Here is a 46,999-nt window from a genome sequence, read left to right as displayed (position 1 = left end):
GGCCAGATATGGAAGCCCTGTGAGGGGTGGAGTTGACTGGTACTAATAGGCCGAGGACTTGTCCATGGCTGCTTGCGTCCACTGTGCGGGTTCTGAGACCGCGACCTGTTCCCCCGTGTTCGGGGGCTGGTTTGATGTGAGGTTTCATCGTGTTTCGGTGGTCATGGCGGAGGGGAAACGCCCGGTTACATTTCGAACCCGGAAGCTAAGCTCTTCAGCGCCGATGGTACTGCATGGGGGACCGTGTGGGAGAGTAGGACGCCGCCGAACAAATCGTGTGGGAAAGCCCCGCGGGCCCTTTGGGCCCGGCGGGGCTTTCTCGCGTTCCGGGGTGTTCCGGAGCCGTCTGCGGAGAGCCGGTTTTCGGTTGTGGCCGCCGACCGGCGAAGTGAATGCCGGTGAAGGTGAAGTGGTGGATTGAATTGGGGCGGGCGAGGCCGTCAGGCCGGGAAGCGGCGGACGAACCGGCGCTGCCAGGGAGTTTCGACGGCCCGCCGGGAGTAGCGCTCCCGGACGTAGGCGACCGCCTCCCGGGCCGGTACCCCGTCCAGGACGGCGAGGCAGGCCAGTGCCGTACCGGTCCGCCCGTACCCGCCGCCGCAGGCGAGCTCGACACGTTCGGCGGCGGCACGCTCCCATGCCTCCCGCAGTGCCTCGGCGGCGGCCGTACGGTCGGAGGGCAGCCGGAAGTCGGGCCAGCGGACCCACCGTGACTCCCAGTCGACGGCGGGCGGTTCCGCACCCAGCAGGTACAGCGCGAAGGCGGGCCGCGGCCCCTCCGGAAGAGGGCGCCGCAGACCGCGCCCGCGGACCAGCCGGCCCGAGGGCAGGCGCAGTACGCCCGCCGCGGCGGGGTCCCAGGTGCGGCCGGGGACGCCGGCGGGAGCGCCGTGCCGCCCGGAGGCGCCGGTCACGGCACGGGCCTCGACGGGGTCGGTCCGGCCTCGGCGAGCCGCGGCCACCAGACGCGCGCCTGGTCCTCGGAGCGCAGCAGCGCCAGGGTGGGCATGCCCACCGTCTCACCGGAGGTCAGAAGCTCGGGGAGCTGGGGGATGGGGGCCACCGACGCGACGTTGTCGAGGACGAGGGTGAGTGGTGGGTCGAGCCGGCCGGCGGATGACCCTGCGGCCATGCGGCGGCCGTGCTCGACCACGCTTGCGGTGAGGGCGGTGAGGAGCGGCATCGTGCCGGGGGCACGGCGCGGGTCCTCGACGGACTCGCCCATCACATAGAGCGTTCCCCCTTCGGCGGCAAACGATTCCAGGGCGGCCGAATCCGTGCGCGGCGCGGTGCAGGCGTTGCGCACGTGCAGTTGGGAGAGGGACGCGAGAGCGCCGCGGACGAGGCGGACGGCGGCGTCCCTGCGCTCCGGGTGGGCGATCAGGGTGGCCTCCAGCTCGCCCGCCGCGCCGGACGCCGCCCTCGGGTGCGTCCGCAGGATGTGAACGGCCTCGGTCGATGAGCCCGCGGTGGCCGAGGCCCAGCGGTGTACCTGGCGGAACGGCTCGCCGGCGACGGCGGCGGCGTGGAGCCAGCAGCCCAGCAGGGTCTCGGCGGCGCTGTGGGTGGTCGCCTCGGAGCGGGCGGGACTGCGCACGGGGGCGAGCAGGGCGGCGGCGCGGGAGGCGGCGGTACGGCGCTCCTCGCAGCCCTGGTGGGGTGACCAGCGCAGCCGGGCGGGCGCGTCGGTGAGTTGGCCGGGGTCGTAGAGGAGGACGGGGCCCAGTTTGGCGCGGGCTCCCACGGTGTCCGCCCACAGGGCGGGGTCGGCGGTGACGACGAGGGCGGGACCGGGGGCGGCCCGCAGGGCGTCGGCGGCCCGGTCGGCGTGCTCGCGGCCGTGGCCGTACACCACGCCGGCGGGCGGCCCGGCGAACGCCTCGGGCACGGGGCGCGCCCGTACGGCGGGCTCGGGGGCCGGGGGAGCAGAAGGGGCAGGAGGAGGCGCCGGGGACGGCGGTCCGGGCGGCGCCGCGGGGATGGGGACCTCGTGGTGGGGCGGTTCCGGGGACGGTGCGGCGCGGGGGGCGGACACGGCCGCGGCCGGCGCCTCCTCCACCGGGCCGCGCCGGGCGTTCGCGCGGCGGGCCGCGCGTACCGCGCGCCAGCGGGCGACGGTGCCGGCGGTGAAGACCGCCAGAACGGTCAGGACCATCAGTTCGCCGATGAGGACGCCCCAGAACAGGCCGGGCCCCGGCAGGGCCTCAGCCGGGGCGTCGGGCCAGGCGGCGGCCAGGTCGGACGGTTCGGCGAGCAGGGCGCGCATGGCCGGCGGGGTGCGGGTGAAGGTGGTGCCCGGCGGCCAGGCGCCGTGGGCCAGGAGTCCGGCCAGCCCGGTCGCGGTCCAGCAGGCGGTGGTGACGGCGAGCAGGAAGCCCAGCAGGCCCAGCAGCAGTCCGTCCGGGATGCCGCGCTGGGAGGAGGAGGGCGTGGTGCCGCCGCCGTTCCCCGGTGCTCTGCCGTGGCCGTGCGGCACCGTCAGGCCACCGTCTCGTCGGCGTGCGCGAGCCGCTCCATCTCCGCGGCTCGGGAAGCGGTCTCGGCCTCGAACTCGTCGGCCACGGTGTCCTCCAGGGGTACGGGGGCGGCGGAGTCCATCGAGTCTGCCGGGTCCGCCGAGGATTCCGTCATGGCGCGGTCGGTGAAGACCAGCGGCTTCTCCGCCTCGGTGATCAGGTGCTTGACGACCTGTACGTTGCCGTTGACGTCCCAGACGGCGATGCCGGGCGAGAGGGTGGGGATGATCTCCACGGCCCAGCGGGGCAGCCCGAGCACCTTTCCGGTGGCGCGGGCCTCGTCGGCCTTCTGGGCGTAGATCGTGCGGGTCGAGGCCATCTTGAGGATGGCCGCGGCCTCCCGGGCCGCGGCGCCGTCCACCACGTCGGAGAGGTGGTGGACGACCGCGACGAAGGACAGGCCTAGCCGTCGCCCGAACTTCAGCAGCCGCTGGAAGAGCTGGGCGACGAACGGGCTGTTGATGATGTGCCAGGCCTCCTCGACCAGGAAGATGCGCTTCTTCCGGTCGGGGCGGATCCAGGTGTGCTCCAGCCAGACGCCGACGATCGCCATCAGGATCGGCATGGCGATGGAGTTGCGGTCGATGTGGGAGAGGTCGAAGACGATCAGGGGCGCGTCGAGGTCGATGCCCACCGTCGTCGGGCCGTCGAACATGCCGCGCAGGTCGCCGTCGACCAGCCGGTCCAGGACGAGTGCCACGTCCAGGCCCCAGGCGCGGACGTCCTCCAGGGCGACGTTCATAGCCTCGGCCGACTCCGGCTCGGGGTGGCGCAGCTGCTCGACTATGTCGGTCAGGACGGGCTGGCGGCCGGTGACGGTCCCGTTGACGTAGGAGTGGGCCACCTTCAGGGCGAAGCCGGCGCGCTCGTCGAGGCCGTGCCCCATGGCGACCTCGATGATGGTGCGCAGCAGGGCGAGCTGGCCGGTGGTGGTGATGGACGGGTCCAGCGGGTTGAGGCGGATGCCCTGGTCGAGCGCGGCCATCGGGTCGAGGCGGATGGGGGTGACGCCCATCTGCTCGGCGATCAGGTTCCACTCGCCGACGCCGTCCTCGCCCTGCGCGTCCAGGACGACGACCTGGCGGTCGCGGAAGCGGAGCTGGCGCAGGATGTAGGTCTTCTCCAGCGCCGACTTGCCGTTGCCGGACTCGCCGAGCACCAGCCAGTGCGGGGCCGGGAGCTGCTGGCCGTAGAGCTGGAAGGGGTCGTAGATGTATCCCTTGCCGCTGTAGACCTCGCGGCCGATGATCACCCCGGAGTCGCCGAGGCCGGGGGCGGCGGTGGGCAGGTAGACGGCCTGGGCCTGGCCCGTGGAGGTGCGCACGGGCAGCCGGGTGGTCTCCGTCTTCCCGAAGAGGAGACCGGTGAAGGCGTCGGTGACGGCGGTCAGCGGATCGAACGCGGTCATGTGGTCACGCCTCCTCAGCGGCGGATGCCGGTCGCGAACGGCAGGGTGTTCACGAACGCGCGGTGATGCTCGCGGTCGCACCACTCCAGCTTCAAGTAGCTCTTTCCGGCCGATGCCCGGATCGTGCGCTTGTCACGCGCCAGGGCGTCGGGGTTGCGGGAGGAGACGGTGAGGTAGCCGACGAGGTTGACGCCCGCCGCTCCGGAGGCCAGGTCCTCGCCGCGCTGGTCGATGCGGCTGTGGGCGGCCACGTCGCGCGGGTCCACGGTGCGGTTCATCTTCGCGGCGCGGCTGGCCTCGGCGGCGTCGTTGGTCTTCTCCGTCAGCATCCGCTCGATGGCGACCTCGGTCGGTTCCAGGTCCATGCAGACGGCCACGGTGCGGATCACGTCCGGGGTGTGGACCAGCAGCGGGGCCAGGAAGTTGACGCCGACCGGGGTCATCGGCCACTCCTTGACCCAGGCGGTGGCGTGGCACCAGGGGGCGCGGGTGGCCGACTCGCGGGTCTTGGCCTGCAGGTACGTCGGCTCGGACGCGTCCAGCTCGGCGGGCCAGGCGTTGCGCCGGGTCATGGCCTGGATGTGGTCGATGGGGTGGTCCGGGTCGTACATGGAGTGGATCAGCGACGACATCCGGGCCTGGCCCAGCGGCTGCCGCACCCGGATGTCGGCCTCGGTGAGGCGGGCGCAGATGTCGGTGAGCTCGCGGGCTATGACGACGGCCAGGCCCTCGTCGCGGGTGAGCCGGCGGCCGGTGGCCGAGCGGGTGGCCTTGGCGATCGCGGCGGACTCGGCGGCCAGGTCGCGGCTGTGGTGCATGCAGGCCACCAGGTAGGCGCGGTGCTGCTCGCTGGAGGTGGAGACCATCGACAGCAGTTGCTCGTAGGAGTCCTTCAACCAGGGAGCGGCCCGCTCGTCGCCGCGCTGCGCGACGTCCTTGGCGTGGGCGTCGGGGTCGGCGGGGAGGGTGCGGGCGAGCATCTGGAGGCGGGTGACGAAGCCGTCGCCGTTGGCCACGTGCTTGAGCAGGGTGCCGAAGCGGTCGACGAGGGCCTCCTGGTCCTCGCTGTCGCGCAGGCCCACGCCCGGTCCCTCGATCTCGATGGCGGCGGTGACGGTGCGCCGGTCGGCGTGGAGCAGGACGGCGATCTCGTCGGGGCCGAAGGGCGCGGACAGCCAGGTGACGCGGCCGACCCCGGGGGGCGGCGGGATGTCCACCTCGGAGCCGTCCAGCCGGACGCCGGCCTCGGCGGCGGTCGAGCGGTAGGCGGTGCCGTGCCGCAGCAGCCTGCGGTAACTGCGGTTGATCTCGAACCACTTGTAGTACGTCCGCCCGCGGTAGGGCACGTACACCGCGGCCAGCGCGAGCATCGGGAAGCCGACCAGCATGACGATGCGCAGGGTCAGCTGGGGGACGAGGAGTCCGCTCATCATGCCCAGGAAGGCGCCCGCGACGATCAGCGCGATCTCGCCCGTCTCCCGGTTCCTGCCGACGACGGCGTTGGGACGGGCGCGGCCGATCAGATACGTGCGGCGCGGTGCGACGGTGTGGGACGGGGTCGTCACCCGCGATCACCTCCGGTACGAGGGCTGGTGGAGCCGCCTGTGCCGCGGGGCGGGGGCGGTGCTGCGGGCCGGGCGGGCTGGGAGGCGGGCGCCTGGGTGCCGCGGGAGGCGTGTGCGGCGACGCCTCCGGAGACGGGGTTGGCGGGTCTGGGCGTGCCCCCGGACGGGCCGCCGCCGCCCTCCGCGCCGCCGCGTGCGCTGTGGGTGTTGATGCCCTGGCGGAGCATGGCGGCGGGGGAGGAGACGACGGCGGCGGCCGTACGGGAGGCCGGGTCGGCGCTGGCGTTGCGCTGGCGCACGATCTCGTCGCCGAAGCCGGGGACGAAGCGGTAGATCATCGCGCTGGCGAAGATGGCGAGCAGGATGATCGCCAGTCCGGAGACGATCGCGGAGAAGGAGTCGGGGCCCTCGTCGCCGGCCAGCGCCCCGGCCAGGCCGAGGACGATCACGACGACCGGTTTGACGAGGATCACCGCGATCATGATGCCCGCCCAGCGGCGTACGTGGCCCCACATGTTCTTGTCGACGAGCCCGGCGTAGACGACCGTCCCCAGCAGGGCGCCGACGTACAGCAGGGCGGCGCGGATGACGAGCTCCAGCCACAGCACGCCGGCGGCGAGGACGGAGACCAGGGAGACGACGATCAGCATGATCGGTCCGCCGCCGATGTCGTCGCCCTTCTTGAGCGCCTCGGAGAAGGCGCCGAAGAAGGCGTCGTTGTCGGCGCCGGTGCCGGCGGCGATCGCGTCGGTGACGGCGTCGGTCGCGGTGACCAGGGTGTAGAGGAGCAGCGGGGTGAAGGCGGAGGCCAGCACCGTCAGCCACAGGAAGCCGATGGCCTCGGTGAGGGCCTCGGTGAGCGGGATGCCGCGGATGGCGCGCTTGGCGACGGCCAGCAGCCACAGGACCAGGGTGAGGATCGTCGAGGCGGCGAAGACGACGGCGTACTGGCGCAGGAAGGCCGGGTTGGTGAAGTCGACGGTGGCGGTGGCGGAGACCGCCTCGGAGAGCTTGGTGACGATCCAGGCGGCGGCGTCTGCGCAGCCCCGGGCGAGGGAGGCCAGGGGGTCCAGGGTGGTGGACAGGGGTTCGTTGGTGCCACCGCCGCCGGAGCCGCCGCCCTCGCCCTCGCAGTACTCCCGCGCGGCGCCGCCGATCTCCGCGCACGGATCCTCGCTCGGCTCGTCACCCGGCGGCGACGGTGTCGGGTCCGCGGTCGCGCGGGCGGCCAGCCAGAGCCCGCCTGCCTGCACCCCCGCGAGGAGCGCGGCGAGCGACAGGGCGCGGCGGCGGCGGTCAGCGCGCATAGGTGAACCCTCCGTACTCCTCGACGGCCTTGCTGATGTCCTCGGCGCTGGCGGCCCGGTCGTCCCCCGGCACGGGGGCGGGTCCGTCCTGCTGGGAGTCGCCGGTGATCTTCCAGTCGGAGCCGGTCCAGCGCAGTTCGAAGGTCCAGGTCTTCCAGGCCGTGGTGACGGGGACGGTGGAGTCCTCGCCCGCCATGCCGATGAGGCTCGTGTACCAGACCTCGACGGTGGCGCCGCCGTCCGCGTACTCCGCCACCCTGGTGCCCACCGGGATGGCGCGTGAGACGAAGGTCATGCCCGCGGGGGCCTCGCCCTGCGGGGTGAGGCCCAGCCGTTTGAGGAAGTCCGGGGAGTAGGCCTCGTCCTGGCGCTCCTTCAGCCGGGCGGCGGCCTCGGGGGTGTAGAGGTTGTCGACGATCCGGTGCCGTTCCGCGGTGTTGAACATGCCCGTTCCGCCCAGCGCCACCGCGTAGTTGGCCGCGGCGCTCTGCGCGCCCTGCTCGGTCTCGGGGAAGCCGGCGGGGATGCCGCCCACCCGGGTGCCGACGGGGCGTTCGCCGGTGGGGGCGGTGGGCGGTGCTGCGCGCCCGTCGTCCCGGCGGCCGTCCGACGGGCCGTCACCGCCCCTGGTGGCGATGGCCAGTGCGGCTATCAGCAGGGCGACGACGCCTACCACGGTCAGCATGCTGCGGCCCACCCGGACCGGCTGCCGCCGGGGATCGTCGTAGGCGTCGACGACGTCTTCCTCGGGGAGGCGGGTACGCGTGCGGACGCGGCCGCCCGCCCCGGGGCCGGGACGCCGCTCGTCGCCGTACCCGCCGTCACCGCCGATGCTCATCGCCGTATGCCCTCTCGGTCGCCCGGTCGCCGCCCGGTTGGCGTGCCGCTCCCTCCACGACGGTAACGCCGCCCCGGCGGTTGTGGGGTCCGTGCGTACGGGATCGCCTCCGCACGGTGACCGGCGCGTTCGCGGTGCCGGTGGCGGTGCGGAGGGCGTACGCCGGGGCCCGGGAGGGGCGGGCCGTGGACTGGTGCATGGCTGGGGGTCTTCTTCCGGTGTGGGCGGTGGCGGCCGTACGGGGGCACGGCGGGGCGCCCGGGCCGCCTCGGCGGCCGCGTGCACCGTCGCGCCTGCCACGGTGGCGTGGCAGGTCTCACATGAGGTCGTCCGGTCCGCCGCCGACCGGGCACGGCCCGGGCTCCTGGCCCCGCGGGCACGCGGTACTGCCCTGCCGGGCAGGCGGACCGGGAGCCGGGGCGGGAGTTCGGGAGGACCGTGGTCGGGGGAGGGCCGGAGGAGGGGGACGGGGCGGGGCGGCGCTACACGGCCATTCCGTAGACGATCGTGAAGACCGTGCCGAGCGATCCGATGATGAAGACGCCGGTCAGTCCGGCCACGATCAGGCCCTTGCCCTGCTCCGCGCTGAAGGTGTCGCGCAGCGCCGTGGCGCCGATGCGCTGCTTGGCGGCGCCCCAGATGGCGATGCCCAGGCAGAGGAGGATGGCCACGGCCATCACGACCTCGATCATCACCCGGGCCTCGTTGCCCAGGGATCCGAACGGGCCCCAGTCGGGGGCGATTCCGCCGATGATGGTGTTGATGTCGCCCTTGTCGGCCGCATAAAACATGATGTGTTCACCGCCCCGGTGGGTTGTTGGAAGACGCTTCCCTATGGATTCTGACACGGTCGCGGTCGAATCGGCAGTGAACCGGGTTCCGGTGAGGGAGGGTTGAGGGATGCGGAAGGCGTGGGTGGCCGTCGGGGTCGGCTTCGGACTCGTCATGTGCTTCATGGCGCTGCTCGTCGTCGGTACGTACAGCGCCGCTTCCAGCCTCTTCGGCGGCCGCGGGGGGACCGTCGCACTGGCGAAGAACGCGGTGCCGGCGGCGTACGCGCCCCTGGTGGCGCGGTGGGGCAACGAGTGCCCGGAGCTCAACCCGGCGCTGTTGGCGGCCCAGCTCTTCCAGGAGAGCGGCTGGAACCCCGGTGCGCAAAGCCCCGCCGCGGCCCAGGGCATAGCCCAGTTCATCCCGGGCACCTGGGCGACGCACGGCGTCGACGGGGACGGCGACGGGGACCGGGACGTGTGGGACCCCGCGGACGCGATCCCCGCGGCGGCGAAGTACGACTGCGCGCTGGCGGAACAGCTCAGGGGCGTACCCGGCGATCCGACGGACAACATGCTGGCCGCCTACAACGCTGGCCCGTATGCGGTGGTCAAGTACGACGGTGTGCCCCCCTACCGGGAGACGCGGAACTACGTACAGGTCATCCGGAAGATGGAGAAGAGCTTCGCCGCGCCCGCCGGGCGGCTGTCCCCGACGAAGCAGGCGGCCGGCGCGATCGACTTCGCGCAGAAGAAGCTCGGGACCCCGTACCTGTGGGGTGGTGACGGAACGCCGGAGGACGGCGGGCGGTTCGACTGCTCGGGGCTGACGAAGGCGGCGTACGCGAGTGTGGGGATCGAGCTGCCGCGTGTCGCCAACGACCAGTGGAACACCGGCCCGCACCCGAAGCGGAACGAACTGCTCCCCGGCGACCTGGTGTTCTTCGCCCATGATCTGAACGACTCGAGGTCGATCCACCATGTGGGGATCTACGTGGGCGGTGGCTATATGATCGACGCGCCGTACACCGGGGCCACGATCCGTTTCGACCCGATCGACAGCCCCGACTACTTCGGGGCTACCAGGCCGACGGCCTGAGGCGGGCGCCGGGACGGAGCCGGTCCCGGACCGGCGGACGGATCACCCTCCGATAACGCCCGGGTGGCCGTTCGGTGGAGGTTGGAACGTGCGGCCCGGACAGGGCGTTGTCCTGTCCGGACAGGGCATTCCGCTACCACGGGGGTCGGCAGCGACGAGTGAAGGGCAGCATCGGATGGACGAATGGGACAATCCTGACGTCGGGCTGCTCTACGACATCAACGGATTGGCCAGGGAGGCCCCCGGTTGGGCCGACCACCTGATGGAGTACGTCGGCGAGTACGGCACCGTCGTGGCGCTGATGGTGCTCGGCCTGTGGGCCTGGTGGACGGCGCGGCGCCGGCCGGACGCGGTGGCGTCGGTGGCCGGGCTGGTCTGGGCGCCGGTGGCCGCCGGGGTGGCGTTGCTGGTGAACGTGCCGATCCGGGGCTTCGTGGAGCGCCCCAGACCCTTCCTGACCCATGACGGGCTCGAGGTGCTGGTGGCCGGCAAGACCGACTTCTCGTTCGTCAGCGACCACGCGACCCTGGCGATGGCGCTCGCCGTCGGCATCTTCATGGTGAACCGGAAGCTGGGGACCCTCGGCATCCTGGTGGCGGTGTTCGCGGGTTTCTGCCGGATCTACATGGGGGTGCACTACCCCACCGACGTGATCGGCGGGCTGGCACTGGGCACGGCCGTGACGCTGCTGCTGGCCCCCGTGGCGCTGGCGCTGCTGACCCCGCTGCTGCGCGCGGTGGCCGCCTCCCGGGCCGGAGTGCTGGTGCGGACTCCGGAGGTGGCCGCGCAGGACGCGGCGGCGGAACAGCGGGAGTACGACCGCGGCCTGGCGGCCTGACAGCCGCCCCCGGTCCTCCCGGCCCCACCCGTCCCCTCCCTGCCCTTTCCCGGGCCCCGGTCGGCGTTCCCGGCCGGGGCCCGGGCCGTTCCCGGACCGCGCCGCCCGCGGGCCCGGTCAGCCCTCCGTGTGGGCGGCCGCGTCCGCGCGGGCCCGCCCCCGGGCGCGCCGGGCGGGGCCCCGCCAGCCGCAACTGCAGACCGCGTTGCAGAACGGGCCCGTCTCCGTGGTGGAGGTGCGGTGCGGCTCCGGCGCTGCCGGCCGCTCCGCGGAGCCCTCCCCGCCGTCCCCCCAGGTGTCCTCCCACTGCACCCGGCCACGGTACCGGCCGTGACGGCTGATGGTGGGCGTCGTTGAACGGATCGAGTGGTGAGACGCGGTCCTGGGGGTCGGCAGACGATGGTGACGCGGCGCGGCCGGAGGAGCGGGGCCGTCGGGGCCGCCGTGCTCTGCGCCGGGACGGTGCTGGCGGTACTGGCGACACCGGCCACCACCGGGTGCTCCGCACCGGACGCCGCCGTCGGCGCGGCCGCCGGCGAGCCGGCCGCGGCCGAGGCGCGGGCCGCCGTACGGGAGGCCGCCGGGGTGCTGGCGAGATCGGGCACCTCCCGGGCGCACACCCGGGTGGAGACGGACAGCGGAGGCACCCGCGTCGTCATCCGGGGCACGGGCGCCTTCGACTACGGGACGCGGACCGGGCTGCTGCGGGTGGTGCCGCCGGCCGCCCCGGCGGTGCCCGCCACCGGGGCGGACCGGCGCCGGCCGATCGTGGCCCTGGTCACGCCAGGGGCCCTCTACCTGAGGAACCGGGGCGCCGGGGTTCCCGCCGGCAAGTGGGTGCGGGTGGACGCCGCCACGCTGCCCGACGGGAACCTGGTCACGGGCGGCGCCACCGACCCGATCACCGCCGCCGAGCTGCTGCGCGGTGCGAGGTCGGTCTCGTTCCGGGGCGAGGAGCGGCTGCACGGGGAGACGGTGCGGCACTACCGCGGCACCGTGGACCTCGCGGCGGCGGCCAGGGCGGCGCGGCCGCCCTGGCGGGGCCGGCTGGCCGCGGCCGTGGCGGGGCTCTCCCGCCGTACGGTGCCCTTCGATGCGTACGTCGACGGTCGGGGACGGCTGCGGAAGATCCGGCAGCACTTCGCCCTCCCGTCCGCGGCGGGCGGTCCGGGCGGCTCGGGCGGAGCGGGCGGAGCGGTCCGGCAGGAGGTCTCGGTGGTGTCGACGACGACGCTGTACGGGTTCGGGGTGCCGGTGGAGATCGCCCTGCCCGGGCCGGGGGACATCCACACCGGCCGGATCGCCGCGCCGTAGCCGCGGTACGCCGGCGGGCCGGGCCGGCACCGGAGCCGTAGCCGATGACGGTGGCGTTAAATGGCCCGGACGTGCCATGCCCGGAAGGCGCGCTCCTTCCTACCCTGGAGAGCGGACGCGTGAGAGGGGAGCTGTGAGGAGGTGGTGCGGGTGTCCGGGAAGATCGGCGGTCCCCTGGTCCAGGACCACGTGGCCCTCGCCGAGATCGAGCTCTACGGCGAGCTGATGATCGCCGCCTCGGCCGCGGCCGAGGACCGGCTCAGTTCCGCGCGCATCGACGAGGTGCTCCGGGTCGGATCCGACCCGGCGGGCCGGGGCGCCCGCGAGAAGGCCCGTCCGGCCGTGTGACGGCCGGTACCGGCCCGCGTGGCCCGCACCGGCCCGCGTCTCCCCCGCCGGACCGCGCGCGCCGCGCGCGGTCAGGTGCGCAGCAGCCGGGCGATGGCGGCCGTGGCCTCCTCCACCTTGGCGTCGATCCCCTCGCCGCCCTCGGCCGCGGCGTGGGCCACGCAGTGGCGCAGGTGCTCCTCCAGCAGTTGGAGGGCGAACGACTGCAGGGCCTTGGTGGAGGCCGAGACCTGGGTGAGTATGTCGATGCAGTAGACGTCCTCCTCGACCATGCGCTGCAGACCGCGGATCTGCCCCTCGATCCGGCGCAGCCGCTTGAGGTGGGCCTCCTTCTCCTTGGCGTAGCCGTGCGGACCGTGGACGGTCTCGGGACGGGTCTCGGCGGTCGTCATACGGTCCTCCCGTGAGCGGTGCGGGGGAATACCCCCGCTGGGTATATTGTACCGAATCCCCCTTTCCGGAGGGATCTTCGCGGCGGATCCCGGGTGCTAGGGGCGCGCCTCGATGGGTAACACTGAAGGACGCCGGTCCGCTGTGACTGGTTGATGCCCCTTGCATCATCGAGACCGACAACCATGCACCCCGAGGAATCCCAGTGCGCTTTCGTCTGACCCCCAGGGAGACGAGCTTCTACGACATGTTCGCCGCGTCCGCGGACAACATCGTCACCGGTTCGAAGCTCCTCATGGAGATGCTCGGGGCGGACCCCGCGGCACGGGCCGAGATCTCGGAGCGCATGCGTGCGGCCGAGCACGCCGGCGACGACGCCACCCACGCGATCTTCCACCAGCTGAACTCCTCGTTCATCACGCCGTTCGACCGCGAGGACATCTACCGGCTCGCGTCGTCGCTCGACGACATCATGGACTTCATGGAGGAGGCCGTCGACCTGGTCGTCCTCTACCAGGTCGACGAACTGCCGCGCGGGGTCGACCAGCAGATCGAGGTCCTGGCCAGGGCCGCCGAGCTGACCGCCGAGGCGATGCCGAACCTGCGGACGATGACCAACCTCACCGAGTACTGGATCGAGGTCAACCGGCTGGAGAACCAGGCCGACCAGATCCACCGCAAGCTGCTGGCCCATCTGTTCAACGGCAAGTACGACGCCATCGAGGTGCTGAAGCTCAAGCAGATCGTGGACGTACTGGAGGAGGCGGCCGACGCCTTCGAGCACGTGGCGAACACGGTGGAGACCATCGCGGTCAAGGAGTCCTGAAGCACGTGGACACCTTCGCGCTCGTCCTGACCATCGGGGTCGCGCTCTTCTTCACCTACACCAACGGCTTCCACGACTCCGCGAACGCCATCGCCACCTCGGTGTCCACCCGCGCGCTCACCCCGCGGGCGGCCCTGGTGATGGCCGCGGTGATGAACCTGGCCGGCGCCTTCCTGGGCAGCGGGGTCGCCAAGACCGTCAGCGAGGGGATCATCGAGACCCCGGACGGCCGGAGCGGCATGGGCATCCTGTTCGCCGCGCTGGTCGGTGCGATCACCTGGAACCTGATCACCTGGTACTTCGGCCTGCCGTCCTCCTCCTCGCACGCCCTGTTCGGCGGCATGGTGGGGGCGGCGCTGGCGGGCGGCACCACGGTGTACTGGTCGGGCGTGCTGGAGAAGATCGTCATCCCGATGTTCATCTCGCCGGTCGTCGGGCTGCTGCTCGGCTACCTGGTGATGGTGGTCATCATGTGGCTCTTCCGCAGGTCCAACCCGCACCGCGCCAAGCGTGGCTTCCGCATCGCGCAGACGGTGTCGGCGGCGGGCATGGCGCTCGGCCACGGTCTGCAGGACGCCCAGAAGACGATGGGCATCGTGGTGCTGGCCCTGGTGATCGCGGACGTCCAGGACCACGGCGAGATCCCGATCTGGGTGAAGGTCTCCTGCGCGGTGATGCTGTCGCTGGGCACCTACGCCGGCGGCTGGCGGATCATGCGGACGCTGGGGCGCCGGATCATCGAGCTGGACCCGCCGCAGGGGTTCGCCGCCGAGACGACGGCGGCCTCGGTGATGTACACGGCGTCGTTCGTGTTCCACGCGCCGATCTCGACCACCCATGTGATCACCTCCGCGATCATGGGTGTGGGCGCCACGAAGCGGGTGAGCGCGGTGCGCTGGGGGGTCGCCAAGAACATCGTGCTCGGCTGGTTCATCACGATGCCGGCCGCTGCCGCGGTGGCGGGGCTGAGCTACTGGGCGGTGTGGGTGGTAGCGGGGTGAGGGCGCGCCCGGTGGGTCCGGGCGGTTCTGGAAAGACCTGAACGCGGGCCTGGACACGGACCTGGGCAAGGGTGCGCCCGCCCCCCGGAACCGGGGGGCGGGCGTCTCGTCTTGCGGTGGCACCGCCATGCAGCACCGCAGACGGCCGGCCGAGCCGTTCGGGCTGATCAGCCGAAGCGGCCCGAGATGTAGTCCTCGGTGGCCTGCACCGAGGGGTTGGAGAAGATGCGCTCGGTGTCGTCGATCTCCACCAGCTTGCCGGGCTCGCCGACCGCGGACAGGTTGAAGAACGCGGTGCGGTCCGAGACGCGCGCGGCCTGCTGCATGTTGTGGGTGACGATGACGATCGTGAAGCGCTCCTTCAGATCGTTGATCAGGTCCTCGATGGCGAGGGTGGAGATCGGGTCGAGTGCGGAGCACGGCTCGTCCATCAGCAGCACCTGCGGCTCGACCGCGATGGCGCGGGCGATGCACAGCCGCTGCTGCTGGCCGCCGGAGAGGCCGGAACCGGGCTTGTTGAGGCGGTCCTTGACCTCGTTCCAGAGGTTGGCGCCCCTGAGGGACTTCTCGACGACGTCGTCCAGCTCCGACTTCTTGTAGGAGCCGTTGAGCCGCAGGCCCGCCGCCACGTTGTCGTAGATCGACATCGTCGGGAACGGGTTCGGCCGCTGGAAGACCATGCCGATCGTGCGGCGCACGGAGACCGGGTCGACCCCGCTGCCGTACAGGTCCTCGTGGTCGAGCAGCACCTTGCCCTCGACGCGCCCGCCGGGGGTGACCTCGTGCATGCGGTTGAGGGTGCGCAGGAAGGTGGACTTGCCGCAGCCGGACGGGCCGATGAAGGCGGTCACGGAGCGGGGCTCGACGGCCATCGAGATGTCCTCGATGGCCTTGTGGGAGCCGTAGTAGGCGGTGAGGCCGCTGACGTCGATGCGCTTGGCCATGGGAATCACTTCTCTTCCGCGTGTGCGGCCGGGTCAGCGGCCGGTCTTCGGGGCCTTCCAGCGGGCTATGCCGCGGGCCACCATGTTCAGGATCATCACGAAGGCGATCAGCACCAGGGCCGCGCCCCAGGCGCGGTCGTAGGAGGCCTCGTTGCCGTTCGCCCACTGTTCGTAGACGTAGTAGGGCAGGGAGGACTGGGCGCCCTCGAAGGGGTTGTTGTTGATCGACTGGGCGCCGAACACCAGCAGCAGGATCGGCGCGGTCTCACCGGCGATACGGGCCACCGCGAGCATCACGCCCGTGGTGATGCCGCCGATCGCGGTGGGCAGCACGACCTTGAGGATGGTGCGCCACTTGGGCACGCCCAGTGCCAGGGAGGCCTCGCGCAGCTCGTTCGGGACGAGCTTGAGCATCTCCTCGGTGGAGCGCACGACGATCGGCACCATCAGGATGGCCAGCGCCATGGCGCCGGCGAAGCCGGAGTAGCCGAAGTCGAGGATGATGATCCAGAAGGACAGGATGAACAGGCCGGCGACGATCGAGGGAATGCCGGTCATGACGTCGACGAAGAAGGTGACGGCCTTGGCGAGCCTGCCGGTGCCGTACTCGACCAGGTAGATCGCGGTGAACAGGCCGACGGGCGCCGCCATCAGGGTGGCGATGCCGACCTGCTCCATGGTGCCGATGAGCGCGTGGTAGATGCCGCCGCCCGGCTGGAGGGTGATCACACCGCTCATCGAGTGGGTGAGGAAGTAGCCGTCCACCACCTTGGCGCCGCGGGCCACCGTCTCCCAGATCAGGGAGGCCAACGGGAGCGCGGCCAGCAGGAAGCTGACCCACACCAGGCTGGTGACCAGCCGGTCCTTGGCCTGGCGCTCGCCCTCGACGGCCGTGGTGAGGGCGTAGGTGGCCGCCACGAAGAAGACCGCGGCGATCAGACCCCACTGGATGCGGCTGTCCAGCCCGAACACCAGGCCGGCCCCGACGCCGACACCGGTGGAGAGCAGGCCCAGGCCGAGGGGGGCCCAGCGCGGCAGGCGGGGCTGCTTGAGAGTACGGCCGCCGGGGGGCGGCACGGTGACCGGAGGCTTGTCCATGACTGTGTTGCTCATCAGGCGTTGGCCCCCGAGTACTCCTTGCGGCGCGCGATGATCAGACGTGCGGCGCCGTTCACCAGCAGGGTGATGACGAACAGGACGAGGCCGGAGGCGATCAGCGCGTCCCGGCCGATGTCGCCGGCCTCCTTGAAGCCCGCGGCGATGTTCTGCGCGAAGGTGCCGCCGCCGGGGTTGAGGAGGCTGGCGTTGATCAGGAAGTTGGGGGAGAGGACGGTGGCCACCGCCATCGTCTCACCGAGGGCCCGGCCCAGACCGAGCATCGACGCGCTGATCACGCCGGAACGGCCGAACGGCAGGACGGCCATCCTGACGACCTCCCACCGGGTGGCGCCGAGCGCGAGCGCGGCCTCCTCCTGCATCTTCGGGGACTGCTTGAAGACCTCGCGGCTGACGTTGGTGACGATCGGCAGGATCATGATCGCCAGCAGGATGCCCACGGTGAACAGCGAGCGCGGGGCGCCGCCGTTGTAGGCGAAGATCCCGGTCCAGCCGAGGTACTCGTCGAGCCAGGTGTACAGGCCGGTCAGGTGCGGCACCAGGAACAGGGCGCCCCACAGGCCGTAGATGATGCTGGGGACGGCGGCGAGCAGGTCGACGGTGTACGCCAGCGGGGTGGCGAGCCTGCGCGGTGCGTAGTGCGAGATGAACAGCGCGATGCCGACGGCCACCGGGACCGCGAGGACCATCGCGATGATCGAGCTGACGACCGTGCCGTAGGCCAGGACCGCGATGCCGAAGACCGGCGGGTTGGCGTTGGCGCTCCACTCGAAGGTGGTGAGGAAGTTCCCCTCGTTCTCGGCGAGGGCGACCAGGGCGCGCCAGGTGAGGAAGACCGCGATGGCGGCCATGACCACCAGCAGCGCGATGCCCGAGCCCTTGGACAGGCCCAGGAAGACGCGGTCGCCCGGCCTCCTGACCGGCCCCCCGGGTGGCGCCTTCGTTGGATCGACGGAAGCAGTGGGTGCTATATCCATTTCTTCTCCGGTCTGGTGCGGGGTGTCGGCCCCTGGCGGCGGTGCACCGGATGGATCTCGTGCGGACGGAACTGCGGGGGGTGGCGTACGGGCGTACGGCCGGGCGGCCGGTCCCGCTGGTGCGGGGCCGGCCGCCTCGGACGTCAGGAGAGGGTGTCGATGGTGCTGCGGACCTTGGTGATGATCTCGTCGGGGATCGGGGCGTAGCCGGCGTCGGCGAGCGCGCCCTGGCCGTCCTCGCTGGCCGCGTAGGTCAGGAAGGACTTGGTCAGCTCCAGGGACTCCTTGTCGTTGCCCTTGTCGCAGACGATCTCGTAGGTCACCAGGACGATCGGGTAGGCGCCCTCGGCCTTGGTGGCGTAGTCCAGCTCCATGGCCAGGTCGCTGCCCTCGCCGACGACCTGGCCCGCGGCGATCGCCGCGGAGGCGTTCTCGACGGTGGCCTCGACCGGCTCGGCGGCCCCGGTGTCGAGCTTCACGGTCGGGATGCCGTTGCCGTCGGCGTAGGACAGCTCGAAGTAGCCGATGGCGCCGTCGTTGTTCTTGACGTTGGTGGCGACACCGGAGGAGCCGTCCGCCGACTGGCCGCCCTTGCCGGCCCAGGCCTTGGCGGGCTCGTACTTCCACGCCTCGGGGGCGGCGGCGTGCAGGTACTCGGTGAAGTTGTCGGTGGTGCCCGACTCGTCCGAGCGGTGGAATGCCTGGATCTTGGTGGAGGGGAGCTTGACGTCCGGGTTCAGCTTCTTGATCGCCTCGTCGTCCCACTGGGTGATCTTCGAGTCGAAGATCTTGGCGATGGTCTCGGCGTCCAGGACGAGGTCCTCCACACCGGCCAGGTTGTAGCCCACGGCCACCGGGCCGCCCACCATCGGCAGGTTGATGCCCTTGCCGCCCTCGCAGACCTCCTGGGACTGCTGGACCTCCTCCTCCTTCAGGGCCGAGTCGGAGCCGGCGAAGCCCGTCTTGCCCTGGAGGAACTCCTGGATGCCCGCACCGGAGCCGGTGGGCTTGTAGTTGATCTCGACGCCCTCACAGGCCGCCTGGTAGTTCTTGACCCAGATGTCCATCGCGTTCTTCTGGGCGCTGGAACCGGAGGCGAGGAGATTGCCCTCACCGGCACACTTGATGTTGCTGGCGGCCTTGGAGTTGCCCTCCGAGTTCGTGCCTCCGCCGGTGTTGTCGTCGGAACCGCAGGCGGTCAGGACCAGGGCGCTGGAAACCGCGACGGCGCCGACGGCGATCGCGCGGAGGCGGTGGGTGGGCTGAAGCTTCACTTCGTTCAGTTCCTTCCTGGGCCCGCCGGTGGGGTCGGCAAGCGATGGGGTTTCTCCGGGTGTCGTTCACAGCATGGGGAGCCGTCCGTGTCCGCCGGCGACCGGACGCGCCTTGCACAAGGCTGAAATTAGGCAGTACAGGTGAAGTGCCCGACGGCCGAGAGTGAACGAGAGGTGAACCTCGGCAGACGGTGCAGTTGCGCCGGTCGCCGCGGGGCCGGGAAGTGGCCGGTTCGCGTCCCTGTCGCTCCGCCCGGCGGGCATGGCACTATCCGCGGCAGTGGCTCGTTACGCGCGGGTGGAGCGGGGCCCGGGCGGACCGGGCGGGGAAGGGAGACGCGTGGCACGGCAGGGAGGTGGGCCCGCGGCGGCCCGCCGGGGAGGACCGCCGCGGGACGCCCGGCTGAGAGCGTTCGCCGGGAGGCCCGTGCGGATGTCCGTCTGCGCGCTGCTGTGCGCGCAGCTCGGGCTGCTGACGGTGGTGGCGGGGACCGCGTACGCGGAGCCGGGGCCGGGCGGGCCCGGTACCGGGAGCGAGAGCGGTGTCCGGGCGCCCGCCGGGCCGCCGGACGGCGGCCCGGATGACGGCACGGAGGCCGCCGCCGGGGAGGCCGGGGCCGCCGAGGACCCGGAGAGCGCCGCGCGGCTGGAGGAGCTCCGCGGGCGGATCGAGGCGCTGCACGACAGGGCCGAGTCGGCCACCGAGAAGTACAACGCCGCCGGTGAGCGGGCCGAGCGGCAGCGCTCGGAGATCGTGCGGCTGGCCCAGGCGATCGTACGGACCCGGAGCCAGAAGGAGACGCTGGCGGACCGGATGGGGGCGATGGCCCGCGCACAGTACCGGGGCAGCGGCCTGCCACCCGGCGCGCGGCTGGTCCTGGAGGACGACCCGGAGGCGTTCCTGCGCGACCTCGGCCTGCTCGGCAAGGGGGACGAGGCGGCCGGCCGGCTCATCGGGAAGCTGCGCAGGGCCGAGAAGGACCTCGACGCCTACGCCGAGGAGGCCACCGGCCGCTGGGCGAAGCTGGAGGCGGACCGGAAGAGGAAGGCGGCGGCGAAGAAGAGCGTCGAGACCGAGCTGGCGAAGGCCGAGAAGCTGGAGTCGCGGCTGGCCGCCGGGGAACGGGAGCGGCTGCGGCGGCTGGAGGAGCGGACGGCCCGGCTGCGGCAGACGAGATGGCTGGCGACCGGTGTGCTGGAGGAGATCGACGGCCGGGCCTCGGAGCGCGGGAAGAAGGCCGTCGCGTACGCCATGGCGCAGCTCGGCAAGGACTACGAGTGGGGCGCCGAGGGCCCGGACACCTTCGACTGCTCGGGGCTGACCCTGCGTGCCTGGGAGGCCGCGGGCATCACGGTCCCGCGCACCTCGCAGGAGCAGTGGAAGCGGCTGCGGAGGGTGGAGATCACCGGGATGCGCCCCGGCGACCTGATCGTCTACAAGGCGGACGCCAGCCATGTCGGGATGTACGTGGGCGACGGCGTGATGGTCCACGCCCCCCGGACCGGACGGCAGATCACCACGGCCGGGGCGGGCTCGCTGCCGATCCTGGGGGTGGTGCGTCCGGATGCCTGACAGGCGCTCCGGCGGGTGCTCCGACAGGCACTGCGAGCCGCTTACCGGCCGTTTGGCATATGCCGAAAGGCATTCCGTGCACCCCGGGGGTACCGCTATGGTCACCCGGGGCGTCTTGCGAACCGGCGCCCCGGGTGCCCCTCGGGGGGAGGGAAGAGGACTGGGAACATGCCCGTATCGATGGGCCGTGAGCTGATGACCGCGGTGCCGCGGCGGCCGGACGGACCGGAGGCCGCGCTCCCCGGCGGTCTGACGCTGCTCGTCATCGAGGACGACCCGGCGGGTTCCCTGGCGCTTCCCGAGCTGCTGGACGCCTCCGGGGGCCGGGTGCGGGTCCGTACCGCCCGCAACCTCACCGAGGCCGGACGGCTCCTCACCGACGACGTCCACTGCATCCTGCTGGACCTGGCACTCTCCGACAGCACCACCGGCACCGCCGCCGGCGCGGAGGACGGCGGCGGGACCGGGGAGGACGGCGGTGACGGCGGGGAGCTCGGCATCCTGCGCCGGGTGCTGCGCATGGCGCCCCGGCACGCGGTACTGGCACTCACCGCCGAGGACGACGCCGAACGCGCGGCCGAGGCCGTCCGGGTCGGCGCCCAGGACTTCCTCTTCCGCGGCGAGCTGGACGGCCGGGTGCTCAGCCGGGCCATCCGCTACGCCGTCGAGCGCAAGCGGGCCGACCTGGCGCAGCGGCAGCTCACCGAGTCGCGGCTGCGGGCCCAGGAGAACGCCCGGCTGGAACGCGGTCTGCTGCCCACCCCGCTGCTGGGCGGCTCGGAGCTGCGGTTCGCCGCCCGCTACCGGCCGGGCCGCTCCCGGGCCCTGCTGGGCGGCGACTTCTACGACACCGTGCGCACCGCAGACGGCACCGTGCACGCCATGATCGGCGACGTGTGCGGACACGGACCCGACGAGGCGGCCCTCGGAGTGGAGCTGCGGATCGCCTGGCGGGCGCTGACCTTCGCCGGACTCTGCGGCGACCAGCTCCTGGGCACCCTCCAGCGGGTGCTGGAGCACGAGCGGCCCAGCGAGGAGATCTTCGCCACCCTCTGCACCGTCGACATCGCGCCCGACGGGCGGCGGGCCGGGCTGTGCCTGGCGGGCCACCCCGCGCCGCTGATCGCGGGCACCGGGCGCGGCCCCCGGCTGCTGCCGCACGAGGACATCGGCGGCCCGGCACTGGGTGTCCTGTCCAACGCCCGCTGGCCCCGCATGCAGGTGGAGCTGGGCGGCGCCTGGAGCCTGATGATGTACACGGACGGGCTCATCGAGGGCCGGACGGGCCAGGGTGATCTGCGGCTCGGCCAGGACGGCATGCTCGGCATCGTGGGGCGGCTGATGGCCGCCGGACTGCGCGGCGAGGCCCTGCTGGACGCCGTGCTCGCGCAGGTGCGCGAACTCAACGGCGGCGAGCTCACGGACGACGTGGCGGTCCTGCTGCTCGACCGGGGGCAGTGAGGCACCGGGCCGCCCGGTGCCGTCCGGGAACCGCCCGGCCCCGGCTCAGCGGCCCCCGTTGTACGGGCCGTAGGGGCCGTCGCTGCTGCTGCCCCGGCGGAAGCCGCCCCGGCCGCCGCCCCCGCCGATCTGGATGAGCGCGGGCCGCACGTCCACCATGTACACGATGTTGGCGATCAGACCCGCGATCCGCAGGAAGAGGAAACCGGGGACGAAGAGGTTCACCGCGAGGGTCACCCCGAGGAGGATCAGCCAGAATCCCTTGGTCTTCTTGTCCGCGGCGCGGTAGGCGTCCTCGCGGCGCAGGACCGCGTCGACGAAGCAGAAGATACTGAAAACGAGCAGACCCAGGAAAACCCAGGACATCAGCCCGAAGAAACCGTCCAGGAGCACGCTGGCCACCATCCCGTCCACGCCGGTCGTCGGCTCCCCACGCTACCGGCCCCGGGGCCGGACACGAAGGGCGTGCCCGGCTCCGGCCGGAACCGGGGGCCTCAGGACTGCGACTTGTCCTGCTTGTTGTCCTGCTTGCCCTGCTTCTCCTGCTTGGGGGCGGCCTTCTCGGCCGTCCCGCCCCCGGCGGCCTTCTTCTCGGCGGTCTTCTTCGCGACCGTCTTGGGGGTGGCCTTGGACGCGCCGGTCTTCGAGGTGCTCCGCTTCGCGGCGGTGCCGCCGGCCGCCGCGGTGCTCCGGCGGGTCGTGCTCCTGCCGGTCTCCGCCTTCTTCGCGGCACCGGCCTGGGAGGTCCGGGTGCGGGGCTTGGTGGCCGCCCTGGCCCGCGGCTTGTCCTCGCCCTCCGTGATGGTGACCTCGGTCGTCCCACCGCGCTCGCGCGCGATCTCCCGCGGGGCCTTCTCGGCGGTGCCCTCGCCGTCGCCCCCGTCGTGCTCGCCGCGCCAGGTCTGCATTGCGCCGCGACCGCGCTCGGCCAGCCCGTCGTAGCCCTCGCGCGCCTTGACGACGTACTCGGCGGCGACCCCGACGCTCTGCAGGGCCAGGTGCTGGGCCTGCTCGCGCAGCCTCTTCAGGTCCGCCTTCAGGTCGGCCTCGCGCAGCTTCCTCAGGTCCGCCTTCAGATCCGCCTCGCGCAGCTTCTTCAGGTCCTCGTCGATCCCGGACAGCGCCGAGGCCAGCCGCGACTGGGTCTCCTTCGCCTGCTGGGCGACCCGCTCCTGCACGGCCTTGGGGTCGGTCTCCTTCACCTTCCGCACGGCCGCGAGGCGCTCGGGCGCCGTCTCACGGATCTTGTCGATCACCCCGGCGGCGAAGTACAGCGGCCCGGGGTTGGCCAGCATCCTGCGGATGTCGTCGGCCTTGTTGGTCTTGTCGGTTGTCTTGTCGCCGGTTTTGCTGTTCATGATGATTCCTCCTGGTCATGGCCTGGTCGTGGACTCCTGGGCTTCGTCCCGGAGGAGGGGGCGTCCCCGTTCTCCCCGTTCTTCCCGGGGGAGACGCGGACGTCCTCGGTGTGTCCGTTCTCCTTGCGGAACGACTCGTAGATCTGGAGCAGGACCTGCTTCTGCTGCTCGCTGATCGACGTGTCGGCCAGGATCGCGCCGCGCACCTCCAGCCCGGCCTGGTCCTTCTCGTCGAGGATCCCGGCCCGGACGTAGAGCGTCTCGGCGGATATCCGCAGCGCCCTGGCGAGCTGCTGGAGGATCTCCGCGCTGGGTTTGCGCAGTCCGCGTTCGATCTGGCTGAGGTATGGATTCGACACCCCCGCGGCGTCGGCGAGCTGCCGCAGGGACAGCTGCGCGGTGTGCCGCTGCTCCCGCAGGAACTCGCCGAGACTGCCGACATGCAGTGAAGCCATGTCTCCACCGTGCCTCGCCGCGCTAACTTTTGCAAGCAAGTGCTTGCAGAAGTGTTGCACGCCATACGGCGCGGGGCCGCGGGAGATCGCGCGCGAGCGCGGCGGGACGACCGAGGTCACCATCACGGAGGGCGAGGACAAGCCGCGGGCCAGGGCGGCCACCACGCCCCGCACCCGGCCTGCACGGCGACGAGCGGATGGCCGCCCCCGAAGCGGAGTGCGAGCCCCTCGCCGGTCCCGGCGCCATCCGCTTGCGCCGCGACGAGCCGACGCCTCCTGCCGGCGCGGGCTACATCGTGACGGCCGATCCGGAGGGGGACGAGTTCTGCCTGGACCGAACGACGGGGAACCTCACCCCGGTGAGGTCTTCGGAGACGGCCCACAGCCGCTGCTGGACGGCTGCCTCGTACGACTCCGGGCTGGAGGTGACCAGCCGGGGGTGGCCCTTGACCTCGTTGCGTCCGCCGGGACCGTAGTACTGGCCGCCGAGCGCGGCGGGGTCGGTGGCGGCGCGCAGGGTCGGTAGCGCGCCCATCGCCGGCTTCTGGGTGATCAGCGGCGCGAGCCAGGTGAGCGGAAGCCGGAGGGCCGCGGGGATGTTGCGGGTGAGCTCGGTGCCGGACATGCCGGGATGCGCGGCCACCGCGACGGTCGTGCCGTGCGCGGTGAGCCGGCGCTGCAGCTCGTACGTGAACATCAGGTTGGCCAGCTTGGACTGACCATAGGCGGCGGCCCGGCCGTACGACCGCTGCCACTGCAGGTCGTCGAAGTGGATCGCGGCCCGGATGCGGTGGCCGGTGCTGCTGACCGTCACCACGCGCGAGCCGGGCACCGGCAGCATCAGGTCCAGCAGCAGCCCGGTGAGTGCGAAGTGGCCGAGGTGGTTGGTGCCGAACTGCATCTCGAAGCCGTCCCGGGTGGTCTGCTTCGGGGTGTACATCACGCCGGCGTTGTTGATCAGCAGGTCGATCCGGTCGAGCCGGGACCGCAGCGCCGCCGCCGCGGTCCGGACGGAGTCGAGCGAGGCCAGGTCCAGTGCCTGCACGGTCACGTCGCCGGTCATGCGAGCCGCGGCCTGCTCGCCCTTCTCGATGTTGCGCACGGCGAGCACCACGGACGCTCCGCGCTCGGCGAGCGCCTTGGCGGTCTCGTACCCCAGTCCGGCGTTGGCCCCGGTCACCACGGCCACCCGCCCGCGCTGGTCCGGAATGTTCGCCGTCGTCCACTTCTTGCCCATGCCAGGCTCCCAACCAATTAACATACCGGAGGTATCTTGTGGCGGCGACGTTAAAGTACTTTCGGTACGTTGTCAACGTACCGCAGGTATCCAAGTTAGGCTGGCGATCGTGACTTTCCAGCGGGCGCGAACCGAGGAGCAGCGGGAGATCCGCCGACGGGCGATCCTCGACACGGCGTCGGCGATGCTCGAGGAAATGCCTGTGGCCGCGGTCACCCTGAACGAGCTCAGCCGCCGGGTGGGCCTGGCGAAGCCGAACGTGCTGCGCTACTTCGAGTCTCGTGAGGCGGTGCTGCTGGAACTGCTGGACCACTTCCTGCAGGAGTGGCTGACGGAACTGGCAGACGAGTTGGCTGCCGGCATCGACGAGAATCCACCCATGGCCGAGCGGGCGGCAGCGGTGGCCGAGATCCTCAGCCGCTCACTCTCCGGCCGAGTGGTGCTGTGCGACCTCTTCGGCGCACAGGGCAGTGTCCTGGAACGCAATGTCTCCGTCGAGGTCGTCGCACGCTACAAGCGCGCCTCCCTGGACCGCCTGACAACCATGACCTCCCTGCTCCTGAAGTACCTGCCGGAGCTGGGCGAGAACGCGACACTGTTCAGCCTGCAGACCATGGTCATGGCCGGCGCGCTGTCGGCGTACAGCACACCCCCGCCCAGCCTGCAGGCGGCCTACCAGGCCGAGCCCGACCTGGCCCGCTTCCACCTGGAACTGAAGGACTCCTTGGAGCTGGCCCTGACCGCAACCCTCCTGGGCGTGCTGCCCCGCCGCTGACCCGCGTTGCGCTGAACAGGTCGAAACCTCTGCACTTCTCGCGCCCGGACGGCGAAGGGGCCGGGGTGCCCAAGCCCGGACCACCGGCCCTGGCCACTTCGGACTCCGCGTCAACGCTCTTCTCCGGGCCTGTGGAGAGGTGCGTCATTCCCCGGCCGGGGCGGGGGCTCGGGGAAGGCGTAGCCGGAAGCATGCTCCGAGGGTCCGGGGGACCAGGGTGAGGGTGCCCTGGTGGCGGTGGGCCAGGTCGCGGGCGATGGCGAGGCCCAGGCCGGTGCCGCCGTGGTCGCGGGAGCGGGCGTCGTCGAGCCGGACGAAGCGTTCGAAGACGCGCTCGGCGTCCTCGGGGGGCACGCCCGGTCCGTCGTCGTGCACCGTGAGGACGACCCGGTCGTCCTCGTTCCGGACGGTGATCTGGATGCGGTGGGCGGCGTGGCGGGCGGCGTTGTCGAGGAGGTTGCGCAGCAGCCGTTCGAAATCGTCGTGGTTTCCGTGGACGTGTGCGGGGGCGGTGCTGTCGCAAGCGAGAGCCAGCGGCCGTTCGGTGAGGGGGTACTGCTCGGTCAGCCGGGAGGCGAGGGCTGCCAGGTCGACGGTTTCGGAGCCGCTCACGGGAGCGCGGGTGTCGAGGCGGGCGAGGAGCAGCAGGTCTTCGGCGAGAGCGTGGAGACGGCGGGTCTGTCGTGCGGCGGTGGTGGCTGTGGCGGGCCAGTCGGTGCGTTCCGGGTAGGCGAGCGCGACCTCCAGGCCGGCCAGCAGTGTGGTGAGGGGGCTGCGCAGTTCGTGGGCGGCGTCCGCGACGAAGCGGCGCTGCCGGTCGGCGGCGTCGTCGAGGCGTTGGAGGGTGGCGTTGATGGTGGTGGCCAGGGCGGTGATCTCGTGTCCCGTGGCGGGGACGGTGACGCGTTCGCGGGGGTCGCTCGGGGTGACCGAGGCGGTGAGGACGCGGATGGCCTCGACCGGCCGCAGCGCGATGCGGACGGTGAAGTAGACGGCGGCGGCGATCAGCACGAGGCCGGCGAGGCCGGCCCGCAGCAGCAGGCGGTCGGTGGTCTCGGTGATCGCCTCGGCCGTGTCCGGAAGCAGCACCACATAGGCCCGCAGCGTGGCGTCGGCGGTGACGCCCAGAGCGGCGGCTTTGTCGCTGCCCAGTTCACCGGCCCAGATGTCGGCGTACAGGACCGGGTAGGTCCCACCGGCCAGGTCGAGTCCGTGCCCGGGGTCGTAGTCGCGGCGTTCCGGTATGCGGAGGGGACGGATCGTGTAGCCCCAGTCCGCACCGCCGTCCGGTGAGGCGGAGAGCGCGGACGGGGCGGGCAGCACATGGCGGGCGCCGGGATCGAAGTCCTCCATGCCTCCTCCGGAGGCGACAGCGGTGCGTCGGCCGGTCGCGACCACCTCGTACGGTACGGCGCTCCTGTGGCCGGGAACCGCGCCCTCCTTCAGCTGATCGACGAGAGCGAGGAGATTGTTCCGGGCTTGTTCTTCGGCGATCCGCGTGCTCTGGTGGTAGAGGTCGTGGTGTACCCACCAGCCGATGCCGGCCAGGAGGACGGCGGCGGCCGAGGCGGCGGCCAGGGCCGTGCGGGCCCGTACCGAACGCGGCCACCGGCGGCGGCGCGGCTCAGTCGCGTTCACGGTCGTCCACCAGCCGGTAGCCGGTACCCCGTACGGTCTGCAGGGACTGCCGGCGGAACGCGGCGTCCACCTTCTTGCGGAGGGAGCTGACCCGCGCCTCCACCAGGTTGGGATCCTCGGCTTCGTCGGGCCACGCGTGATAGAGCAGATCCGTTTTGGAGACCACCTGGCCCGCCCGGCGGGCCAGCAGCTCCAGCACGGCGAACTCCCTGGGCGTGAGGTCCACCCGGGTCCCGGCCCGGTGGCAGACCCGGCCGGCGACGTCCAGCGAGAGGTCGCCCACGGCGAGGACGGGCGGGGCGACCGCGGCGGCTCGTCTGACCAGGGCCCGCAGCCGCGCGACGAGCACCACGTAGGAGAAGGGTTTGGCCAGGTAGTCGTCGGCCCCTGTGTCCAGGGCCTCCGCCTGGTCCCACTCCCCGTCCTTGGCGGTGAGTATCAGGATGGGGGTCGCGTTGCCCTCCCGGCGCAGTTGGGCGCAGACCTTGTAGCCGTTGAGTCCGGGCAGCATCAGGTCCAGTACGACAAGGGCGTAGTCACCGGTCCGGGCCATCCACAGTCCCTGGCGGCCGTCATGGGCGAGGTCGACGCTGTAGCCCTCGGCGGTCAGACCGGTGTGCAGGGTGTGGGCGAGGTCCACCTCGTCTTCGACCACCAGGATGCGCATGTGGTGCAGCCTCGCACAGCGCCGGATCGCTTTCCTGATCGGCCGGTCAGGTTGGGTCAGCATCCGGTCAACGAGGTCCGGGCACGCTGGCGGAGTTTCTCCGCCGCTGCTGAAAGGCCCTGCCGCCGATGTCCCTGCTCGACCTTGTCGACGATACGGAAAACCCGCCTCGGGAAGTTTCCGCGCCCGCCCGCCGAGGATTCCTCGCTCCCCTGCTCCTGCCCGTTCTGCTGTCCACCCTTCTCGGCGTATGGGGAATTCGCAGGGACGACACCCTGTGGCACGACGAGGCCGCGACTCTCGGACTGGCTTCCCGCAGCCTGCCGGACCTGTGGCAGACGCTGGGCAACGTGGACGCCGTGCACGGCGCCTATTACCTTCTCATGCACGGGCTGTTCGCTGTGTTCGGGACCGACCTCCTGGTGCTGCGCCTTCCCTCCGTTCTCGCCGGCGCGCTGGCGGCGGCAGGAGTCACGGCACTCGGCGCCCGGTTGGCGGGGACGCGAGCGGGGATACTGGCAGGTCTCTCCTTCGCCCTGCTCCCGGCTGTCCAAAGATACTCACAGGAGGGACGCTCGTACTCGCTGGTCTGCGCACTCGTCGTCTGGGCCACATATTTCCTTGTGAGCGCGGTGCTCAGTTGCCGGGCCCCGGTGGCCGTCAAGCGTAGGGGTTTGACGGCGCCGTGGATCGTGTACGGCGCCCTTATGCTGGCGGCGTGCATCCTGCACCAGTTCGCCGCCCTTGCTTTCGTGGCGCATGCCCTCGTCCTGCCGGGTTGTGCGCGGCGCTCGTGGGCGTACACCACGCTTCTGGTCATGGCGGGCGCCGCACCCCTTGCGGTCCTGGGAATGATGCAATCCGAACAGGTCGCGTGGATCAACGGTGTCACCGGTGGTCAGTACCGGCGCTTCGCGATGCAGTTCTCCATCGCGACAGCCCTCTTCTGCTTCGCTTCCCCGAGGGGCGCTGGAAAGCATTCTCCCGAACCGCCTTTCAGTCTACGGGCGATCGCCCTGCCTCTGTTCGTGCTCCCCACCGCGCTTCTCGTGCTGATTTCTCTCCACAAGCCTCTCTACGTGGAGAGGTACGTGCTCTATGGTCTCGTCGGTCTGGCGCTCCTCCTGGGGGCCGCACTGGACCGTGTCCCTGAACTCGGGCGCAGCCTGCGAGTGACCGCAGCACTGGCTGTCGTGTCGGCGATCGCACTGCTGATACCCGAGTCGCTCAGGCTGCGGGCACCGGAAAGCCGGTCGGACAACGTCACCGCTCTGGCGACGGTCCTGTCCAGGGAATACGCTCCCGGTGACGGAATTGTCTACCTGTCCGTGAAGAGGCGCGCATGGTCACTGGCCTACCCCTCGGTGCACAGAAAGATGTTCGACGTAGCCCAGGCGCGCACTCCGGCCGCCTCGCACGATCTCTACGGCACCGAACTGCCTTCCTCCTGGATTCGCGCGCGCATGCGCAGCAGCGCACGAATCATCGTGGTGACGGAACCCACAGGAAATCATGTCGAACGCGGCGAGGCGGACCTGATGAAGGAGAGGGTGCTGGCAGAACACTTCATCAAGGAGCGCACCATAAGAGTGGACGGGGCGCAGGTCGTTGTCTATGAGCCCCGTACAACGGCTGCTGAGGCTGTTTCGTAGGAACCGGCGGTTCGTCACTCCGGAAAGCCGAACGGGAGCCCGGTCGTGCGAGCGCGGCCCGGCCGCCGGGACGTACGGCCTCCGCCGCGCGGCCACCGCGTACGGCCCTACGGGCCGTCCTGCGGCGGCGGGCCGTAGCGGGCGGTGAGGTCGGCCGCCAGGCGGGCGAGGTGTGCTCGGGCCTCGGGCGGGGCGAGGACCTCGACACGGGAGCCCAGCCCGGCCAGCCGGGAGGCCACCGCCTGCGGGGCGGGACCGTCTACCTCGATCTCCAGCGGGCCGCCGTCCGGTGGGCGGCCGGTGACGCGCAGCAGCCCGCCGAACAGCCGCCGCAGCAGCGGCTCGGCGGCGGGCTCGGCCCGGGCCCGTACGGTCGCCGCGCTCAGCCGCTCCTCCATTTCCCCGGCCAGGGTGCGCCAGAGGGCGGTGAGGTCGAAGCCCTCCGGCCGGACTGCGGGCTCGCCGGTCGGCTCGGCGGAGACGATCCGGTCCAGGCGGAAGGTCCGCGGGCCGCGGTCGGTGCCGGCGACGAGGTACCGGGCACCGGCCTTGGCGACCAGGCCCAGCGGGTGGACGGTCCGCTCACCGGCGGGTCTGCCCGGCGCGGCGTAGCCGAGCCGGACCTGGACCCCGTCCAGCACGGCCCGCTGGAGGGCAGCCGACAAGGGGCCGCCGGGGTCGGCCGGGGCGCGGGTCCAGTCCGTGCCGTCGGCGACGGCGGCCCCGGCGGCGGCCTCGGCGCCCGGCCGCAGCGGTGCGGGCAGCGCCCGTACCAGCTTGCGCAGTGCCGTCCGCAGCTCGGGGGTGACCGCCGACGGCCCGGCCAGCAGGAACAGCGCCCGGGTCTCGGCGGCGGTCAGTCCGCTGAGGTCGGTGCGGGCGCCGCCGACCAGCGACCAGCCGCCGCCCCGGCCGCGCCGGGCGTAGACGGGTACGCCGGCCAGCGCCAGCGCCTCCAGGTCGCGCCGGGCCGTGCGCTCGGACACCTCCAGTTCCGCGGCCACCTCCGCCGCGGTCACCTGCCCGCGTGTCTGCAGGAACAGCAGGGTCGCCACCAGCCGGTCGGCTCTCATGGCAGTCGATTCTGCTCCGGAAACCGGTCAGGAGATGGCCGGTTCGGTCAGCAGGATGGGTTCCATGACCGACATCACGAGCGCAACCACGAGTGCCACCACGGGCGGGACCACCGCCGGATCCGGCGGCGTCGAGCCCCGTGCCGGCCTGGACCGGGCCGTCGCCCTGGCCGGGACCGTCCTCGCCGCCGTCCGCCCCGGACAGCTCGGCGACCCCACCCCCTGCCCTGACTACACCGTCCGGCAACTGGCGGACCACATGATCGCCGTACTGCGCCGGGTGGCCGCCACCGGCCGCGGCGGGGACCCGCGGGGGCTGCCGGGCCTCGCCGAGGGCGTCACCGACGAGGGGCGTACGGCCGTCTGGGCGGACGCCGCCCGCGAGGCGCTCGCCGCCTGGTCGGACCCGGCGGTCCTGGACCGGCCGCTGCAGGCTCCGCACGCGGTGCTGCCGGGCGCGGCGGTCGCCCCCGTCTACACCGCCGAGCTGACCGTCCACACCTGGGACCTGGCCACCGCGACCGGGCAGCGGCCCGACTGGGACCCGGAGGTGCTCGGCACCCTCCTCGCCGCCCGGGACCGCGTCATGCCCGCCGACCGGCGCGGCGGCCCGGTGCCGTTCGGACCCGTGGTGGACGTCCCCGCGGAGGCGCCCGCCGCCGACCGGCTGGCGGCCTGGTACGGGCGGCGGCCGGCCGGAGCCCGCTGACCCGCACGCACGCACACCCGGACGGTGGCCCGGGGCCGGGGCCCGTGCGAGGGTGGGGCGGTGACGACCGATGCCCCTGCCGGCCGCCCCTTCGACGCGGTGCTGTGCGATCTGGACAACGTCATCCGCTTCTACGACACCTCCCGGCTGACGGCGCTGGAGCGCGCCGCCGGACTGCCGGAGGGCACCACGGCGGCGGTCGCCTTCGCTCCGGAGGTGGACCTGCCGCTGCTGCTGGGCCGGGTCACCCGGCGGCGGTGGGCCGAGTCCGTCGCGCTCGCCCTGGCGGAACGGGAGCCGCGGCTGCCGTACGCGCGGGCGCGCGAGCTGGGCGAGGCGCTCGCCGGGGCGCCGTTCCGGGCGGACCCGGCGGTGGTGGCCCTGCTCCGCCGGGTGCGGGAGCGCGTGCCCCTGGTGCTGGTGACCAACGCCTCGCTGGAGCTGGACGAGGACCTGGCGGCGATGGGGCTGGCGGGTCTGGCCCACCGGGTCGTCAACAGCGCGCTGGAAGGGGTCGCCAAGCCGGACCGGGGGATCTACGAGCTCGCCACCGCGCGGGCGGGGGTCCCCGCCGCCCGCTGCCTGTTCGTGGACGACCGGCCGGAGAACGTCGCGGCCGCCGCCGCGCTCGGCATGACCGGCCTGGTGTACCGCGGCCCGGACGGGCTGGCCGGGGCGCTGGGCCTCCGGCCGGTCCGTCCGGGCCGCGGGGAAGGGAGAGGGGAAGGGGAAGGGAGAGGGGAAGGAGAAGGAGAAGGAGAGGGAACGGCCGGAGGCGGGATCCCGCGAGGCCGGACCGCTCAGCGGGACGGGTCGCGGGGCGGGGTGAGGATCATGGTGTCCTCGGACCGCGCCGCCTCGGCCGCCCGCAGGTCGGCCGTGGCGCGCCGGGACGCCACGCGGTGCTCCGCCACCGCGAACCCCGCGACGACCACGAAGCCCAGCGCGCACAGGCCGGCCGCCGCACCGATGTGCTCGCCGGGCGCGAGGAGGGCGCGGTCCTCGTCCTGCCAGGGCCACAGCGCCCGCAGACAGCCCGCCACCACACCGGTGAGTATCACCAGGGTGATGCGCTCCCGGTGGGTCAGCAGCCACTGCATCAGCTTGACGAAGGAGGCCAGCCCCAGCAGGGCGCCGAGCGCGAAGAGGCCCAGATAGCCGAAGTCCCGCTCGTTGACGGCGGACAGCGTCCGCTCGTACAGCCCGAAGGTCAGCAGCAGGAACGAGCCGGACAGCCCCGGCAGCACCAGCGCCGACACCGCGATCGCCGCCGCGGCGACGATCACCACGGGGGTGGCCTCCACCTCACCGGGCGGCAGGCTGACGATCACGAAGGCGGCCGCGGCGCTCACCAGGGCGATGAGTATCTCGCCCGGCCGCCAGGACGCGGTGCCGCCGCCGCGCAGCGGCGCCCGGGAGGCCATGGAGAACGGCACCCACAGCGAGGCCAGGACCAGGCCGAAGAACAGGGCGCGGCTCTGCACCGGCTGGGTCTCCACCCAGTGCTCGACCAGGCCGGCCATCAGGATCAGCGCGGCGAACATGCCGAGCAGCAGCGGGACGAGGACCCGCCACTGGACCTCCCGTACCTCCGCCGCGGCCCGGGACGGGCCCCGGCCGCGGGGAAGGTCCGCGACCGCCAGCCGGGCGGCGCTGACCAGGTGGCTCGCCGAGCCGATGGCGGTCTCGTACACGCCGACCACGAGTGCCACCGTGCCGCCGCTGACGCCCGGCACGGTCTCCGCGGTGCCGATGAGCGCGCCGCGTACCACGTCGAGACCGCGGGCGGGCCAGGCGGACGCCGCCGCCCTGTTTCGCTGGGTGTCCCCCACCAGAGCTCCTTCGCTGCTGTTCGGGTGCTGCTGTTCGGGTGCTGCGTGAGCGCGGCACGGGTGCCGTTCGCGGCCGGAGGCCCGGGCCGGTACGGCTGTCGGGGCCATTGTTCCGGATCCGGCGGGGTGCTCCGGCCTCCGGGCCGGAACGGGCACCGGCCACCGGGGAGGTTTGGATCTTTTCGGGCGCGGAACCCGGGCGGCGTTGCCCGGCCGGGTGCGCTCCGGGTGTGCCGAGGCGCGCGGGGAGCGCGCGGAGAGCGGCCGGGGGCGGCCGTCAGCGGTGAGAAGCGGCGGATGGCGTGTAGACCGCATCAAAAGGTGCAAAGGGTTCGCTGATCCGTACGGGCCGACCGAGCACGGGGCACGCGGGCCGAACCGGTCGGCACCACCACCGCCGCCGATGTGAACGAGGAGTCGTCGCACACATGAGCAACGTCAAGCTGGCCATCATCTACTACTCGTCGACCGGCACCATCCAGAAGATGGCCGACCGGCTGGTCGAGGCCGGGCAGAAGGCGGGCGCCGAGGTGCGCCTGCGGCATGTCGAGGAGCTCGCCCCGCCACAGGCCATCTCCTCCAACGAGGAGTGGGCCCGGCACTACGAGCAGATCAAGGACGAGCCGAAGGCGAGCCCCGACGACATCGTCTGGGCCGACGCCGTGCTGTTCGGCACGCCCACCCGGTACGGCAACGTCTCCAGCCAGCTCAAGCAGTTCATCGACACCCTGGGCCCGCAGTGGATGCAGGGGCTGCTGGCCGACAAGGTGTACGCCGGCTTCACCGCCTCCCAGACCGCCCACGGCGGCCAGGAGTCGACCCTGCTGACGCTCTACAACGTCATCATCCACTTCGGCGGCATCCTCGTACCGCCGGGCTACACCGAGCCGCTGAAGTTCGTGGACGGCAACCCCTACGGCGTCTCCCACGTCACCGGACCCGAGAACAACGCTCCGCTCACCGAGGCGGAGCACGACGCGCTCGACCACATGACGCGGCGCGTGGTGACCGTCGCGGGCAAGCTCAAGGGCGACGGCTGAGCGACGGCTGACCGGGGGCTGACCGGCGGCGGGGAGGACGGGGGCGGTCCCGTCCTCCCCGCCGGCCGGGTGAGGGCGTGCGGGGGAGGGAACGCCGGGAAAGTGGCCGGTTTCCCCCGGGCGGGAGGTCCGTTCGGCCCGAAAAGCCGTTGGGCGGCGGGCGCGCGTCGGGCATCGTGCCCCCATGAACCCCACGCCTCCCGACCTCGTCGTCCTCCGCCCGCTGGACGCGGAGCTGCTGACGGAACTGCTGGACACGGCCGTCACCGACGCCGACCCCGCCGAGGTGATGCCGCCGGACGGCCCGGTGGACGGCCCGGCGGGCAGTACGCCGGACAGCGCGCCGGGCGGTGCACCGGAGACTGCCGGGGCCGCCGGGTGGACCGAGGCGCGTCGGGAGGCGTTCCTGCGCTTCCACCGGTCCCACTCCCTGGGCCCGGCGCCGGACCAGGCCACCTACGCCGTCGTGGTGACGGAGCCCGGGGAGGCCGGACGGCCGGCGAAGCGGGTGGCGGGCGCCGCCCGGCTGGCCCCGCGTCCGGAGCCGGGCGCGGTCGAGGCGGGGGTGTGGCTGGGCCGCTCCTACCGGGGCCGGGGCGTGGGCACGCGGGTGTTCGCCCGGCTGCTGGCGGCCGCCCGGGAGCGCGGCGCCACCCGGCTGTACGCGCACACCACCGCGGGCAACGCCGCCGTCCGGCGGCTGCTCACGGTGGCGGGCGCCGATCTGGAGCGGCACGGCGACGGGACCGTCACGGCCTGGGTGCGTCTGGAGCGGCGGCCGGTGGCCGGGCCGGGATGACGTCACGGCCGGACCGGGACAGGCCGTGCGGGCCTTCCCGGAGCGGCTGCGCGAGACGGGCGGGCAGGGTCCCGGGGGCGGTCAGTCCCCGGCCGCCGTGAGCGCGGCGAGCCGCCGCCAGCCCTCGCGCGGCAGGCCGCCCTCGGTGGCCCCGCCGATGAGCTGGAAGGCGATGTGGTCGGCCCCGGCCGCCCGGAACTCGTCCACCCGGGCCCGGACCCGGTCCTCGTCGCCCCATGCGAACAGCGCGTCCACCAGGCGGTCGCTCCCTCCGCCGGAGAGGTCCTGTGCGGTGAAGCCGCCGCGCAGCCAGTTGTCGGTGTAGTTGGTCAGGCCCAGGTAGAACGACAGGGCCTCGCGGGCCAGGGCGCGGGCCCGCGCCGGGTCCGTCTCCAGCACCACGCCCAGTTCGGGGGCGAGGACGGGCCCGGTGCCCAGCGTCTCGCGGGCCGCCGCCACCTGGGCGGACGTCACCAGGTACGGCAGGGCGCCCGCCGCGCGCTCCGCGGCCAGGCCCAGCATCCTCGGCCCGAGGGCGGCCAGCACGCGCCGTCCGGCGGGCACCGGCCGCCCGGCGGCGTCCAGCTCGTCCAGATAGCCGGACATCGACGCCAGCGGGCGCCGGTAGCCCGCCACCATCTGGGGGTGGCTCACGCCCAGGCCCAGCACGAAGCGCCCGGGATGGGCGGCCTCCAGCTCCGCGAACCGCGCGGCGGTGTCCGCCGCCCCGTACCGCCAGATGCTCTGGATCGCGGTGCCCACGGTGATTCCGCCGACGGCCGCGACGACCGGCGCGGCCTCCTCGACGGTGCTGTGGCCGAGCCACACGGTGCCGAAGCCCAGTTCCGCCAGCTCGGCGGCGGCCTCCGTCAGCAGGGCCGGGTCCGCTCCCGGGAACCCGCCGAAGACGCCGTGGCGCCCGATGAGGTCTCCCAGGGAACGCGCGCCGCCCGTCGTGCCGTCACCCATGTGCTGCCTCCCGGTGTCGGTGGTCAGGCGGGCGGTCCGCCCGCCGCCCTGACGATGCCCCAACCCCGGCCTCGACGGAAGGTGTTCCACCGTCCGGGCCCGCCGTGTCGCCGCCGGGCGGCCGTCAGATGTCCGCCAGCAGGGCGTACCGCTCGTCGTCCACCGGGCCGCCCCACAGTTCCGTGTCGTCCTCCAGCCGTACGACGCGCACCCGGACGGCCGGCGGTGCCACGGCGGCGGTCAGCTCCGCGGCGCCGACGCCCCCGTACCAGGGCAGTGCCCGGGCCCCGGGCACGTACGAGCCGGCGTCCCGCGCCGACTGCCGCCACCGGCCCTCCACTAGGACGAGCCGGCCGCCCGGCCGGAGCCGGTCGGCCCAGCGGGCCAGCGCCGCCGCGGGGTCGGGCAGGGTCCACAGCAGATGCCGGGCCAGCACGGCGTCGAAGCGCTGTCCGCCGGTGGGCGGCGACTGCGCGTCCCCCACCGCGAAGTGCGCGGTCACCCGCTCGGCGGCGGCCTTCTCCCGGGCCCGCGCCACCATGCGCGGGGACAGGTCGACGCCGGTCACCCGGTGCCCGGCCCGGGCCGCCAGCAGCGACAGCGAGCCGGTGCCGCAGCCGACGTCGAGCACGTCGGCGGGGGCGTCGGGCAGCCACCGCGCCAGCCGCCGCGCCCAGGCGGCGCGGACCGGCGCGGCGCGCAGTCCGTGGTCCGGCTCGTCGTCGAAGGACGGCGCGGCGGCGTCCCAGTACGCGGCGACGGCCGCGGTGACGGCGGCGGTGGCGGCCGGATCGCCGCCGCGGTGTCCGGGGTGCGGGAAGTGGCGGCTCATCAGGGCATCCTCACACCCGCGGGGCGGATCCGGAACGGGAACCGACAGGGCATCCCGCGGACGCCGGACGGAGCCCGAAGAGGCAGCCGGCGGGGTGGCGGAAGGGCGGCGGTCAGGGGACGCTCGGGCCGCCGAGGTACTTCCCGTTCTCGTCGTACGGCCAGGCGTTGGCCACGCAGCCCTTGAGGCCCTTGATCTGCTGCATCATCGCGGGCGCGGGCCGACCGGGGCCGGGGCACGTCTCGTGGCCGTGGCCGATGCTGTGCCCGACCTCGTGGTTGATGATCAGCGCCCGGTACTCGGAGACGGGGCCGGAGAACTGCGGCGAACCCAGCACCCAGCGCCTGAGGTTGACCACCACGGTGCCGCCGATGCTGCAGTTCAGCTCGCCGCGGGTGTTCAGCCCGGCGGCGCCGCAGAGGGCGTCGGCCGTGCCCGGGGTGGCTATCTTCACGGTGAGGTCGGCCGTGCCGGAGGAGGCGGGCCGGAAGCCGCTGACGCCGTCGTTGGTCCAGCCGCGCGGATGGGCGAGTATCGCGGCCACCTCCCGGGCGGCCTGCCCGGCGGAGACGCCGGCGCCGTCCTCCACCTGCACCCGGTAGGTGCGGATGGTGCCCTTACCGACGGTCTCGCCGCCGGCCCGGCCGGTGGTGAAGGTGCCCGGGCCGGTCGCGGGGACCTCGGTCTTCTTCTCGGGGTTCTCGCCCGGGGTCTTCCCGGGCGACGCGGTCGCCGACGGGGAGGACGAGGCCGAGGTGGAGGGCGAGGCCGGGGCCGAGACCGAGGGGGAGGCCGACGGGGCCGCGCTGTCCGGGACGGACGGGGACGGCGCGGGCGAGACGGTGCTCTCCAGCGTGTCACCGGCGGCCGTCTCGTCGGAGGCGCCGGTGCCCTGCTGGACGACGAGGAAGCCGCTGCCGGCGAAGGCGCCGAGGGTCAGGACCGAGGCCAGCAGCCGGGTGTGCGGGCGTTTCCGGCGGCGGCTGCCGCGGCCGCGGCGGCTGTCGCGCCGGGCGGTGTGCTGTCGTCGATCGGTGCGGCGGCGCCCCACGATGCAGTTCTCCCTGGGCCGGGTACGGACGGTCGGTCAGCTGATGGGTCATCGGCTCGTGGGGGGAGACCGGCGATCACCGTAGCACCGCCGTGCGACAGGCCCGTGCAGGTTCCAACTACCGTTGCGGTCACGCTCCGTACGCCTCGGCCAGTGCCCGCTCGCCGGGCCCGCACGCCTCCCGCAGCGCGTTCAGCTCACTCGGCGGAAGCCGCAGCGCCGCCCCGCGCCGGCCGGGGTCGAGCAGGGCCCGGCCCGCCGCGAGCCACTCCGGGCCGGGCGCCACCCCGGCGAAGGAGGCCAGCCGGGAGAGCTCCTTCTCCGGCGCGTCCAGCAGGTTCTCGTACGAAAGTCCCATACGGGACGCCTCCGGTGCCTTCTCCAGCTCCGCCAGGCACTCGGTGACCAACCGCGACCACAGGGCGCCGAACACGGGCAGCGGGATCGCCCGGTCGAACACCAGCCGGGCGTCGAAGGGGTCCGCCAGCAGGCCGCCCAGGTCCGGAGGCAGCGACCGGGCGTGCTCCTCGGTCAGCTCGGCGCCGAACTCCAGCCCCAGGGCGGCGTAGATCTCCTCCAGCAGGACGATCAGCCGGAAGCCGGTGTGGCGGCTCATCGACAGCGCGCAGTCCGGGCCGCCGCGGTACAGGTGGACCAGCCCCGCCTCGGGGAAGCCCGCCCGCAGCCGGGGCACCCACCGCACCGAGAACCCCGAGCGCTCCACCACCGCCCGCCGCCCGAACCGGTCGGCCAGCAGGGCGAAGAACGCCCGGTACTGGTCCTCGGCCGGGCGGCGCGGCCAGGCGGAGACGCGGGGCGCGAGCTCGTCCAGCAGGCCGTCGGGGTCGTCGGTGAGATGCGGGAGCACCATCAGGCAGAGCGCCGGGACGCCGCCGGCCTCGGCGGAGAACCGCCCGGAGGAGCGCGGGTAGAGGAACTCGGGGATGGCCGCGCCGCTGCGGATCATCCGGTCGAACGTCGGGCTGGGATCGGCGAGAAGGCGCCAGAACTCCTCGCCGGTCAGCTCGCCCTCCGGCATCCCGTCCAGGCCGACCGAGGCGAGCAGTTCGTTGAGGCTGAGGACGTCCGGGTGCTGGTTCAGGACGCGCGACAGGGCAGTCGAACCGCTCCGCCCGGTTCCGACGACGAAGGTCAAAGGCCGTACGGTCATTTACCGCCCCGATCGAAGTCGTGTGCTGCCGGTCATCGACCACCGCAGCGTACGGAGCCGGGCGCGGTGGGTGCAGGGCGCCTTTCCGCCAACCGGGGCGCGGTCCGGGCGGCGGCGCGCACTCCGGCGGGGCTGTCCGGTTTTCGCTCATCTCCGGAGCAGAAGGGCCGAGGGTGACAACTCGGCGGCCGTTTCCGGCGTCGGGACAAGTGAGGGCGGCGGGAGCGGGCCGGGCGGACGGAGCGGGCAGGGCGGGCAGAGCGGACAGAGCGGGCCGGACCGCCGGCCGTCGCCGAGCAGACACAGACCGAGCGACGAGGCGGTCGGCGGGCCGGACACGGCGGCCGGTGACCGCACGGGGGAGAACGCATGCCGTACGACACCCTTCCCGTCCACGCCGAGGACGAGCGCTTCGGCGCGATCGGCATCTGGCTGGACGGCCGGGCCGGGACGCTGGAGGTCGAGGGAGCCTGGTCGTCCCCCGGCATCCCCACCGTCACGCTCGACCGGGACCCGCCGACTCCGGCGGAGTCCCACATCCCCATCGGCACCCGCGACGGCTCCCGGCTCACCCTGGTCGTCGGGGACGAGACCGCCCGTGTCCGGCCCGGCCGGGGACGTCTCCTGCGCCGCTCCTACGCGGTGGCCGCCGTCCACCGGGGGAGCCGCTACCGGCTGGTGCCGGACTCCGCGGCGGGCAGCCGGCTGCTGAAGGACGGCCGGACGCTCGGCAGGTTCTCCTCGGACGGCGACGGGGCGGTACGGGCCGACTGGGCGGAGGGGGCGGTGGTGGAGGCCGCGGACGCGGCTCTCGGTTACGCCCTGGCCGCCGCCTTCGGCACCGGGGGCCGGCCCTGGTGGGCGCTGGTGGCGGACTTCGCCGGCGGTCTGGTTCCCGGCTGACCGGCGTACCGTCCGGGGGGGAGGGCCGTGCACACTGTCTGCGTACGCGGAACGGCGAGCAGGACGGCGGTAGGGCGATGAGGGCCAACGAACTGGTGCTGGGCATCTCGGCGGGGGTGGCGATCGGCGTCGCCTTCGGGGTGGCCCTGTTCGACAGTGCCGCGGTGGGGATCGGGATCGGGGTGGCGCTCGGTGTGGTGCTCGCCGCCGTGATCGGCGCCGTCCGGAGCCGGCGGGCGCCGTCCCGCGGCTCCGGGGACGGGAGCTGAGCCGGGCCCGCGGACCGCGGCGGTCGCGGCGGTCGCGGCGGTCCCCGCGGCCGGTGGTGGCGCCGGTCACGGCCGGGGGTGGCGGCTGCGGGCGTTGGCCGCGGCCAGCCGGGCGCTGAGCTGCTCGCGCGGGGTGAGCGGCCGGATCTCGTCCGGTGCCGCCTCCCACTCCCGGCCGCCGCACAGCGGGCGCAGCCGGACGAGGCCGGGGCGGACGTCCAGCACGTCCCCCACCCGGCCGTCCCGCAGATCCCGCACGGCCGAGCCGATCGCCACCTCGGGAGGCTCCTCCTCCGACTCCTCCCCCCGGCCGCTCCCGCCGCCGGTCACCGGGCCGCTCCCCGCCGTGCCGCCTCCTGCCGTGCCGCCGGGCGTTGCGGGGCCGTGGCCACCGGGAGGGCCGCCCGCCGGGCGGGCTCGACCGGGATCGTCTGACGTCGCCGGACTCGGGATCTCATCGTGCTGTCGCTCCGTGCTCTCGGGGTGCCCGTCGAAGGGCTCGTGTCACTCTTTGTATCCAGTCGGTCGCCCTGTGATGCGGAAGTCAACAGGGGAATGCCCGGTTACCTCCCGCGGGCGGCGGGGCGGACCGCCCGGTCCACCGCCGCGGCGGGTCGCTCTTGACCTCAAGTCCGCTTGAGGCCATAGCGTCCCGACCTGTCACCGAGAACCGGCGAAGGGAACAAGACCATGTCCTCAGCGGCAGCGCGGCACGAACGGCGGAACGACCAGTACCGGCTCGCCGTGGTACTCGGAAGTGTGCGGGAGGGGCGCTTCGTCACCACCGTGGGTGACTGGTTCGCCCGGCAGGCCGGCCGGCGCGACGACGTGAAACTCGACGTGATCGACCTCGCGCGGCCGGACGGGGACGGCCGCTTCCTCGGGGAGCGGATCGACGCCGCCGACGCCGTCGTGCTGGTGGTGCCCGAGTACAACCACAGCTTCCCCGGGCCGCTGAAGACCGCGATCGACTCCCTCAAGCCCGAGTGGCGGACCAAGCCGGTCGGCTTCGTCTCCTACGGCGGCCGGGGCGGCGGGCTGCGGGCGGTGGAGCAGCTCCGGCTGGTCTTCGCGGAGCTGCACGCCGTCACCGTCCGGGAGGTGGTGAGCTTCCACGACGCCTGGAGCGAGTTCGGGCCCGACGGCGAGCCCGTTGACGCGACGGCGACCCGGGCCGCGGACGGGCTGCTGGACCAGCTCGCCTGGTGGGCGTTCGCCCTGCGCCGGGCCCGGGAGGACGCGCCGTACCCGGGGTGATCCGCCCCCGCCCGGGGGCGGGGGCGGGCCCGCCGTACGGCCCCGCGCGGTCAGCGGGCGACGAGCAGCTCCAGCAGCTCGTCCCGGCCGAACACCCGGGCCGTGTCGACGGCCGAGGGCTGCCCGGCGGCGGGGTCGGCGCCCGCCGCCAGCAGCATCCGGACCATCTCCGCCCCGTCCTTGAAGACGGCTCCCGAGAGCGGGCTCTGGCCCCGGTCGTTGATCCGGTTGGGGTCGGCGCCGCGCTCCAGCAGGGCCCGCACCGTGGGGGTGCGGCCGTAGTAGGCGGCCAGCATCAGCAGCGAGTCGCCCTTGTCGTTGGTGAGGTTGACCGGTACGCCCGCGTCCACGTACGCGGCGAGGGTGTCGGTGTCACCGTCCCGGGCCAGGTCGAAGACCCTGGCCGCGAGCTGGAGCACCTCCGGGTCGTGGGCGGGCTCGGTGCTCTGGGGGGTGGGGGCGTCGGACATCGTTCTCCTCCTCGTGCCTTTCGTACGCCGTGCCTCGCGTACGCCGGTCGGCCGCCGGGCGGCCCCACCTACGTATGCCCCGTACCGCGCCGCCCTCCCGCCGGGGCCGGCACTGATGCCACCGGGACCGGCACTGATGCACCGCCAACGGCACCGGGACCGGCCGGCGGGGCTCAGAGCCGGATGACGACCAGGGCGGCGTCGTCGGCGGTGCCGCTGCTCATGCCGAGGTCCTCCAGGAGGCTGTCGGCGATCTCCTCCGGGCCCCGGTCGCTGTGCCGGGCCAGGCTCTCGGCGAGCCGTTTGAGCCCGACGTCGATGGACTCGTGGCGGCGCTCGACGAGCCCGTCGGTGTAGAGGATGAGGACCGAGCCGGGCAGGTAGGACGCGATGGCCTGCGGCCGGTGCGAGGGTCTGCTCCGGGCGGCCAGCGGGACGTCGGTGGCCTGGTCCAGCAGCTCGACGAGCTTGTCGGGGTGGCACAGCATCGGGGGGAGGTGCCCGGCGCTGCTGTAGGTCAGGGTGCGCGTGTGGGTGTCGATGTCCACCTTGACGGTGGTGGTGGCCAGCGCGCCGTCCAGGGAGCGGGCGTACAGGTCCAGGCCGTACAGCGCCTGGGCGGGGCCGTCGGCGACGCGCATCGAGGCGCTGAGGGCGCTGCGCAGCTGGCCCATCACACTGGCGGCCTCCAGCCCCCGGCCGACGACGTCGCCCACGGCGACGGCGAAGCGGTCGTCGCTGAGGTTGATCAGGTCGTACCAGTCCCCGCAGACGTTCAGCGATCCCGCGGCGGGCCGGTAGCGCACGGCCGCGTTGCGCCGCTGGAGCGGCATGTGGGTGGGGAGCATGGCCTTCTGGAGGGTGAGGGCCACCTCGTGCTCGCGGGCGTGGGCCCGCCGCAGCCGCTCGTTGTGCTCGTACAGCTCCCGGGCGCGGGTGTAGAGCTCGGGCTCCGCGATCCGGCCGTCGGCCGGCCGCGGCGGCTTCTTCGGGTCCTTCCGGCCGGCCGGGTCCCCGGGGGCGGCGAGGCTGTCGCGCACGTACGCCGTGGCGTCCTCGACCCGGTTGATGATCAGGGTCACCTCGCCGTCCGGACCGAGGACGGGTGTGTTGACCGGGCTCCAGTAGCGCTCCTCGTAGACGTCCGCCTTGCCCGGCAGGGGGATGTCGTACCGCTGGAGGACCATGGTGTCCGTCCTGCGGGTGGTCAGGACGCGCTCCAGGGAGGCCCTGAGGTTCCGCATCCCGTCGGCGTCCGGGTCGGCCGGGTTCTGCGGGAAGGCGTCGAAGAGGTACTGGCCGATCAGCTCCTCCCGGCCGCGGCCGGTGATCTCCAGGTACGCCCGGTTGGCCTCCACGATGACCAGCTCGGGGGTGAGCACCGACAGCGGGGTGGGAACGGCGCCGAACAGGGCGGCGTAGTCGATGCCGGTGTGGCCGCCGCGGCCGGCGCCGTCGGTGTCGCGATCCGCCTCGATCATGGCCCCTCCCCTCCCGTGCGCGGTGTCGGCCGAAGACCGGGAACTCGCCGTGGTGGCGTCCGCCGACCGCCTGTCTCGCACACTACCCCGTGCCGGAGCCCGGCACGGGGGCAAGCCGGATCGTGGTCCGGCCGGTCCGGAGCGGGCCCCGGCGCCCGCCGCGCGAACCTTCGCGCGGACCTTTCCGTGCCGTGCCGCGAGGCGGCCGGGGCGACGGGCCGGAGGCGGTGCGGCCCGGCGGCCGGGGTGATGCGCGTGAAACTACCGGGACGGGAGAGGGCGGCGTGACGGGTTCCACATGGTCCTCACATCTTTCCGGAACCCGGTGGGCGCCGAACGCGTCCGCCCCGCCGTGCCGCCCGGTGTCCCCCGCGGGTTCACCGGGGCGCGGGCGTGCCCGTCACCGAGGCCAGCACCTCCTGCATCGACCGCACCACGTGCCCGGCCCCCGCGCCGCGGAGTTCGGCCTCCTTGCGCCCGTTGCGCGCGAAACCGAGGAACGGCACCCCGGTCGCCCGGGCGGCGGCCAGGTCGCTGGGGGCGTCCCCGATCATCAGCGCGTCCCGTGCCGCGGTCCCGGTGGACCGCAGCGCCTCCAGCAGGCAGTGCGGATGGGGCTTGAGCAGCCGCAGGTCCCGGGAGCGGCCGTGGACGTGCCCGGCGAAGTGGGCGGCGAGCCGGCGGCCGCGCAGATAGCGCTCCACCGCGAGCGGCGAGTTGTTGGTGGCCACGGCGACCCGGCGGCCGGTGGCCACCAGCGTCCAGATGAGGGGGTCGGCGTACGGCGTCGGCCGGGCGGTGTCGGCGGCGCGGAGCTCCTCCTCGGTCATCCTGGCCTCGATCCGCCGGGCGAGTTCGGTACCGTGCCGGTGCTCGGCGACGGTCCGCAGGATGAGATGGGTGTCGCCGGTCCCGAGCACCTCGGCGGTGAGCAGTTCCCGTTCGCCGCTCTCCCTGAGGAGGTCCCGCAGGCTCCCGGCTATGGCGGCCGAGGGGTGGCCCGAGAACAGCCGGCAGACGGGGCCGTCGAAGTCGAGGAGGACACAGGCCGCTGCCTCGACGAGACCGGCCGTACCGCTCGCGCCGGTCCGCCCGTTCGAATTCACCTCCCAACTATCGCCGGGCGGTCGGCGGTTGTTCAACACCCGCCGGCCGCTTCACCGCTGTCCCGGCCGTCACCGCCGTCCCGGCCGGGACCGGCGCCGCGGCGGGCTCCGCACGCAGGACGGCGGGCGCGTGCTCGGCGTACCAGTCGTGGAGGGCCTCGCGGACGTCGTCCACGGAGACGGGGTCGAGCATCCTGAGCGGGCCCCGGGCCCGGGTCAGGGCCCGCCGGACGTCCCGGGCGGCGCGGTCGAGGGCGGTGCGGAGCCGGGCGCCGCCGGCGCGCGGCGGCAGGGACAGCGCGGCCCGCAGGGTGTCGGCGTAGACCGACTGGGCGATCTCGAAGTCGACGTAGAGCTCGAGGTCGGTCTTCAGTCCGGCCAGCCGGGCGTGGTGGCCCCGCCTCGCCAGCTGTCCGCGCCACAGTTCCACGAGGAGCTCGCGCTCCCGGTCGGTGTACCCCATCCGCACCAGGTGGGTGGCGAGGTCGTGGAGCGGATCGCCGTAGAGGGCGATCTCCCAGTCGATGACGGCGAGGCCCCCGGCGGGGGTCTCGATCAGGTTGTCGCGGTGGAGGTCGGTGTGCAGCAGGCCGAACGGCCGGGGCACCAGCGTCCCGGCCTGCTCGCGGAAGATCTCCATGGCCTCGGAGGGGATGCCGACGGCCTTGAAGAGCCGTCCGAAGTCCGGCTCGTTGGCCTGGTGCACGTGCCTCTCGGTGAAGGTGACGAGAGCTTCCAGGAAGCCGGCGCTGTCACCGTCCTCGGGCCAGCCCGCCGGGCGCGGGGGGAGAGCCTTCTCCGGGACCGTGCTCAACTGGCCGAAAACCGACGCCATACGGACGAGGGTCCGGTCACCGAGCGCAGTTCCGCGCGGCGCGCGTGCGGAGAGCGGGGCGCCCTCGACGTAGGTGTACAGCGCGGTGTTCCCGGTCCGCCCCAGGTAACGGGGGACTTCCGCCAGGTACGGGTGCACGGCCGTGAGCACCTCGGCCTCGTCCCGCCACATCCGGGGAACGACCTGGACGGTCTTCCGGGGGGTGCGGAACGTGCCGAGCAGCCCGTCCGGCTCTCCCGCCGCCCGGGTGAGCGCGGGGGAGAGCCGTACCACGAGGTTGTCGTTGTGGTGGCCGCTGACCGTCGGGCCGGCGTCGCGGTGGCGTTGGTGTCGCTCGAGTTCCCGGCCGATCAGGTGGGCGGGGACCCGGGGGCGGGCAGGCATCGGCGGCGGTCCTGGGGTTCACGGGGCGAAGGAGGCCAAGGGGGCCAAGGGGGCCACGGAGGGACGAGAGGCGGCTGAGGCTAGCAGCCGTCCTGTGCGGGCCGCGGCAGCGTGCGCGGACGGCAACGAGAAGTTCACACGGGGAGCGGTCAGGCGGGTTCGAAGGGCTGGGCTATGGACTCCCACAGGGAGTCGAACCAGCGCTTCGAGGAGTCGACGAAGGCGGTGTCGTGCTCGTCCTGGGAGTCGTCGCTCCTGATGTGCCGGAAGAGCTGGGTGCCGAGCCCCAGGACGTCGTGGATCTCCATCTCCTCGCCCCGGTAGCCGACCCTGTGCGGCACGACGTGGTAGTAGCCGAAGAGCGCCTCGGTGCCGTTGAGCAGGTACAGCTTGTGGGTCGGGGTGATCGGGACGCTGCGGAACTCCATCGAGACCTCGGGGACGAGACCGCGCACCTTGAGTGTCTCCAGGTGTCCGCGCAGGGCGCCCGCGTAGGTGTGCGTCAGCTCGTGCAGCCGTTCCAGGGGACGCGGGTCGGTCCTGCCGGGGTCGGAGACCAGCCGGGGGAGGGCCAGGTCGGCGCTGACGCTGGGGAGGAGCACGCGGACGGTGATCGACCGGGGGCGCAGCTCCTCGCGGCTGATGGCGATCATCGAGGGGGCCAGGGCGGTGTTGAGGGTCTCCGTGGTCAGGGAGAAGACGTCGACCGTGACGTGCTCGGTCCGGAAGGCGTGGAGGAGGCGGTCGGCGAGCTCGATGTCGGCCTTGCGCGGGGCCTCGTGGGCCGGGGCGCGCTCGGCGACCCGCGGCGGGGCGCCGCGGCCGGTGCCGGTGAGCAGGCCCTCGTGGCGGAGGAGGTCCAGGGCCTGCCGGACGGCGGTGCGGTTGGTCCCGAACTCCTCGGCCAGCTCGTGCTGGGTCGGCAGCCGGGCGCCCGGGGGGAGATCGCCGGAGAGTATGCGGTCACGCAGCGTGTCGGCCACGCGGTCGCGTGACGGGGGCTGGGTGCCGTGCGGGACGGAGCTTTCGTGACTCACGGTGGGACCGTACAACTTCTGGCCAATGAGTGGGAGTTGGCGGGCATCTGTTTTGGGGTTTGGTTGAACAGGGAAGAACTTAGACAGAGTTGGAGACCAACTTTATCATGTTGGATACGGGGGACTGTAGTTGGTCGCAAAGGCTTGGCAACTTGTACGCCGTCGCACGCCGGTGGTGTACGACTCGGTCCCCGTGAGCCTGCGAAGGAGGGACTGCCATGCCTGTCTCCGCACTCGCCGCCGCTGCCCTGGAGCAGCTGGTGGAGTCCCGTTTCGGGCTGCTGGGGGTGTTCGGGCTGGTCATGCTGAGCGCCGGATACCACAAGAGGAACTTCGACTACGCGCTCATAGGCGGGGCGGTGCTGGCCCTGCTGGTCATGTCGGGGTGACGGCCGGGACCGGGGGCGGGGTGCGCAAGGAGAAGGAGTACGCGC

Annotated in this window: 48 protein-coding genes, 1 rRNA gene and 2 pseudogenes; 20 read left to right on the top strand and 31 right to left on the bottom strand. The window is 73.0% G+C overall.

What is annotated here, in order from left to right:
• Nucleotides 1–153: 153 nt before the first annotated feature.
• Nucleotides 154–270: ribosomal RNA gene (rrf, locus tag CUT44_RS12890) — 5S ribosomal RNA — on the top strand.
• Nucleotides 271–440: 170 nt separating this feature from the next.
• Here rrf and CUT44_RS12885 read toward each other — a convergent pair.
• From CUT44_RS12885 to CUT44_RS12855, 7 genes are all read right to left on the bottom strand, one after another.
• Nucleotides 441–914: a protein-tyrosine phosphatase family protein gene (locus CUT44_RS12885; RefSeq protein ID WP_100202113.1), complete on the bottom strand. Its 474-nt coding sequence runs from the start codon at nucleotides 912–914 to the stop codon at nucleotides 441–443.
• Complete coding sequence (locus CUT44_RS12880) at nucleotides 911–2,476, bottom strand: P-loop NTPase family protein (protein WP_408646739.1); 1,566 nt, start codon at nucleotides 2,474–2,476, stop codon at nucleotides 911–913. The genes CUT44_RS12885 and CUT44_RS12880 overlap by 4 nt, the downstream gene beginning before the upstream one ends.
• 2 nt (nucleotides 2,477–2,478) lie before the next feature.
• Entirely contained in the window at nucleotides 2,479–3,924 is a 1,446-nt protein-coding gene (locus CUT44_RS12875) for an ATP-binding protein (RefSeq protein ID WP_100202097.1), read from the bottom strand.
• Between the two features lie 14 nt (nucleotides 3,925–3,938).
• Nucleotides 3,939–5,489 (bottom strand): SCO6880 family protein, encoded by a 1,551-nt coding sequence (locus tag CUT44_RS12870; RefSeq protein WP_100202096.1) that lies wholly within the window; start codon nucleotides 5,487–5,489, stop codon nucleotides 3,939–3,941.
• Nucleotides 5,486–6,796, bottom strand: a complete 1,311-nt coding sequence (locus tag CUT44_RS12865) for a hypothetical protein (RefSeq protein ID WP_100202095.1) — start codon at nucleotides 6,794–6,796, stop codon at nucleotides 5,486–5,488. The genes CUT44_RS12870 and CUT44_RS12865 overlap by 4 nt, the downstream gene beginning before the upstream one ends.
• Complete coding sequence (locus tag CUT44_RS12860; RefSeq protein WP_100202094.1) at nucleotides 6,786–7,634, bottom strand: hypothetical protein; 849 nt, start codon at nucleotides 7,632–7,634, stop codon at nucleotides 6,786–6,788. The genes CUT44_RS12865 and CUT44_RS12860 overlap by 11 nt, the downstream gene beginning before the upstream one ends.
• Nucleotides 7,635–8,116: 482 nt before the next feature.
• Nucleotides 8,117–8,425, bottom strand: a complete 309-nt coding sequence (locus tag CUT44_RS12855; RefSeq protein WP_100202093.1) for a hypothetical protein — start codon at nucleotides 8,423–8,425, stop codon at nucleotides 8,117–8,119.
• Between the two features lie 109 nt (nucleotides 8,426–8,534).
• Here CUT44_RS12855 and CUT44_RS12850 point away from each other — a divergent pair, with 109 nt between their 5' ends.
• Both CUT44_RS12850 and CUT44_RS12845 read left to right on the top strand, forming a co-directional pair.
• Nucleotides 8,535–9,503: an NlpC/P60 family protein gene (locus CUT44_RS12850; protein ID WP_100202092.1), complete on the top strand. Its 969-nt coding sequence runs from the start codon at nucleotides 8,535–8,537 to the stop codon at nucleotides 9,501–9,503.
• A 175-nt stretch (nucleotides 9,504–9,678) separates the two neighbouring features.
• Nucleotides 9,679–10,341 carry a phosphatase PAP2 family protein gene (locus tag CUT44_RS12845; protein WP_100202091.1) on the top strand — a complete coding sequence of 221 codons (663 nt, stop codon included), beginning with the start codon at nucleotides 9,679–9,681 and terminating at the stop codon, nucleotides 10,339–10,341.
• 117 nt (nucleotides 10,342–10,458) lie between these two features.
• On the opposite strand, the gene CUT44_RS12840 is transcribed toward CUT44_RS12845, so the two are convergent.
• Nucleotides 10,459–10,653, bottom strand: coding sequence for a hypothetical protein (locus CUT44_RS12840; protein WP_100202090.1), 195 nt, complete (start codon nucleotides 10,651–10,653; stop codon nucleotides 10,459–10,461).
• 87 nt (nucleotides 10,654–10,740) lie between these two features.
• On the opposite strand from CUT44_RS12840, the gene CUT44_RS12835 reads away from it, so the two are divergent.
• Nucleotides 10,741–11,655: a hypothetical protein gene (locus CUT44_RS12835; protein ID WP_100202089.1), complete on the top strand. Its 915-nt coding sequence runs from the start codon at nucleotides 10,741–10,743 to the stop codon at nucleotides 11,653–11,655.
• A gap of 141 nt (nucleotides 11,656–11,796) precedes the next feature.
• Complete coding sequence (locus CUT44_RS12830) at nucleotides 11,797–12,003, top strand: hypothetical protein (protein ID WP_408646738.1); 207 nt, start codon at nucleotides 11,797–11,799, stop codon at nucleotides 12,001–12,003.
• Between the two features lie 71 nt (nucleotides 12,004–12,074).
• On the opposite strand, the gene CUT44_RS12825 is transcribed toward CUT44_RS12830, so the two are convergent.
• Nucleotides 12,075–12,395, bottom strand: a complete 321-nt coding sequence (locus tag CUT44_RS12825; RefSeq protein WP_100202088.1) for a metal-sensitive transcriptional regulator — start codon at nucleotides 12,393–12,395, stop codon at nucleotides 12,075–12,077.
• Between the two features lie 203 nt (nucleotides 12,396–12,598).
• Here CUT44_RS12825 and CUT44_RS12820 point away from each other — a divergent pair, with 203 nt between their 5' ends.
• Entirely contained in the window at nucleotides 12,599–13,219 is a 621-nt protein-coding gene (locus tag CUT44_RS12820; protein ID WP_100202087.1) for a DUF47 domain-containing protein, read from the top strand.
• A 5-nt stretch (nucleotides 13,220–13,224) separates the two neighbouring features.
• Nucleotides 13,225–14,220 (top strand): inorganic phosphate transporter, encoded by a 996-nt coding sequence (locus CUT44_RS12815; RefSeq protein ID WP_100202086.1) that lies wholly within the window; start codon nucleotides 13,225–13,227, stop codon nucleotides 14,218–14,220.
• 167 nt (nucleotides 14,221–14,387) lie between these two features.
• On the opposite strand, the gene pstB is transcribed toward CUT44_RS12815, so the two are convergent.
• The 4 genes from pstB to pstS all read right to left on the bottom strand — a co-directional run bounded on the left by pstB (nucleotide 14,388) and on the right by pstS (nucleotide 18,531).
• Entirely contained in the window at nucleotides 14,388–15,164 is a 777-nt protein-coding gene (pstB, locus tag CUT44_RS12810; protein WP_100202085.1) for a phosphate ABC transporter ATP-binding protein PstB, read from the bottom strand.
• A 33-nt stretch (nucleotides 15,165–15,197) separates the two neighbouring features.
• Nucleotides 15,198–16,277 (bottom strand): phosphate ABC transporter permease PstA, encoded by a 1,080-nt coding sequence (gene pstA, locus CUT44_RS12805; protein WP_100202084.1) that lies wholly within the window; start codon nucleotides 16,275–16,277, stop codon nucleotides 15,198–15,200.
• Nucleotides 16,277–17,257 carry a phosphate ABC transporter permease subunit PstC gene (gene pstC, locus CUT44_RS12800; RefSeq protein WP_100202083.1) on the bottom strand — a complete coding sequence of 327 codons (981 nt, stop codon included), beginning with the start codon at nucleotides 17,255–17,257 and terminating at the stop codon, nucleotides 16,277–16,279. Before pstC ends, pstA begins: the two co-directional genes overlap by 1 nt.
• A 143-nt stretch (nucleotides 17,258–17,400) precedes the next feature.
• Complete coding sequence (gene pstS, locus CUT44_RS12795) at nucleotides 17,401–18,531, bottom strand: phosphate ABC transporter substrate-binding protein PstS (RefSeq protein WP_100202082.1); 1,131 nt, start codon at nucleotides 18,529–18,531, stop codon at nucleotides 17,401–17,403.
• A gap of 433 nt (nucleotides 18,532–18,964) precedes the next feature.
• Between pstS and CUT44_RS12790 the strand changes: the two genes are divergently transcribed.
• Both CUT44_RS12790 and CUT44_RS12785 read left to right on the top strand, forming a co-directional pair.
• Nucleotides 18,965–20,104, top strand: a complete 1,140-nt coding sequence (locus CUT44_RS12790) for a C40 family peptidase (RefSeq protein ID WP_100202081.1) — start codon at nucleotides 18,965–18,967, stop codon at nucleotides 20,102–20,104.
• A 195-nt stretch (nucleotides 20,105–20,299) separates the two neighbouring features.
• Nucleotides 20,300–21,565, top strand: a complete 1,266-nt coding sequence (locus tag CUT44_RS12785; RefSeq protein ID WP_100202109.1) for a PP2C family protein-serine/threonine phosphatase — start codon at nucleotides 20,300–20,302, stop codon at nucleotides 21,563–21,565.
• Nucleotides 21,566–21,610: 45 nt separating this feature from the next.
• Here the strand turns inward: CUT44_RS12785 and CUT44_RS12780 are convergent, their stop codons facing one another.
• The 3 genes from CUT44_RS12780 to CUT44_RS12770 form a co-directional block, all read right to left on the bottom strand.
• Nucleotides 21,611–21,958, bottom strand: coding sequence for a DUF2516 family protein (locus tag CUT44_RS12780; protein ID WP_100202110.1), 348 nt, complete (start codon nucleotides 21,956–21,958; stop codon nucleotides 21,611–21,613).
• Between the two features lie 101 nt (nucleotides 21,959–22,059).
• Nucleotides 22,060–22,923 (bottom strand): hypothetical protein, encoded by an 864-nt coding sequence (locus tag CUT44_RS12775; protein ID WP_199185692.1) that lies wholly within the window; start codon nucleotides 22,921–22,923, stop codon nucleotides 22,060–22,062.
• Nucleotides 22,920–23,378 (bottom strand): helix-turn-helix domain-containing protein, encoded by a 459-nt coding sequence (locus CUT44_RS12770; protein ID WP_100202080.1) that lies wholly within the window; start codon nucleotides 23,376–23,378, stop codon nucleotides 22,920–22,922. Before CUT44_RS12770 ends, CUT44_RS12775 begins: the two co-directional genes overlap by 4 nt.
• Nucleotides 23,379–23,542: 164 nt before the next feature.
• Here CUT44_RS12770 and CUT44_RS33975 point away from each other — a divergent pair.
• Nucleotides 23,543–23,713 (top strand): annotated as a pseudogene (locus CUT44_RS33975) (VOC family protein); the annotation flags it as partial.
• Here the strand turns inward: CUT44_RS33975 and CUT44_RS12760 are convergent.
• Nucleotides 23,668–24,615, bottom strand: coding sequence for an SDR family NAD(P)-dependent oxidoreductase (locus CUT44_RS12760; RefSeq protein ID WP_100202079.1), 948 nt, complete (start codon nucleotides 24,613–24,615; stop codon nucleotides 23,668–23,670). The pseudogene CUT44_RS33975 and the gene CUT44_RS12760 sit on opposite strands and share 46 nt — an antisense overlap.
• 109 nt (nucleotides 24,616–24,724) lie before the next feature.
• Here CUT44_RS12760 and CUT44_RS12755 point away from each other — a divergent pair, with 109 nt between their 5' ends.
• Entirely contained in the window at nucleotides 24,725–25,390 is a 666-nt protein-coding gene (locus tag CUT44_RS12755) for a TetR/AcrR family transcriptional regulator (RefSeq protein WP_100202078.1), read from the top strand.
• A 144-nt stretch (nucleotides 25,391–25,534) separates the two neighbouring features.
• Here CUT44_RS12755 and CUT44_RS12750 read toward each other — a convergent pair whose 3' ends face one another.
• Both CUT44_RS12750 and CUT44_RS12745 read right to left on the bottom strand, forming a co-directional pair.
• Nucleotides 25,535–27,028, bottom strand: coding sequence for a sensor histidine kinase (locus CUT44_RS12750; protein WP_100202077.1), 1,494 nt, complete (start codon nucleotides 27,026–27,028; stop codon nucleotides 25,535–25,537).
• On the bottom strand, nucleotides 27,015–27,695 hold the full coding sequence (locus CUT44_RS12745; protein ID WP_100202076.1) for a response regulator transcription factor: 681 nt from the start codon (nucleotides 27,693–27,695) through the stop codon (nucleotides 27,015–27,017). The genes CUT44_RS12750 and CUT44_RS12745 overlap by 14 nt, the downstream gene beginning before the upstream one ends.
• A gap of 128 nt (nucleotides 27,696–27,823) precedes the next feature.
• On the opposite strand from CUT44_RS12745, the gene CUT44_RS12740 reads away from it, so the two are divergent.
• Nucleotides 27,824–29,347, top strand: coding sequence for a glycosyltransferase family 39 protein (locus tag CUT44_RS12740; protein ID WP_100202075.1), 1,524 nt, complete (start codon nucleotides 27,824–27,826; stop codon nucleotides 29,345–29,347).
• Nucleotides 29,348–29,454: 107 nt separating this feature from the next.
• Here the strand turns inward: CUT44_RS12740 and CUT44_RS12735 are convergent, their stop codons facing one another.
• A complete protein-coding gene (locus CUT44_RS12735) occupies nucleotides 29,455–30,420 on the bottom strand; it encodes a helix-turn-helix transcriptional regulator (RefSeq protein WP_100202074.1) in 966 nt (321 codons plus the stop codon).
• A 64-nt stretch (nucleotides 30,421–30,484) separates the two neighbouring features.
• Between CUT44_RS12735 and CUT44_RS12730 the strand changes: the two genes are divergently transcribed.
• Both CUT44_RS12730 and CUT44_RS12725 read left to right on the top strand, forming a co-directional pair.
• Nucleotides 30,485–31,129: a TIGR03086 family metal-binding protein gene (locus CUT44_RS12730; RefSeq protein ID WP_100202108.1), complete on the top strand. Its 645-nt coding sequence runs from the start codon at nucleotides 30,485–30,487 to the stop codon at nucleotides 31,127–31,129.
• 60 nt (nucleotides 31,130–31,189) lie between these two features.
• A pseudogene (locus CUT44_RS12725) lies at nucleotides 31,190–31,822 on the top strand (HAD family hydrolase); the annotation flags it as partial.
• Between the two features lie 107 nt (nucleotides 31,823–31,929).
• On the opposite strand, the gene CUT44_RS12720 reads toward CUT44_RS12725, so the two are convergent.
• Entirely contained in the window at nucleotides 31,930–32,961 is a 1,032-nt protein-coding gene (locus CUT44_RS12720; protein WP_199185691.1) for a DUF368 domain-containing protein, read from the bottom strand.
• Nucleotides 32,962–33,389: 428 nt separating this feature from the next.
• On the opposite strand from CUT44_RS12720, the gene wrbA reads away from it, so the two are divergent.
• Both wrbA and CUT44_RS12710 read left to right on the top strand, forming a co-directional pair.
• Entirely contained in the window at nucleotides 33,390–34,001 is a 612-nt protein-coding gene (gene wrbA / locus CUT44_RS12715; RefSeq protein ID WP_100202072.1) for an NAD(P)H:quinone oxidoreductase, read from the top strand.
• Nucleotides 34,002–34,185: 184 nt separating this feature from the next.
• Nucleotides 34,186–34,800 carry a GNAT family N-acetyltransferase gene (locus CUT44_RS12710; RefSeq protein WP_100202071.1) on the top strand — a complete coding sequence of 205 codons (615 nt, stop codon included), beginning with the start codon at nucleotides 34,186–34,188 and terminating at the stop codon, nucleotides 34,798–34,800.
• A gap of 81 nt (nucleotides 34,801–34,881) precedes the next feature.
• Here the strand turns inward: CUT44_RS12710 and CUT44_RS12705 are convergent, their stop codons facing one another.
• The 4 genes from CUT44_RS12705 to CUT44_RS12690 form a co-directional block, all read right to left on the bottom strand.
• Entirely contained in the window at nucleotides 34,882–35,769 is an 888-nt protein-coding gene (locus tag CUT44_RS12705) for a TIGR03620 family F420-dependent LLM class oxidoreductase (RefSeq protein ID WP_100202070.1), read from the bottom strand.
• Between the two features lie 124 nt (nucleotides 35,770–35,893).
• Nucleotides 35,894–36,601 (bottom strand): class I SAM-dependent methyltransferase, encoded by a 708-nt coding sequence (locus tag CUT44_RS12700; protein WP_100202069.1) that lies wholly within the window; start codon nucleotides 36,599–36,601, stop codon nucleotides 35,894–35,896.
• Nucleotides 36,602–36,713: 112 nt separating this feature from the next.
• A complete protein-coding gene (locus CUT44_RS12695) occupies nucleotides 36,714–37,652 on the bottom strand; it encodes a DUF3152 domain-containing protein (protein ID WP_100202068.1) in 939 nt (312 codons plus the stop codon).
• Between the two features lie 130 nt (nucleotides 37,653–37,782).
• Nucleotides 37,783–38,808, bottom strand: coding sequence for a sulfotransferase (locus tag CUT44_RS12690; protein WP_233221373.1), 1,026 nt, complete (start codon nucleotides 38,806–38,808; stop codon nucleotides 37,783–37,785).
• Between the two features lie 384 nt (nucleotides 38,809–39,192).
• Between CUT44_RS12690 and CUT44_RS12685 the strand changes: the two genes are divergently transcribed.
• Complete coding sequence (locus tag CUT44_RS12685; RefSeq protein ID WP_100202066.1) at nucleotides 39,193–39,726, top strand: hypothetical protein; 534 nt, start codon at nucleotides 39,193–39,195, stop codon at nucleotides 39,724–39,726.
• A gap of 77 nt (nucleotides 39,727–39,803) precedes the next feature.
• The gene (locus tag CUT44_RS12680; protein ID WP_100202065.1) at nucleotides 39,804–39,995 is read left to right on the top strand and encodes a hypothetical protein; all 192 of its coding nucleotides are present in this window, start codon (nucleotides 39,804–39,806) and stop codon (nucleotides 39,993–39,995) included.
• Between the two features lie 66 nt (nucleotides 39,996–40,061).
• Here CUT44_RS12680 and CUT44_RS12675 read toward each other — a convergent pair whose 3' ends face one another.
• Nucleotides 40,062–40,325, bottom strand: a complete 264-nt coding sequence (locus CUT44_RS12675; RefSeq protein ID WP_100202064.1) for a hypothetical protein — start codon at nucleotides 40,323–40,325, stop codon at nucleotides 40,062–40,064.
• A 360-nt stretch (nucleotides 40,326–40,685) separates the two neighbouring features.
• Here CUT44_RS12675 and CUT44_RS12670 point away from each other — a divergent pair, with 360 nt between their 5' ends.
• Nucleotides 40,686–41,252, top strand: a complete 567-nt coding sequence (locus tag CUT44_RS12670; protein WP_100202063.1) for an NADPH-dependent FMN reductase — start codon at nucleotides 40,686–40,688, stop codon at nucleotides 41,250–41,252.
• Nucleotides 41,253–41,302: 50 nt separating this feature from the next.
• Here the strand turns inward: CUT44_RS12670 and CUT44_RS12665 are convergent, their stop codons facing one another.
• From CUT44_RS12665 to CUT44_RS12645, 5 genes are all read right to left on the bottom strand, one after another.
• A complete protein-coding gene (locus CUT44_RS12665) occupies nucleotides 41,303–41,722 on the bottom strand; it encodes an ankyrin repeat domain-containing protein (RefSeq protein ID WP_100202062.1) in 420 nt (139 codons plus the stop codon).
• A 173-nt stretch (nucleotides 41,723–41,895) separates the two neighbouring features.
• Nucleotides 41,896–43,203, bottom strand: coding sequence for a PP2C family protein-serine/threonine phosphatase (locus tag CUT44_RS12660; RefSeq protein ID WP_100202061.1), 1,308 nt, complete (start codon nucleotides 43,201–43,203; stop codon nucleotides 41,896–41,898).
• A gap of 377 nt (nucleotides 43,204–43,580) precedes the next feature.
• Entirely contained in the window at nucleotides 43,581–44,309 is a 729-nt protein-coding gene (locus CUT44_RS12655; RefSeq protein WP_100202060.1) for an HAD family hydrolase, read from the bottom strand.
• Between the two features lie 7 nt (nucleotides 44,310–44,316).
• Nucleotides 44,317–45,528 (bottom strand): phosphotransferase, encoded by a 1,212-nt coding sequence (locus tag CUT44_RS12650; protein WP_100202059.1) that lies wholly within the window; start codon nucleotides 45,526–45,528, stop codon nucleotides 44,317–44,319.
• 149 nt (nucleotides 45,529–45,677) lie between these two features.
• Nucleotides 45,678–46,565, bottom strand: coding sequence for a winged helix-turn-helix domain-containing protein (locus tag CUT44_RS12645; RefSeq protein ID WP_100202058.1), 888 nt, complete (start codon nucleotides 46,563–46,565; stop codon nucleotides 45,678–45,680).
• A 218-nt stretch (nucleotides 46,566–46,783) separates the two neighbouring features.
• Here CUT44_RS12645 and CUT44_RS33090 point away from each other — a divergent pair, with 218 nt between their 5' ends.
• A complete protein-coding gene (locus tag CUT44_RS33090) occupies nucleotides 46,784–46,954 on the top strand; it encodes a hypothetical protein (protein ID WP_158239605.1) in 171 nt (56 codons plus the stop codon).
• Nucleotides 46,955–46,999: the final 45 nt, after the last annotated feature.

The sequence above is a fragment of the Streptomyces carminius genome (genome assembly GCF_002794255.1).
Classification (GTDB): domain Bacteria; phylum Actinomycetota; class Actinomycetes; order Streptomycetales; family Streptomycetaceae; genus Streptomyces; species Streptomyces carminius.
The sequence above is the reverse complement of the archived record's forward strand: the minus strand, read 5'-3'. Positions and strand labels throughout refer to the sequence as shown.

What these genes read in the sequence shown, in the direction of transcription:
- CUT44_RS12875 (WP_100202097.1), bottom strand. Translation starts at nt 3,924, where the DNA reads ATGACCGCGTTCGATCCGCTGACCGCCGTCACCGACGCCTTCACCGGT.
- CUT44_RS12865 (WP_100202095.1), bottom strand. Translation starts at nt 6,796, where the DNA reads ATGCGCGCTGACCGCCGCCGCCGCGCCCTGTCGCTCGCCGCGCTCCTC.
- CUT44_RS12860 (WP_100202094.1), bottom strand. Translation starts at nt 7,634, where the DNA reads ATGAGCATCGGCGGTGACGGCGGGTACGGCGACGAGCGGCGTCCCGGC.
- CUT44_RS12855 (WP_100202093.1), bottom strand. Translation starts at nt 8,425, where the DNA reads ATGTTTTATGCGGCCGACAAGGGCGACATCAACACCATCATCGGCGGA.
- CUT44_RS12850 (WP_100202092.1), top strand. Translation starts at nt 8,535, where the DNA reads ATGCGGAAGGCGTGGGTGGCCGTCGGGGTCGGCTTCGGACTCGTCATG.
- CUT44_RS12845 (WP_100202091.1), top strand. Translation starts at nt 9,679, where the DNA reads ATGGACGAATGGGACAATCCTGACGTCGGGCTGCTCTACGACATCAAC.
- CUT44_RS12835 (WP_100202089.1), top strand. Translation starts at nt 10,741, where the DNA reads ATGGTGACGCGGCGCGGCCGGAGGAGCGGGGCCGTCGGGGCCGCCGTG.
- CUT44_RS12825 (WP_100202088.1), bottom strand. Translation starts at nt 12,395, where the DNA reads ATGACGACCGCCGAGACCCGTCCCGAGACCGTCCACGGTCCGCACGGC.
- pstB (WP_100202085.1), bottom strand. Translation starts at nt 15,164, where the DNA reads ATGGCCAAGCGCATCGACGTCAGCGGCCTCACCGCCTACTACGGCTCC.
- pstA (WP_100202084.1), bottom strand. Translation starts at nt 16,277, where the DNA reads ATGAGCAACACAGTCATGGACAAGCCTCCGGTCACCGTGCCGCCCCCC.
- pstC (WP_100202083.1), bottom strand. Translation starts at nt 17,257, where the DNA reads ATGGATATAGCACCCACTGCTTCCGTCGATCCAACGAAGGCGCCACCC.
- CUT44_RS12790 (WP_100202081.1), top strand. Translation starts at nt 18,965, where the DNA reads ATGTCCGTCTGCGCGCTGCTGTGCGCGCAGCTCGGGCTGCTGACGGTG.
- CUT44_RS12785 (WP_100202109.1), top strand. Translation starts at nt 20,300, where the DNA reads ATGACCGCGGTGCCGCGGCGGCCGGACGGACCGGAGGCCGCGCTCCCC.
- CUT44_RS12775 (WP_199185692.1), bottom strand. Translation starts at nt 22,923, where the DNA reads ATGAACAGCAAAACCGGCGACAAGACAACCGACAAGACCAACAAGGCC.
- CUT44_RS12770 (WP_100202080.1), bottom strand. Translation starts at nt 23,378, where the DNA reads ATGGCTTCACTGCATGTCGGCAGTCTCGGCGAGTTCCTGCGGGAGCAG.
- CUT44_RS12760 (WP_100202079.1), bottom strand. Translation starts at nt 24,615, where the DNA reads ATGGGCAAGAAGTGGACGACGGCGAACATTCCGGACCAGCGCGGGCGG.
- CUT44_RS12745 (WP_100202076.1), bottom strand. Translation starts at nt 27,695, where the DNA reads ATGCGCATCCTGGTGGTCGAAGACGAGGTGGACCTCGCCCACACCCTG.
- CUT44_RS12740 (WP_100202075.1), top strand. Translation starts at nt 27,824, where the DNA reads ATGTCCCTGCTCGACCTTGTCGACGATACGGAAAACCCGCCTCGGGAA.
- CUT44_RS12735 (WP_100202074.1), bottom strand. Translation starts at nt 30,420, where the DNA reads ATGAGAGCCGACCGGCTGGTGGCGACCCTGCTGTTCCTGCAGACACGC.
- CUT44_RS12730 (WP_100202108.1), top strand. Translation starts at nt 30,485, where the DNA reads ATGACCGACATCACGAGCGCAACCACGAGTGCCACCACGGGCGGGACC.
- wrbA (WP_100202072.1), top strand. Translation starts at nt 33,390, where the DNA reads ATGAGCAACGTCAAGCTGGCCATCATCTACTACTCGTCGACCGGCACC.
- CUT44_RS12710 (WP_100202071.1), top strand. Translation starts at nt 34,186, where the DNA reads ATGAACCCCACGCCTCCCGACCTCGTCGTCCTCCGCCCGCTGGACGCG.
- CUT44_RS12705 (WP_100202070.1), bottom strand. Translation starts at nt 35,769, where the DNA reads ATGGGTGACGGCACGACGGGCGGCGCGCGTTCCCTGGGAGACCTCATC.
- CUT44_RS12700 (WP_100202069.1), bottom strand. Translation starts at nt 36,601, where the DNA reads ATGAGCCGCCACTTCCCGCACCCCGGACACCGCGGCGGCGATCCGGCC.
- CUT44_RS12685 (WP_100202066.1), top strand. Translation starts at nt 39,193, where the DNA reads ATGCCGTACGACACCCTTCCCGTCCACGCCGAGGACGAGCGCTTCGGC.
- CUT44_RS12680 (WP_100202065.1), top strand. Translation starts at nt 39,804, where the DNA reads ATGAGGGCCAACGAACTGGTGCTGGGCATCTCGGCGGGGGTGGCGATC.
- CUT44_RS12670 (WP_100202063.1), top strand. Translation starts at nt 40,686, where the DNA reads ATGTCCTCAGCGGCAGCGCGGCACGAACGGCGGAACGACCAGTACCGG.
- CUT44_RS12665 (WP_100202062.1), bottom strand. Translation starts at nt 41,722, where the DNA reads ATGTCCGACGCCCCCACCCCCCAGAGCACCGAGCCCGCCCACGACCCG.
- CUT44_RS12660 (WP_100202061.1), bottom strand. Translation starts at nt 43,203, where the DNA reads ATGATCGAGGCGGATCGCGACACCGACGGCGCCGGCCGCGGCGGCCAC.
- CUT44_RS12650 (WP_100202059.1), bottom strand. Translation starts at nt 45,528, where the DNA reads ATGCCTGCCCGCCCCCGGGTCCCCGCCCACCTGATCGGCCGGGAACTC.
- CUT44_RS33090 (WP_158239605.1), top strand. Translation starts at nt 46,784, where the DNA reads ATGCCTGTCTCCGCACTCGCCGCCGCTGCCCTGGAGCAGCTGGTGGAG.